The 54,977-nt window shown below is 64.6% G+C and carries 55 protein-coding genes, 1 tRNA gene and 1 pseudogene (2 of these 57 cut by a window edge); 23 read left to right on the top strand and 34 right to left on the bottom strand.

Features of this window, described 5'->3' with window-relative positions; translation table 11 throughout:
• A protein-coding gene (locus ABID26_RS30690; protein WP_126097037.1) for a DUF6504 family protein crosses the window boundary here: on the bottom strand, positions 1-1,260 show its 5' portion. The gene continues 213 nt to the left of window position 1, outside the view; 1,260 of the gene's 1,473 nt are visible here — the first part of the coding sequence; it begins with the start codon at positions 1,258-1,260; the stop codon falls past the left edge of the window.
• Complete coding sequence (locus tag ABID26_RS30685; RefSeq protein ID WP_292375185.1) at positions 1,202-2,209, bottom strand: ImuA family protein; 1,008 nt, start codon at positions 2,207-2,209, stop codon at positions 1,202-1,204. Before ABID26_RS30685 ends, ABID26_RS30690 begins: the two co-directional genes overlap by 59 nt.
• Positions 2,210-2,392: 183 nt before the next feature.
• Here ABID26_RS30685 and ABID26_RS30680 point away from each other — a divergent pair, with 183 nt between their 5' ends.
• Positions 2,393-2,830, top strand: a complete 438-nt coding sequence (locus tag ABID26_RS30680) for a metallopeptidase family protein (protein WP_126097035.1) — start codon at positions 2,393-2,395, stop codon at positions 2,828-2,830.
• A 261-nt stretch (positions 2,831-3,091) separates the two neighbouring features.
• Here the strand turns inward: ABID26_RS30680 and lpdA are convergent, their stop codons facing one another.
• From lpdA to ABID26_RS30660, 4 genes are all read right to left on the bottom strand, one after another.
• Positions 3,092-4,489 carry a dihydrolipoyl dehydrogenase gene (lpdA, locus tag ABID26_RS30675; RefSeq protein WP_126097034.1) on the bottom strand — a complete coding sequence of 466 codons (1,398 nt, stop codon included), beginning with the start codon at positions 4,487-4,489 and terminating at the stop codon, positions 3,092-3,094.
• Positions 4,490-4,723: 234 nt separating this feature from the next.
• Positions 4,724-6,106 (bottom strand): dihydrolipoamide acetyltransferase family protein, encoded by a 1,383-nt coding sequence (locus ABID26_RS30670; RefSeq protein WP_354417364.1) that lies wholly within the window; start codon positions 6,104-6,106, stop codon positions 4,724-4,726.
• Between the two features lie 15 nt (positions 6,107-6,121).
• On the bottom strand, positions 6,122-7,135 hold the full coding sequence (locus tag ABID26_RS30665) for an alpha-ketoacid dehydrogenase subunit beta (protein WP_126097033.1): 1,014 nt from the start codon (positions 7,133-7,135) through the stop codon (positions 6,122-6,124).
• A 2-nt stretch (positions 7,136-7,137) separates the two neighbouring features.
• Positions 7,138-8,370 (bottom strand): 3-methyl-2-oxobutanoate dehydrogenase (2-methylpropanoyl-transferring) subunit alpha, encoded by a 1,233-nt coding sequence (locus tag ABID26_RS30660; protein WP_126097032.1) that lies wholly within the window; start codon positions 8,368-8,370, stop codon positions 7,138-7,140.
• Here ABID26_RS30660 and ABID26_RS30655 point away from each other — a divergent pair.
• From ABID26_RS30655 to ABID26_RS30645, 3 genes are all read left to right on the top strand, one after another.
• Positions 8,341-8,739, top strand: a complete 399-nt coding sequence (locus tag ABID26_RS30655; RefSeq protein ID WP_292342599.1) for a hypothetical protein — start codon at positions 8,341-8,343, stop codon at positions 8,737-8,739. The genes ABID26_RS30660 and ABID26_RS30655 overlap by 30 nt on opposite strands.
• A 149-nt stretch (positions 8,740-8,888) precedes the next feature.
• Positions 8,889-9,932 carry a DNA polymerase III subunit delta gene (gene holA, locus ABID26_RS30650; RefSeq protein ID WP_126097030.1) on the top strand — a complete coding sequence of 348 codons (1,044 nt, stop codon included), beginning with the start codon at positions 8,889-8,891 and terminating at the stop codon, positions 9,930-9,932.
• A 265-nt stretch (positions 9,933-10,197) separates the two neighbouring features.
• Entirely contained in the window at positions 10,198-10,485 is a 288-nt protein-coding gene (locus ABID26_RS30645) for a GIY-YIG nuclease family protein (protein WP_126097029.1), read from the top strand.
• 300 nt (positions 10,486-10,785) lie between these two features.
• Here ABID26_RS30645 and ABID26_RS30640 read toward each other — a convergent pair whose 3' ends face one another.
• The 5 genes from ABID26_RS30640 to mnmE all read right to left on the bottom strand — a co-directional run bounded on the left by ABID26_RS30640 (position 10,786) and on the right by mnmE (position 16,790).
• Positions 10,786-11,676 (bottom strand): ParB/RepB/Spo0J family partition protein, encoded by an 891-nt coding sequence (locus tag ABID26_RS30640; RefSeq protein ID WP_126097028.1) that lies wholly within the window; start codon positions 11,674-11,676, stop codon positions 10,786-10,788.
• Between the two features lie 68 nt (positions 11,677-11,744).
• Positions 11,745-12,542 (bottom strand): ParA family protein, encoded by a 798-nt coding sequence (locus tag ABID26_RS30635; RefSeq protein ID WP_126097027.1) that lies wholly within the window; start codon positions 12,540-12,542, stop codon positions 11,745-11,747.
• 17 nt (positions 12,543-12,559) lie between these two features.
• A complete protein-coding gene (gene rsmG / locus ABID26_RS30630) occupies positions 12,560-13,195 on the bottom strand; it encodes a 16S rRNA (guanine(527)-N(7))-methyltransferase RsmG (protein WP_126097026.1) in 636 nt (211 codons plus the stop codon).
• The gene (gene mnmG / locus ABID26_RS30625) at positions 13,192-15,066 is read right to left on the bottom strand and encodes a tRNA uridine-5-carboxymethylaminomethyl(34) synthesis enzyme MnmG (protein ID WP_126097025.1); all 1,875 of its coding nucleotides are present in this window, start codon (positions 15,064-15,066) and stop codon (positions 13,192-13,194) included. The genes rsmG and mnmG overlap by 4 nt, the downstream gene beginning before the upstream one ends.
• Positions 15,067-15,482: 416 nt before the next feature.
• Positions 15,483-16,790 (bottom strand): tRNA uridine-5-carboxymethylaminomethyl(34) synthesis GTPase MnmE, encoded by a 1,308-nt coding sequence (mnmE, locus tag ABID26_RS30620; protein WP_126097024.1) that lies wholly within the window; start codon positions 16,788-16,790, stop codon positions 15,483-15,485.
• Between the two features lie 65 nt (positions 16,791-16,855).
• On the opposite strand from mnmE, the gene ABID26_RS30615 reads away from it, so the two are divergent.
• The gene (locus tag ABID26_RS30615; RefSeq protein WP_292303925.1) at positions 16,856-18,874 is read left to right on the top strand and encodes a thioredoxin domain-containing protein; all 2,019 of its coding nucleotides are present in this window, start codon (positions 16,856-16,858) and stop codon (positions 18,872-18,874) included.
• A 313-nt stretch (positions 18,875-19,187) separates the two neighbouring features.
• On the opposite strand, the gene rho is transcribed toward ABID26_RS30615, so the two are convergent.
• The 3 genes from rho to hemE all read right to left on the bottom strand — a co-directional run bounded on the left by rho (position 19,188) and on the right by hemE (position 22,181).
• On the bottom strand, positions 19,188-20,453 hold the full coding sequence (rho, locus tag ABID26_RS30610; protein ID WP_126097023.1) for a transcription termination factor Rho: 1,266 nt from the start codon (positions 20,451-20,453) through the stop codon (positions 19,188-19,190).
• Between the two features lie 166 nt (positions 20,454-20,619).
• Positions 20,620-21,156 (bottom strand): protoporphyrinogen oxidase HemJ, encoded by a 537-nt coding sequence (gene hemJ / locus ABID26_RS30605; protein WP_126097022.1) that lies wholly within the window; start codon positions 21,154-21,156, stop codon positions 20,620-20,622.
• Positions 21,153-22,181, bottom strand: a complete 1,029-nt coding sequence (gene hemE, locus ABID26_RS30600) for a uroporphyrinogen decarboxylase (RefSeq protein WP_126097021.1) — start codon at positions 22,179-22,181, stop codon at positions 21,153-21,155. The genes hemJ and hemE overlap by 4 nt, the downstream gene beginning before the upstream one ends.
• Positions 22,182-22,676: 495 nt before the next feature.
• On the opposite strand from hemE, the gene ABID26_RS30595 reads away from it, so the two are divergent.
• The 5 genes from ABID26_RS30595 to dnaQ all read left to right on the top strand — a co-directional run bounded on the left by ABID26_RS30595 (position 22,677) and on the right by dnaQ (position 26,604).
• Positions 22,677-23,498, top strand: coding sequence for a pyruvate, water dikinase regulatory protein (locus tag ABID26_RS30595; protein ID WP_126097020.1), 822 nt, complete (start codon positions 22,677-22,679; stop codon positions 23,496-23,498).
• Between the two features lie 276 nt (positions 23,499-23,774).
• Entirely contained in the window at positions 23,775-24,374 is a 600-nt protein-coding gene (locus ABID26_RS30590; RefSeq protein ID WP_126097019.1) for a Maf-like protein, read from the top strand.
• Positions 24,367-25,200: a shikimate dehydrogenase gene (locus ABID26_RS30585; RefSeq protein ID WP_126097018.1), complete on the top strand. Its 834-nt coding sequence runs from the start codon at positions 24,367-24,369 to the stop codon at positions 25,198-25,200. Before ABID26_RS30590 ends, ABID26_RS30585 begins: the two co-directional genes overlap by 8 nt.
• Positions 25,201-25,216: 16 nt before the next feature.
• On the top strand, positions 25,217-25,822 hold the full coding sequence (coaE, locus tag ABID26_RS30580; protein ID WP_126102482.1) for a dephospho-CoA kinase: 606 nt from the start codon (positions 25,217-25,219) through the stop codon (positions 25,820-25,822).
• Between the two features lie 74 nt (positions 25,823-25,896).
• Positions 25,897-26,604, top strand: coding sequence for a DNA polymerase III subunit epsilon (gene dnaQ, locus ABID26_RS30575; RefSeq protein WP_126097017.1), 708 nt, complete (start codon positions 25,897-25,899; stop codon positions 26,602-26,604).
• Between the two features lie 302 nt (positions 26,605-26,906).
• Here the strand turns inward: dnaQ and secB are convergent, their stop codons facing one another.
• Positions 26,907-27,407: a protein-export chaperone SecB gene (secB, locus tag ABID26_RS30570; RefSeq protein ID WP_059189571.1), complete on the bottom strand. Its 501-nt coding sequence runs from the start codon at positions 27,405-27,407 to the stop codon at positions 26,907-26,909.
• A 235-nt stretch (positions 27,408-27,642) separates the two neighbouring features.
• On the bottom strand, positions 27,643-28,140 hold the full coding sequence (locus ABID26_RS30565; RefSeq protein WP_126097016.1) for an FxsA family protein: 498 nt from the start codon (positions 28,138-28,140) through the stop codon (positions 27,643-27,645).
• 213 nt (positions 28,141-28,353) lie between these two features.
• Here ABID26_RS30565 and ABID26_RS30560 point away from each other — a divergent pair, with 213 nt between their 5' ends.
• Genes ABID26_RS30560 through ABID26_RS30545 form a run of 4 tightly spaced genes read left to right on the top strand, consistent with a single transcriptional unit; the run spans position 28,354 to position 31,096 of the window.
• Entirely contained in the window at positions 28,354-29,061 is a 708-nt protein-coding gene (locus tag ABID26_RS30560; protein ID WP_292304733.1) for a Tim44/TimA family putative adaptor protein, read from the top strand.
• 22 nt (positions 29,062-29,083) lie between these two features.
• Positions 29,084-30,190, top strand: coding sequence for a murein transglycosylase A (gene mltA / locus ABID26_RS30555; RefSeq protein ID WP_126097014.1), 1,107 nt, complete (start codon positions 29,084-29,086; stop codon positions 30,188-30,190).
• A complete protein-coding gene (locus ABID26_RS30550; protein ID WP_126097013.1) occupies positions 30,187-30,723 on the top strand; it encodes a Smr/MutS family protein in 537 nt (178 codons plus the stop codon). Before mltA ends, ABID26_RS30550 begins: the two co-directional genes overlap by 4 nt.
• 10 nt (positions 30,724-30,733) lie before the next feature.
• A complete protein-coding gene (locus ABID26_RS30545) occupies positions 30,734-31,096 on the top strand; it encodes a helix-turn-helix domain-containing protein (RefSeq protein WP_126097012.1) in 363 nt (120 codons plus the stop codon).
• Positions 31,097-31,337: 241 nt separating this feature from the next.
• On the opposite strand, the gene ABID26_RS30540 is transcribed toward ABID26_RS30545, so the two are convergent.
• The 8 genes from ABID26_RS30540 to tauA all read right to left on the bottom strand — a co-directional run bounded on the left by ABID26_RS30540 (position 31,338) and on the right by tauA (position 39,098).
• The gene (locus ABID26_RS30540; protein ID WP_126097011.1) at positions 31,338-31,955 is read right to left on the bottom strand and encodes a transglutaminase-like cysteine peptidase; all 618 of its coding nucleotides are present in this window, start codon (positions 31,953-31,955) and stop codon (positions 31,338-31,340) included.
• 245 nt (positions 31,956-32,200) lie between these two features.
• The gene (locus tag ABID26_RS30535; protein ID WP_126097010.1) at positions 32,201-33,478 is read right to left on the bottom strand and encodes a polyhydroxyalkanoate depolymerase; all 1,278 of its coding nucleotides are present in this window, start codon (positions 33,476-33,478) and stop codon (positions 32,201-32,203) included.
• Between the two features lie 614 nt (positions 33,479-34,092).
• A complete protein-coding gene (locus ABID26_RS30530) occupies positions 34,093-34,455 on the bottom strand; it encodes a septal ring lytic transglycosylase RlpA family protein (RefSeq protein WP_126097009.1) in 363 nt (120 codons plus the stop codon).
• A 660-nt stretch (positions 34,456-35,115) separates the two neighbouring features.
• Positions 35,116-36,045 (bottom strand): TauD/TfdA dioxygenase family protein, encoded by a 930-nt coding sequence (locus ABID26_RS30520; protein WP_126102480.1) that lies wholly within the window; start codon positions 36,043-36,045, stop codon positions 35,116-35,118.
• Between the two features lie 68 nt (positions 36,046-36,113).
• Entirely contained in the window at positions 36,114-36,299 is a 186-nt protein-coding gene (locus ABID26_RS30515; protein WP_126097008.1) for a hypothetical protein, read from the bottom strand.
• A gap of 20 nt (positions 36,300-36,319) precedes the next feature.
• On the bottom strand, positions 36,320-37,180 hold the full coding sequence (locus tag ABID26_RS30510) for an ABC transporter permease subunit (protein ID WP_126097007.1): 861 nt from the start codon (positions 37,178-37,180) through the stop codon (positions 36,320-36,322).
• Positions 37,177-37,965: a taurine ABC transporter ATP-binding protein gene (locus ABID26_RS30505; RefSeq protein ID WP_126097006.1), complete on the bottom strand. Its 789-nt coding sequence runs from the start codon at positions 37,963-37,965 to the stop codon at positions 37,177-37,179. Before ABID26_RS30505 ends, ABID26_RS30510 begins: the two co-directional genes overlap by 4 nt.
• A gap of 119 nt (positions 37,966-38,084) precedes the next feature.
• Positions 38,085-39,098: a taurine ABC transporter substrate-binding protein gene (gene tauA, locus ABID26_RS30500; RefSeq protein ID WP_126097005.1), complete on the bottom strand. Its 1,014-nt coding sequence runs from the start codon at positions 39,096-39,098 to the stop codon at positions 38,085-38,087.
• Between the two features lie 667 nt (positions 39,099-39,765).
• Between tauA and ABID26_RS30495 the strand changes: the two genes are divergently transcribed.
• Entirely contained in the window at positions 39,766-41,106 is a 1,341-nt protein-coding gene (locus ABID26_RS30495; protein WP_292303801.1) for an FAD/NAD(P)-binding protein, read from the top strand.
• Between the two features lie 3 nt (positions 41,107-41,109).
• Here ABID26_RS30495 and ABID26_RS30490 read toward each other — a convergent pair whose 3' ends face one another.
• On the bottom strand, positions 41,110-41,880 hold the full coding sequence (locus ABID26_RS30490; protein WP_354417355.1) for a type 1 glutamine amidotransferase domain-containing protein: 771 nt from the start codon (positions 41,878-41,880) through the stop codon (positions 41,110-41,112).
• Between the two features lie 112 nt (positions 41,881-41,992).
• On the opposite strand from ABID26_RS30490, the gene ABID26_RS30485 reads away from it, so the two are divergent.
• Complete coding sequence (locus tag ABID26_RS30485; RefSeq protein WP_126097003.1) at positions 41,993-42,346, top strand: winged helix-turn-helix transcriptional regulator; 354 nt, start codon at positions 41,993-41,995, stop codon at positions 42,344-42,346.
• A gap of 11 nt (positions 42,347-42,357) precedes the next feature.
• Here ABID26_RS30485 and ABID26_RS30480 read toward each other — a convergent pair whose 3' ends face one another.
• Complete coding sequence (locus ABID26_RS30480) at positions 42,358-43,005, bottom strand: cysteine hydrolase family protein (RefSeq protein ID WP_126097002.1); 648 nt, start codon at positions 43,003-43,005, stop codon at positions 42,358-42,360.
• Positions 43,002-43,331 (bottom strand): hypothetical protein, encoded by a 330-nt coding sequence (locus ABID26_RS30475; protein WP_126097001.1) that lies wholly within the window; start codon positions 43,329-43,331, stop codon positions 43,002-43,004. The genes ABID26_RS30480 and ABID26_RS30475 overlap by 4 nt, the downstream gene beginning before the upstream one ends.
• A 127-nt stretch (positions 43,332-43,458) precedes the next feature.
• Between ABID26_RS30475 and ABID26_RS30470 the strand changes: the two are divergent.
• The 3 genes and pseudogenes from ABID26_RS30470 to ABID26_RS30460 all read left to right on the top strand — a co-directional run.
• A pseudogene (locus ABID26_RS30470) lies at positions 43,459-43,717 on the top strand (FAD/NAD(P)-binding protein); the annotation flags it as partial.
• A gap of 446 nt (positions 43,718-44,163) precedes the next feature.
• Positions 44,164-45,600 (top strand): pyridoxal-phosphate dependent enzyme, encoded by a 1,437-nt coding sequence (locus tag ABID26_RS30465; protein WP_126097000.1) that lies wholly within the window; start codon positions 44,164-44,166, stop codon positions 45,598-45,600.
• Positions 45,597-46,775, top strand: a complete 1,179-nt coding sequence (locus ABID26_RS30460) for a cystathionine gamma-synthase (RefSeq protein ID WP_126096999.1) — start codon at positions 45,597-45,599, stop codon at positions 46,773-46,775. The genes ABID26_RS30465 and ABID26_RS30460 overlap by 4 nt, the downstream gene beginning before the upstream one ends.
• A gap of 148 nt (positions 46,776-46,923) precedes the next feature.
• Here ABID26_RS30460 and ABID26_RS30455 read toward each other — a convergent pair whose 3' ends face one another.
• Entirely contained in the window at positions 46,924-47,211 is a 288-nt protein-coding gene (locus ABID26_RS30455) for a GIY-YIG nuclease family protein (protein ID WP_126096998.1), read from the bottom strand.
• Positions 47,212-47,464: 253 nt separating this feature from the next.
• Between ABID26_RS30455 and ABID26_RS30450 the strand changes: the two genes are divergently transcribed.
• The 3 genes from ABID26_RS30450 to ABID26_RS30440 all read left to right on the top strand — a co-directional run bounded on the left by ABID26_RS30450 (position 47,465) and on the right by ABID26_RS30440 (position 49,871).
• Positions 47,465-48,709 (top strand): D-amino acid dehydrogenase, encoded by a 1,245-nt coding sequence (locus tag ABID26_RS30450; RefSeq protein WP_126096997.1) that lies wholly within the window; start codon positions 47,465-47,467, stop codon positions 48,707-48,709.
• A 52-nt stretch (positions 48,710-48,761) separates the two neighbouring features.
• Positions 48,762-49,583: a maleate cis-trans isomerase family protein gene (locus tag ABID26_RS30445; protein WP_126096996.1), complete on the top strand. Its 822-nt coding sequence runs from the start codon at positions 48,762-48,764 to the stop codon at positions 49,581-49,583.
• Positions 49,584-49,688: 105 nt separating this feature from the next.
• Entirely contained in the window at positions 49,689-49,871 is a 183-nt protein-coding gene (locus ABID26_RS30440; protein WP_189510882.1) for a hypothetical protein, read from the top strand.
• A gap of 9 nt (positions 49,872-49,880) precedes the next feature.
• Here ABID26_RS30440 and ABID26_RS30435 read toward each other — a convergent pair whose 3' ends face one another.
• The 3 genes from ABID26_RS30435 to ABID26_RS30425 all read right to left on the bottom strand — a co-directional run bounded on the left by ABID26_RS30435 (position 49,881) and on the right by ABID26_RS30425 (position 52,081).
• The gene (locus ABID26_RS30435) at positions 49,881-50,015 is read right to left on the bottom strand and encodes a type II toxin -antitoxin system TacA 1-like antitoxin (protein WP_245460307.1); all 135 of its coding nucleotides are present in this window, start codon (positions 50,013-50,015) and stop codon (positions 49,881-49,883) included.
• Positions 50,016-50,087: 72 nt separating this feature from the next.
• A complete protein-coding gene (locus tag ABID26_RS30430) occupies positions 50,088-50,393 on the bottom strand; it encodes a UBP-type zinc finger domain-containing protein (protein ID WP_126096994.1) in 306 nt (101 codons plus the stop codon).
• Positions 50,393-52,081 (bottom strand): FAD-dependent oxidoreductase, encoded by a 1,689-nt coding sequence (locus ABID26_RS30425; RefSeq protein WP_126096993.1) that lies wholly within the window; start codon positions 52,079-52,081, stop codon positions 50,393-50,395. The genes ABID26_RS30430 and ABID26_RS30425 overlap by 1 nt, the downstream gene beginning before the upstream one ends.
• Positions 52,082-52,241: 160 nt before the next feature.
• Between ABID26_RS30425 and ABID26_RS30420 the strand changes: the two genes are divergently transcribed.
• Complete coding sequence (locus ABID26_RS30420) at positions 52,242-53,015, top strand: class I SAM-dependent methyltransferase (RefSeq protein ID WP_126102479.1); 774 nt, start codon at positions 52,242-52,244, stop codon at positions 53,013-53,015.
• A gap of 141 nt (positions 53,016-53,156) precedes the next feature.
• On the opposite strand, the gene ABID26_RS30415 is transcribed toward ABID26_RS30420, so the two are convergent.
• The 3 genes from ABID26_RS30415 to ABID26_RS30405 form a co-directional block, all read right to left on the bottom strand.
• Entirely contained in the window at positions 53,157-53,918 is a 762-nt protein-coding gene (locus ABID26_RS30415) for a hypothetical protein (protein ID WP_354417351.1), read from the bottom strand.
• An 83-nt stretch (positions 53,919-54,001) separates the two neighbouring features.
• Positions 54,002-54,086, bottom strand: a tRNA-Leu gene (locus tag ABID26_RS30410).
• Between the two features lie 415 nt (positions 54,087-54,501).
• Positions 54,502-54,977, bottom strand: partial view of a 2,3-bisphosphoglycerate-dependent phosphoglycerate mutase gene (locus tag ABID26_RS30405; RefSeq protein WP_126096991.1) — the 3' portion only. It continues 145 nt past the right edge of the window; only the last 476 of its 621 coding nucleotides appear in the window; the start codon falls outside the window, past its right edge — the gene reads right to left on this strand; it ends in the stop codon at positions 54,502-54,504.

Raw genomic sequence — 54,977 nt, 5'->3', positions numbered from 1 at the left:
CCGCCAGCGGAAATTCATCGGCGGACCCTCGGGGATCTCGGTCGCCGGCACCTCGATCGGCTCGGGCGAGCGGAACAGGCGTACCGGCCGCTCCGGCGGGTAGATGGTCATCGGCGGCATGGCGCGGTCGCTCGCCGGCATGCGCCTTTGCGGCGCTTCCGCGAAGGGAACCGTGGTTACGGCGCGCTCCGGCAGATGGCTTTCGACGACGACCGGCTTCAGCACGGCGGCCTCGCCGAGGCGGGCGCGGATGCGGTCGGCGAATAAAGCGATGTCGGCGTCATCGTCGTCCGCTTCGCCGGCAAGATCGCCCTGCAGCATGTCGAAAGCGGCAACCGAAAGCACCGACAGCCGCACGAGATCGAAGCCGAAGCCGGCATCGATGTTTTGTTCCAGCGCGGTCAGCCGTTCGTGGAACAGTTTTCGGATCAGCTGCGGCTCGCGCATCGGGCGCGAGGTGCCGACGGCGATGCGGCTGACGGCGCCGTCGACGCGGAAGAGGAGAAGGGCCAGCGCCCTGGCGCCCTCGCCGCGGCGCTCGAGATCGGCCTTCAAGGCGATCGCCAGCCGGCTCACCAGCCGCTCGATGTCGTCGGTGAGCATGACCGGTTCGGCAAGATGACGCTCGACCGAGAGCGGCGCCACGGGAAGGCGCGGCGACACGGCCTCGTCGAGGCGGCCGAGCGCCTGGTCGAGGCGCAGCAGCAAGGTGGCGCCGAAGCGGCGGGCGAGCGGCGCGCGCGGCGCCGCCATCACCGCGCCCGCCGTGCGCAGGCCGACGCTTTCCAGGCTGGCCCGGGTTTCCGGCGCGATGCGCAGCGCCGAAAGCGGCAAGGGTGCCAGAAGCGCTTCCTCCTCGCCGCCGGCAATTATGCGGTCGCCATGGAAGCGCGCCGCCGCCCAGGCGGCGCCCGGCGTCGAGGCGAGGCCGGCGCGGACATCGAAACCCTGCTGGAAGAAGCGGGTGAGGATCTCGTCCTGCATGGCGCGCTCGCCGCCGAACAGATGCGTGCAGCCGGTGACGTCGAGGAACAGCCCGTCCTCGCCGTCGATCGCCACCAGCGGCGTGTAGCGGTCGCACCAGTCGGCGAGGCCTTCGAGCAGGCGGCGGTCGGCTTCCGCGTCGGCTTCCACCACGTCGATCGAGGGATGCATGGCGCGCGCATCGGCAATGCCCATGCCGCGCTTCAGTTTCAGCGCCTCAGCCCGCTCGTCGAGGGCTGCGATGCGCTGGGCGTTGCTGTCGCGATGGCTGATCACAAGCGGTGGGTGAGGCGGGGGCAGGTGATCCGACGGCCGCGAACGCCAGGACCGCCCCAGACGCTGGCGCAGGATCCGCTCCGCGCAGAGGTACGGGAACCACAGCGACAGAATTCTCTGTTCTTTCTGCAAAAGCGTGCTCATCGGGGTTCCACTCCAGTGTGAATTGTCCGGGCAGGGCCGTGCGGCTCTTGCCGATATCGACGGTGAAGGCGGGGCGGCCGATCGAGCCGGCGAGCGGGCCGGCGACCGTCTCGCGGCTGGCTGAGGGGGCGGCCGAAACGATGAGGCGCACGGGCGCTGCTGTGGGCTCGGCCTCGCCGGCCTGGCGCAGCAAAAGCACCGGGCGGGCGGCGTTTTGGGCGCGGGCGTGCAGCCGCCGCGTCGCGGTAAGGTCGAGAAGCCGCGGGCTGCCGCGGATCTCGAGGATGACGGCGGCGAAGGCCGTCATGCGCGCCGCCTCCTCGGCGATCCATAGCGCGTCCAAGAGCTTCGGCGCTTCGGAGAACAGCAATTGCTCCGGCGCGATGCCGAAGAGGGCGTACAGCCCCCTGGCATAGGGAAAGCCGGCCTCGCGAAAAATCTCCGCCGTGCCGATCCAGAGGACCGGCAGGCCCGGCTTTTCCCTGAGGATCAGGCTGGTGAGCGACAGCGCAAAGCCGGCGACGGCACCGGCATCGCGGGTCTCCAGCCCATGGATCTCGCTGAGCGCCGCCTTGGGCAGGCCGCCGCCGAGCGCGGTATCGAGGCGCTCGATGCCGGTGTGCAGGAAGGCATCCGGCGAGGCCACGGCGAGGCCGCGCCGGACGATCGTGACGTCCGATCGAGCGGCATCGAGGGGTGTGCTGCCGGCCGGCGCCTCAAGGCGCTCGGGCAGCGTTCTCTCGATCTTCGCGATCTGGCGGCGCAGGGCAAAAACAGTTTCCCGCGCCACGGCGCTCATCGCCATGACGTTCACTTCCGGCAGCAATTGTTCCTGTTATGTTCCTATAGATTCCAGAGGGTCCCCGAAGAGTCAAGCGGAGTCTAAAGGAATTTATTCCTTCGCTCTTTACCCTCAGGGAAGCCTGCCAGCCGGCTCATTTGCCTCAATCGGCGCGAAAGCCTATATGCCGGGATCAAAGGAAACCTCATGGCCCGCATCTACAAGACCCGCACCTGGCACGACCAACTCTCGCCGTCGATGGAGGAAATGGAGCTTCTGGCTCTGGAGGCATATGCGCATCTGCCGGAAGAGTTCCGCAAGCTCACCGGCGAGATCGTCATCCAGATCGCCGACTTCCCGACCGACGAGATCATGGACGACCTGTCGCTGGAGACGCCCTTCGACCTGCTCGGCCTGTTCGAGGGACGCGGCATCGCCGAGCGCTGGAACCCGCAGACCGGCGAGGGGCCGAACCGCATCACGCTCTACCGCCGCGCCATCCTCGACTACTGGGCCGAGAACGAGGAGACGCTGGGCGACATCGTCACCCATGTGCTGGTCCACGAGATCGGCCATCATTTCGGCCTGTCGGACGACGACATGGAGCGGATCGAGGAAGCGGCGGAGCAGGCGGCGGCGGGGTGAGCGCACCTCGTCATCCTAGGGCGGAGCGACGCGAAGCGGAGTGTAGACCCTAGGATCCATGCCGTTACCTTGGCACAGTGTTCCAGCGGCGCAGAACTATCATCGCGGCCTTTCGGCTACTCGATCCCAGACGGTTCCGCCACCTTCTGATCCGTGGCGTCTTTCGACAGAGGACACGGCATGGATCCTAGGGTCTGCGCGCGTCGCTCCGCTCCTTGCTCCGCCCTAGGATGACGAAGTTACGGGGATGCGGTCTATTCCCTAAATATGCAGCGCGTGCCCGAGCGCCTTCAGCGCCGCTTCCTGGAAACCTTCGCCCTGCGTCGGATGGGCGTGAATGGTGCCGGCGATGTCCTCCAGCCGCGCGCCCATTTCGAGCGCCAGGCCGAAGGCCGCCGACAGTTCCGACACGCCTTGCCCGACCGCCTGGATACCGAGCACCAGATGATTGTCGGCGCGGGCGACGACGCGCACGAAGCCGTCCTCGCCTTGCTTGGTCATGGCGCGGCCGTTGGCGGCGAAGGGAAACTGCCCGACCTTGATCTCGCCGGCTTGCGCCTTCGCCTCTTCCGGTGACAGGCCGGCCGTGACCAGCTCGGGATCGGTGAAGCAGATTGCCGGGATCGCGCGCTTGTCCCAGCTTCTTTTGTGGCCGGCGACGATCTCGGCCACCATCTCGCCCTGCGCCATGGCGCGATGCGCCAGCATCGGCTCGCCGGTGACGTCGCCGATGGCATAGATGCCGCGCATCGAGGTCCGGCATTGGTCGTCGATGCGGATGAATTTTCCCGCCATGTCCAGATCGATCTGATCCAGCCCCCAGCCATCGGTCAGCGGCTTGCGGCCGACCGTGACCAAGATCTTGTCGGCGGCGACCTTGGCATCCTTGCCGTCGGTCGCTTCGACCAGCAGCGCATCGCCCTTGGTCGACAGCCCCTTGGCCTTTGCCTCCGTCATCACCTCGATGCCAAGCTCGCCCAGACGTTTGAGCACCGGCCTGGTCAATTCCGCATCGTACTGCGCAAGCACGCGCGGCAGCGCTTCGACCACGGTGACATGAGAGCCCATCTTGGCAAAGGCCATGCCGAGCTCCAGCCCGATATAGCCGCCGCCGACCACGGCAAGCGTCTTCGGCACTTCGCTCAGCGCCAGCGCCTCGGTCGACGAGATGACCGGACCGCCGAAAGGCAGGAACGGCAATTCGACCGCGGCCGAGCCGGTGGCGATCACCACCGTCTCGGCGCGGATGACCTGGATCCCGGTCTCGGTCTCGACCTCGACGGTCTTGCCGTCGCGAAACGTCGCCCAGCCATGCACGGTCTTGACCCTGGCCTTCTTGAGCAGGCCGGCAACGCCGCTGTTCAGCCGGCTAACGATACCATCCTTCCAGGCGATCGTTTTCATGAGGTCGAGTGTCGGCGGGGCAACCGAAATGCCAAGCATGCTCTTGCCGCCGGCCATATGCGCGATCTTCTCGAACTCCTCCGCGGCGTGGATAAGCGCCTTGGACGGGATGCAGCCGACATTGAGGCAGGTGCCGCCCGGCTTGGCAACCTCGACGATCACCGTGTCGACGCCGAGCTGGCCGGCACGGATGGCTGAGACATAACCGCCGGGACCGGCGCCGATGACGAGCAGCTTGCAGGAGATCTCTTTCATGACGACTGCTTCCTTTCGGCGAAGGCCGCCGCGCGCTTTTCCCTTCTCCCCTTGTGGGAGAAGGTGGATCGGCGCGATAGCGCCGAGACGGATGAGGGGTGTTCCAGCGGAGTGAGACGCTGGCGTTCCCTGGAGCACCCCTCATCCGTCGCCTTCGGCTCCCCCTTCTCCCACAAGGGGAGAAGGGGGAGCCCATATGCCGGCGCCGCAACGTTCGAGATCGACCCCATCCCCTCAATCCACGAAGATCAGCGCCGGCGTCTCAAGCAACGCCTTGATACGCTGCACGAACACCGCGGCATCCCAGCCGTCGATGACGCGATGGTCGAAGCTGGACGACAGGTTCATCATCTTGCGGGGAATGAACTGCGTGCCGTCCCACACCGGCCGCACCATCATCTTGTTGACGCCGACGATCGCGACTTCCGGATAGTTGATGACCGGCGTCGTCGCCACGCCGCCCATGGCGCCGAGCGAGGTGATGGTGATGGTCGAGCCGGAAAGCTCGTCCCGCGTCGCCGTGCCGGACTTGGCCGCATCGGCCAGCCGGTTGACCTCCGCGGCGCAGTCCCACAGATCTCGCGCCTCGGCGTGCTTGACCACCGGCACCACCAGCCCGGTGGGCGTCTGCGCGGCGATGCCGATATGGATGCCTTCATGCTGGTGGATGATGCCGGCATCGTCGTCGAACAGCGCGTTGAGGTTCGGCTGGTCGGCGATCGCCTTGACCATCGCCCGCATCAGGAACGGCAGCAGCGTCAGTTTTGCGCGATCACCGCGCTTGTCCTTGTTGAGCGTGGCGCGCAGCTCTTCCAGCGCCGTGACGTCGATCTCCTCGACATAGGTGATATGAGGGATGCGCGATTTGGCGAGCGACATTTTCTCGGCGATCTTGCGCCGCAAGCCGACCACCTTGATGTCCTCGACGCCGTCCTTCGGGGCAAGGCCGGTGGCGCGGGCAAGCTGCGGGCCGCGCGCCAGAAAAGCCTCGATGTCCTCATGGCTGATGCGCCCGGCTGGGCCGCTGCCCGGAACCTGGCGAAGATCGATGCCGGCTTCCTTCGCGCGAAGCCGGACGGCAGGCGAGGCCAGCGGCTTGTCGCCTTCGGCGCGCGGCGCGCCGGAAGTCGGCGCTGAACCAGCAGACGCCGTCGCAGCACCCCCACCCTTAGCCCCTCCCCCCACGAGGGAGGGGGAGGCTGTGGCCATCGCCGGCTCAACTTTCCCCGGGGAAGCCTTTTTGGATGAGCTCATAGCCGGCTTGGTGTCTGCCTTGGCGGTCGAAGCGCGTTCCCCTTCCCCTTGTGGGGAGGGGCCAGGGGTGGGGGTCGGCGCCGTCTCCGGCGATTTCGCACCCGCCACGACATTGCCTTCGCCGGCCACTTTCAGCCGCACGATCGGCGAGCCGATCGCCACCGTGTCGCCGATCTCGGCGCCGAGCCAAAGGATCTCGCCGTCGACCGGCGACGGGATCTCGACGGTTGCCTTGTCGGTCATGACGGCGGCCAGAACCGTGTCCTCGCGCACGAGGTCGCCGACCTTGACGTGCCACTCGACGAGCTCGGCCTCGGCGACGCCTTCGCCGACATCGGGCAGCTTGATGATATGTTCGCCCAACTAAGCCTCCCCGCTCTAAGCTTCCATGGTCTCGACGAGCGCGCGCCCGACCCGCGCGGGGCCGGGGAAATACTCCCACTCCTGCGCATGCGGATAGGGCGTGTCCCAGCCGGCGACCCGCGCCACCGGTGCCTCCAGATGGTAGAAGCAGTTTTCCTGCACCAGCGCGACCAGTTCGGCGCCAAAGCCGGAGGTCAGCGTCGCCTCATGCACGACCACGCAGCGCCCGGTCTTCTTCACCGAGGCGACGATGGTGTCGAGGTCGAGCGGCAGAAGCGTCCTGAGATCGATGATCTCGGCGTCGATGCCGGTTTCTTCGGCGGCGGCCTCGGCGACGTAGACCATGGTGCCGTAGGCCAGAACGGTAACCGCCGAACCGGGCCTCCGGATCGCCGCCTTGCCGAGCGGGATCGTATAGTGCCCGTCGGCGACCTCGCCGAGCCGGTGCTTCGACCATGGCGTCACCGGCCGGTCGTGATGGCCGTCGAAGGGGCCGTTATAGAGCCGCTTCGGCTCGAGGAAGATGACCGGGTCCGGATCCTCGATCGCCGAAATCAGCAGTCCCTTGGCGTCGTGCGGATTGGACGGCACCACCGTCTTCAGGCCCGACACATGCGTGAACAGCGCCTCTGGACTCTGGCTGTGCGTCTGGCCGCCAAAGATGCCGCCGCCGGTCGGCATGCGCACCACGATCGGGCAGGTGAAATCATTGTTGGAGCGGTAGCGCAGCCGCGCCGCCTCCGACACGATCTGGTCATAAGCCGGATAGACATAGTCGGCAAACTGCACCTCCACGCAAGGGCGAAGCCCATAGGCGGCCATGCCGATGGCCGAACCGACGATGCCGGCTTCGCTGATCGGCGCGTCGAAGCAGCGGCTCTTGCCATATTTGGCCTGCAGGCCTTGCGTGCAGCGGAAGACGCCGCCGAAAAAGCCGACATCCTCGCCATAGACGATGACGCGCTCGTCGCGCGCCATCGAGACATCCATGGCGTCGCGGATCGCCTCGATCATGGTTTTTCTTGGCATGGTCAGACCCCCGCCTGCTGGCGCTGGCGCCTGAGATGCGGCGGCATCTCGGCATAGACGCCCTCGAACATGTCGCGCGTCGACGGCTTGCCGCCGGCATGCAGCGTGCCGTGGCTTTCGGCCTCCTTCTGCGCCGCGATCACGGTCTCAAGGATCTCGGCCTCCGCCTGAGTGTGGCGATCCTCCGACCAGACGCCTCTGTGGATGAGGTGGTTCTTCAGCCGGATGATCGGGTCGCCGAGCGGCCAGGCGTCGGATTCGGCCTTCGGCCGGTAGGCGGACGGATCGTCCGAGCTCGAATGAGCGCCGACGCGATAGGTGACATATTCGACCAGCGTCGGCCCGAGATTCTTCCGCGCCCGCTCCGCCGCCCATTTGGCCACGGCATGGACGGCAAGATAATCGTTGCCGTCGACGCGCAGCGAAGGAATCCCGAAGCCGAGGCCGCGCGCCGCGAAGGTGCCGGAGCCGCCGCGCGCTATGCCCTGGAAAGTGGATATCGCCCACTGGTTATTGACGACATTGAGCACGACCGGCGCCTTGTAGGTCGAGGCGAAGACCAGGGCCGCATGGAAATCGGATTCCGCCGTCGAGCCGTCGCCGATCCAGGCCGCGGCGATGCGGGAATCGTTGGAGATCGCCGAGGCCATCGCCCAGCCGACCGCCTGAATATACTGCGTCGCCAGATTGCCTGAGATCGAGAAGAAGCCGTGCTCCTTCGAGGAATACATGATCGGCAGCTGCCTGCCCTTCAGCGGGTCGGCCTCGTTGGAGTAGATCTGGTTCATCATCGTGACCATCGGATAGCCGTCGGCAATCAGCAGGCCGGCTTGTCGATAGGTCGGGAAATTCATGTCGCCCGGCTTGAGCGCCTTGCGGAAGGCGCAGCTCACCGCTTCTTCGCCGAGATGCTGCATGTAGAAGGAGGTCTTGCCCTGGCGCTGCGCCATCTGCATGCGGGCATCGAAGGTTCTGAGCCGCATCATGTTGCGCAAGCCTTCGAGCAACTCCTCGTCGGTGAGCAGCCCGGCCCACGGCCCGACCGCTTCGCCGGCGCGGTTGAGCACGCGGATGATGGAGAAGGCCATGTCGCGGATGGCGCGCGGATCGACATCGATCTCCGGGCGCGGCACCGAGCCGGCCTTGGGGATGGTCACATTCGAGAAGTCGGGCGTGCCGCCGGGCCGAACCTCGGGCTCCGGCACATGAAAGCGCAACATTCCAGCATCGGCCATGAGCTCACGTCCTCCAATGTTGCCGGTGCGATATTTGCACATCCGCGCCGCGATTTCATCGGGCGAGATGGCGGCCGTCCTCTCGGCCACCGGCCTTTGAAGACCGACGCGGCGCGCGGCGACAAGATGCAGATATGGCGGCGAAATTTCTTGTCGATGTTTTCAGGCGGCGCGCAATTTGGCGAATGGCTGGAACCGTTTAGGCGCAAGAGGCGGCAAAGCGGCGGTTGGTTCGGTCGGCGGCCAAGTTTGGCAGCGCTGGCAGATTTCGCCAATCTTCAGCGTCGCAAGAAAGGCGCCAAGGCGGTGGCCAGCCCCTTCTCCCCTTGTGGGAGAAGGTGGATCGGCGCGCAGCGCCGAGACGGATGAGGGGTGTTCCAGCGGAGTGAGACGCTGGCGTTCCCTGGAACACCCCTCATCCGTCGCCTTCGGCGACACCTTCTCTCACAAGGGGAGAAGGAAGAACCAGAGCCGCTTCTCCGTTCACTCCGCTCGCGCCTCATGCTAACTCACCCCGCATGGCACAGAAGAAAGGATACGAGGTCGATTCGTGGCTCGCGAAGCCGGACCCCGCTATTGGGATCGTCCTGCTTTACGGTCCCGACCGCGGCCTGGTCGCCGAGCGGGCGAAGACTTTCGCCACGAAGACCGGCCTGCCGCTAGACGACCCGTTCTCGGTGGTCAAGCTCGACGGCGCGGAGGTCGACCGCGACGAAGGCCGGCTGCTCGACGAGGCGCGCACAGTGCCGATGTTTTCCGACCGGCGGCTGCTTTGGGTGCGCAACGCCAGCGGCCAGAAGGCGCTGGCCGACGACATAAAGGCGCTGACCGCCGAGCCGGCGCGCGACGCGATCATTCTCATCGAGGCCGGCGATCTGAAGAAGGGCACGGGCTTGAGAGCCATCGTCGAGGCCGCAGGCAACGCCATTGCCCTGCCTTGCTATGCCGACGAGGCCCGCGACCTCGATACGGTGATCGACGACGAGCTGCGCAAGGCTGGCATGTCGATGACGCTCGACGCCCGCCAGGCGCTGCGCCGCAATCTCGGCGGCGATCGCCTGGCCTCGCGCGGCGAGATAGACAAGCTGGTGCTTTATGCCCACGGCAAAAAGGAAATCGACCTCGACGACGTGAATGCCTTGTCGGGCGATGTTTCCGGCGCCTCCTTCGACGACGCGGTCGACGCCATGCTCGACGGCAAGGTCGGCGATTTCGACGTTGCGTTTACCCGGCATTGCCAGTCGGGCGGCCATCCGTTCCTGGTGCTGTCCTCGGCGATGCGGCAATTGCAGGCGATGCAAGTCATGCGCGGCCAGATGGAATCGGGCGGCCGCAACGCCGCCTCGGTCGTCGCAGGCGCCCGCCCGCCGGTCTTCTTCTCGCGCCGCAAGCTGGTGGAAAAGACGCTCGAGCGCTGGAACGTTGAGGCGCTCGGCCGCGCGCTGAACCGGCTGCAGACGGCGGTGCTGCAGACGCGCAAGCGGCCGGATTTGTCGGAGGCGCTGGCAAGGCAGGCGCTGCTCGGCATCGCGGTGGAGAGCGCGAGGCTGGGGCAGCGGTAAACGCCGGCGATTGGCGAAAGCGGCAGAGCTGCCGATCTCCCCCTTGTGGTGGAGATGTCCTGTCTACCCTCCATAGCCGCAGCGCAGGTGCTGCGAAGGACGGGCAGGACAGAGGAGGGCGCTGCCCCGCCAGCTTGTCCTTCCTCATTCTAGGGCGAAGCGACGCGAAGCGGCGCGCAGACCCTAGAATCCATGCCGTGACATTGGCCGCAGAATGCAACGGTTCAGAATGGCGGCTGGCGACAGTGCCAGCTAAGATCGCAGCATGACAGGCTACGTCTACATGACCGCAAGCCAGAAAGGCGGCACGATCTATATCGGTGTCACCAGCGACCTTGCCCGTCGCATGCCCGAGCACAAGACCGGCCAAGGCTCCAGCTTCACCAGCCGCTACGGCGTGCAGCGTTTGGTCTGGTACGAGGAATACTTCGACATCACCGACGCCATCCAGCGAGAGACGTCATTGAAACGCTGGCCACGCCAATGGAAGATTGAATTGATCGAGAAGACCAATCCGGAATGGTTCGAGCTGTTTCGCGGAATTGGCTGGTGATCGTTCTGCGCCGCTGCGGTGCTCGGGCGTCACGGCATGGATTCTAGGGTCTGCGCGCGTCGCTTCGCTCCTTGCTCCGCCCTAGAATGACGAAGGAAGCCGGCGCTATAGCGCCCCGCCTCTGCCCTGCCGGGGCATTCCCGCAAGGACGGAGTGGCAGCGCCGCCGCTTTCGCCAATCGCCAACGAAAAGGGCCGGTGTCGCGGCCAGCCCTGTCTCAGCTATCACCAATATATCAGGCGTATCCACCCTTGAGCCAAAACTTCATTAGCCGGCAAAATATCGTTGCACTTCAACACCCTACCGCTCATCCTTCAATCGCCGGCAGAGCTCGTCGAGCTGGTCCAGCGAGCGATAATTGACCTTGAGCGTGCCACCTTTGCCCTTGTGCTCGATGCTCACGATCATGCCGATCGTATCGGTCATCAGCTTTTCCAGCGCCAGCGTGTCGGGATCTTTCTCCGGCGCACTGGCCGCGGATTTCGCCTTGGCCGGCGTCGGTCCGGCGGGCATCTGCACCAGCGCCTCGGCCTGGCGCACAGAAAGCCCTTCCTTGACGATGCGCTTGGCGAGGCCGGCCGGATCCTCGGCGGTGACCAGCGTGCGGGCATGACCGGCCGACAGATCGCCGTCGACCAGCATGTCATGGATGACATTGGGCAGCTTCAAGAGCCGCAGCGTGTTGGCGACATGGCTGCGGCTCTTGCCGATCACCTGGCCGAGATCGGCCTGGGTATAGCCATGCTCGTCGATCAGCTGCTGGTAACCTTGCGCCTCCTCGACCGGGTTGAGGTCGGCGCGCTGCACGTTCTCGATGATTGCCAGCTCCAGCGCCGTGCGGTCGTTGACGTCGCGCACGATGAGCGGGATTTCCGTCAGGCCGGCGCGCTGCGCCGCCCGCCAGCGCCGCTCGCCGGCGATGATCTCGTAGCGGCCGGGCTGCGACGGCGACGGCCGCGCCACCACCGGCTGCACCACGCCATGTTCGCGAATCGACTGGGCGAGGTCGATGAGCTCGGCGTCGCCGAAATGCCGGCGCGGATTCTTCGGGTTCGGGCTGACGAACTCGATTGGCACTTTGCCGTCCGCCGCGACCGCGCTCGGCTTTTCCGGCGCCGCGGGACGGTCGATCTCGCCGATCAGCGCAGCCAGGCCGCGGCCCAGTCTTTTTCTTGATTGGTCTTCGCTCATTATTCTGTCCAGATCGTTTCGGAATCGAATCGGCTATTCGTTAAAGGGATTTGGCCTGTCAGCCCGGCTCAGGCCGCGCGCAGCTTGCGCTCGCGGCGGATCACTTCGGAGGCGAGCTGCAGATAGGCCTGGCTGCCCGAGCATTTGAGATCGTAGAGGATCGCCGGCTTGCCGTAGGAGGGCGCTTCGGAGACGCGAACATTGCGCGGAATGATCGTCTCATAGACCTTGTCGCCCATATGGGTGCGCACGTCCTGAACCACCTGGTTGGCGAGGTTGTTGCGGCCGTCATACATGGTGAGCACGATGCCCTGGATGGTGAGATCCGGATTGATCGTGCGCCGCACCTGCTCGACCGTCTCCAGCAACTGGCTGAGGCCTTCCAGCGCGAAGAACTCGCACTGCAGCGGCACAAGAACCGAATCAGCCGCCGCCATTGAATTCAAAGTCAAAAGGTTGAGCGACGGCGGACAGTCGATCAGCACATAGCCGAAAGGCGCCGCTCGCTCGGCGGCGTCGCGCAGCGCGTTGCGCAGGCGCAGCGCCCGGTCGGGGGCCGAGGCGATCTCCATCTCGATGCCGAGCAGGTCGAGCGTCGAAGGCACGATGGACAAGCCCGGCACCGCGGTCGGCACCGCGGCCGCTTCCAGCTCCAACTCGCCGGTCAGCACGTCGTAGGACGAGACGGTGCGGTCCTTGCGGTCGATGCCGAGGCCGGTGCTGGCGTTACCCTGCGGGTCGAGGTCGACGATCAGCACGCGCTCGCCGATCGCGGCCAGCGCCGTCGCCAGGTTGATGGCCGTGGTCGTCTTGCCGACGCCGCCCTTCTGGTTGGCGACGGTGATGATACGCGGTCCAGTTTTCATGGGTTTATGCCAGTAATTCATTGCGGTTTCGCCGGGCGCAGATCGGTGATTTCCAGGATGACGCCGTGAGGGTCGGTCATGCTTGGATGTTCTACCAGATCGAAGGCCCAGCGGTGAGCGCTTTCTTCCACTTCGGCCCGGTAATCCCGGCCTTTGTGGAAAAGCGCGCGCGCCCCTTTCGTCAGCCAAGGTGCCGCGAGATCCAGCAGGTCGGGAAGCGCAGCCAGGGCTCGAGCGGTGACAATTTCAGGTGCGGAAACAAGGGGATAGCTATCGTCGATACGTTTGGCCAGGACCCGCGCCGGCAGGCCGAACTGACCGATGACTGATTGCAGGAACGCCGCCTTCTTGCGGTTGCTCTCGACCAGAGAGATCGAAGCGCCTGGGCGCTCGGCTAGCAGGAAACCCAGCACCAATCCGGGAAAGCCGCCACCCGAGCCGAGGTCCACCCAACGCTTGGCTGCAGGTGCGATTCGCGCAAGCTGGGCGCTGTCCAGGATGTGACGGCGCCAGACGTCGTCCAGTGTCGACGGCGCCGCCAGGTTGATGCTGCGGTTCCATTTCAGGAAAAGCTGTTCGAAGGCTTGCAGCCGCTCGAATGTTTCACGTGAAACCGGACCCGCCGCTTTCTGCAGGTCTTCCCAGCCGCTCACGCCACGTCCCTTCGCGCGGCGAGTTCGGCATTGCGGACATGCGCGACAATGACTGCGAGCGCGGCCGGCGTCATGCCTTCCATGCGCTGCGCATCGGCGATCGAGCGCGGCTGGCGCGACTTCATCTTCTGCTTCAACTCGTTGGAGAGGCCCGGCACATCGGAGAAGTCGATGCTCTCCGGAATAAGCCGCGACTCCTCATGCCTGATCTGCGAGACATCCGCTTGCTGGCGTTCCAAGTAGACGGAATATTTTGCTTCGGTCTCGAGCCGCTCTCTGGTCTTAGCGTCAAGCCCGGCAAAGCGGGCTTCGATACGTGCCAGCCAGGCCATGTCCACGCCCGGATGGGCGAGCAGCTCATAGGCCGAGCGCCGCACGCCGTCCTTGTTGATCTCCAGGCCATGTCGTCCCGCTTCGTTCGGCGTGAAGGTGATCGACTTAGCCAACGCCCGGGCGTGGTCGAGCTTTCCGGCAATCTCGCCAAAGCGCTGCTGGCGCTCCGACGACGCAATCCCGAGCTTCGCCGCCAGCGGCGTCAGCCGCTCGTCGGCGTTGTCGGCGCGCAGCGAAAGCCGGAACTCGGCCCGTGACGTGAACATGCGGTAGGGCTCGGCGATGCCGCGGCTGGTCAGGTCGTCGACCATCACGCCGATATAGGCATCGGTGCGGCTGAGCACGACCGGCTCGCTTGCCGAGGCTTTGCGCGCGGCATTGATGCCGGCAAGCAAGCCTTGCGCGCCGGCCTCTTCATAGCCGGTGGTGCCGTTGATCTGCCCGGCCAGAAACAGACCGCTGACGCGCTTCGTCTCCAGCGTTGTCTTGAGCTCGCGGGGATCGACATGGTCATACTCGATGGCATAGCCGGGTTGCAGCATCGTCGCCTTCTCCAGCCCGGGGATCGTCTTCAGAATATCGAGCTGCACGTCTTCCGGCAGCGAGGTCGAGATGCCGTTCGGATAGACGGTGTCGTCGTCGAGGCCTTCCGGCTCGAGAAAAATCTGGTGGCCTTCGCGGTCGCCGAACTTGACGATCTTGTCTTCGATCGACGGGCAGTAGCGCGGCCCGACACCTTCGATCGAACCGGAATACATCGCCGACCGGTTCAAATTGAGGCGAATCAACTCATGAGTCGCCGTCATGGTGCGGGTGATGCCGCAATGGATCTGCGGATTAACGATCCGGTCTGTCATCAGCGAGAACGGCACCGGATCCTCGTCCGCCGCCTGGCTGTCCAGCGAAGCCCAGTCGATGGTGCGGCCGTCGAGGCGAGGGGGCGTCCCGGTCTTCAGCCGCCCCAGCTTGAAGCCGGCACGAGCCATCGTCGCCGACAGCCCGTGGCTTGCCTGCTCGTTCATGCGGCCGGCGACGATCTTTTTTTCGCCGATATGGATCAGGCCGCGCAGGAAGGTGCCAGTCGTCAGCACCACGGCCCCGCAGGCGAGCCGCCGGTCGCCTGACACCAGCACAGCCGCAACCCGACCGTCTTCAATCTCGAGGTCCAGAACCTCGCCCTCGACCACGTCCAGATTGGCCTGCGAGCGGATCGCGGCCTGCATGGCAAGGCGGTAGAGCTTGCGGTCGGCCTGCGTGCGCGGGCCGCGCACGGCCGGGCCCTTGCGGCGGTTGAGCAGGCGGAACTGGATGCCGGCGGCGTCGGCGATGCGGCCCATCAGCCCGTCCATGGCGTCGATCTCGCGCACCAGGTGTCCCTTGCCCAGACCGCCTATGGCTGGGTTGCAGGACATGACGCCGATCGTGTCGAAGCGCAGCGTCACCAGCGCGGTCCTGGCGCCGGCGCGCGCGGCGGCGCTTGCCGCCTCGCATCCCGCATGGCCGCCGCCCACCACCACCACATCATAGTGATTGGTCATTATCCAAGAATCCGGTTTCAGAGGTCGGTTGACACATGTCCCCGACGGCGGTCGGTGTCAAGGCGACAGTGCGGGAGTGACGGCCGTGGCCAGGGTGCCACTCGTCTCAGGCGTCGGCGCTGCCCTTCATCCGCCTGCCGGCACCTTCTCCCCGTATAGGGACGGGAGAAGGGGCTGGCCGCGACGTCGACTCTCAACTTGCAACGTCGGCGATTGGCGAAACCGTCCATGAGAGCGCTCCTCTCCCCGTCCCTATACGGGGAGAGGATGCCGGCAGGCAGGTGAGGGGCGGCGCCGGCCTCTGGCAATCAGACGCGTCGGATGACTCGTTTCACGTGAAACATGCACCCGCCACATCCTGCCGCTGTTTCACGTGAATCATCCACGCCCCGCAAAGGCACCGTGTTTCACGTGAATCATTTACCGATGCAGAACTGCGAAAAGATGACATCGAGCATGTCCTCGACATCGACCGCGCCGACGATCCGACCAAGTCGATCCGTGGCCAATCGCAATTCCTCCGCACGCAGCTCCTGCCCCTGTTCCGCCAAGGCGGCCGCGAGAAAATCCTTCGCTTCCTTCAGCAGCTCGACATGGCGCAGCCTGGACGGCAGGACGTCGCTTGCATCTCCGATCGCCATGGCGGCACGGCGGCCGATCTCATCCAGCAGACCGGAAAGCCCGATGCCGTCCTTGGACGAGATGATCCAATCATAGCCACCATTGCTTACGCCCTTGAGATCGGCCTTCGTGCCGATCTTCAGCAGTGGCACGCCTGTCGGAACCACGCCCACGGGCTGCGGATCGACTATGTCCTCCAACAGCAGGACAAGGTCCGCCCCGCCGGCCTTGGCGCGCGCCCTCTCGATGCCGATCGTCTCCACTCTTCCGGCCGTCTCGCGCAGGCCGGCCGTGTCGACGATACGCACCCGCATCCCATTAAGATCCAGCACCACTTCGAGCAGATCGCGGGTGGTGCCCGGTTCATCTGTGACGATCGCCGCCTCGCGTTTGGCCAGCGCGTTGAACAGGCTGGACTTTCCGGCATTCGGCGCGCCGAGAATGACGACCTCAAAACCGTCGCGGATGATCTCAGCAGCCTTGAACCCCTGGATGTGGCGCTCAATCTCATCGATCATTGCCGCCACGTCGGACCAGACTGCCTCCGAAACGGACCCCGGCACATCCTCTTCGTCGGCAAAATCGATCTCCGCTTCGATCATCGCCCGCGCATGGATCAATCGGCGGCGCCAACTCGAATAAAGCTCGCTCTGCGCCCCCTCGGCATTGCGCATGGCAAAACGCCGTTGCGCCTCGGTCTCGGCATTGACGAGATCGGCCAGTGCTTCTGTCTCGGTGAGGTCGAGCTTGCCGTTGAGGAAGGCGCGCCGCGTGAATTCGCCGGGCTCGGCATGCCTGACGCCTTCGAAGCCGGTGATCGTCTCCAGCATTTTCGCGGCCACCGCCCGGCTGCCGTGGACATGGAACTCCGCAACATCCTCGCCGGTAAAGCTGCCCGGCCCGGGGAAGAAAACGACAAGCCCGTGGTCGATGATCGAGCCGTCGGGCGCTCTGAGGCTGCGCAACGTGGTGAATCGATCCTTAACGGCCCCAACCATGGTTTCGACTACGAATCGAGTCTTCGGGCCGGAAATGCGGATCACGGCAATGCCGGCAGGCAGGCGGCCGCTCGAAAGCGCTACGATTGAATCTTTGGAAACCATTTGCCGGACCTGCTGAAGCGCCCTAGCCTTTGACCTATCAAACCCACAATGCCGAGCCGCTCATCGTGACCTTGCCCGCGCGAAACCTGCTTGCCGAAGAGGCCAGCCCCTATTTGCAACAGCACAGCGACAATCCCGTGCATTGGCGGGCCTGGGCGCCGGCGGCCCTTGCCGAAGCGAAGGAGCTGAAACGGCCGATCCTTCTGTCCATCGGCTACGCCGCGTGCCACTGGTGCCATGTCATGGCGCATGAGAGCTTCGAGAACGACACCGTCGCCGCCGTCATGAACCGGCTCTTCGTCAATATCAAGGTCGATCGTGAGGAGCGCCCGGACATCGATCAGATCTATATGGCCGCGCTCCATGCGATGGGCGAGCAGGGCGGCTGGCCACTGACCATGTTCCTCACCCCCGACGGCAAGCCTTTCTGGGGCGGCACCTATTTTCCGCGCGAGGCACGCTATGGCCGGCCTGGCTTCATCCAGGTGCTGGAAGCGGTCGACAAGGCCTGGCGGGAAAAACAGCAAAGCCTCGCCGAGAGCGCCGATGGCCTGACAACCCATGTCGAGCAGCGGCTTGCTGGCGCAAAAGGCAAGGCCGTGCTCGACCGCGACGCGCTTGCCGATCTCAGCAACCGCATCGACGGCATGATCGACCGCAATCTCGGCGGTTTGCGCGGGGCGCCGAAATTCCCGAACGCGCCGTTCATGCACAGCCTGTGGCTGTCCTGGCTGCGTGACGGCCAAGCCGCGCATCGCAATGCGGTGCTCATCAGCCTGGAAAAAATGCTTGCCGGCGGCATCTACGATCATCTTGGCGGAGGCCTCAGCCGCTATTCGACCGATGCCGAATGGCTGGTGCCGCATTTCGAAAAAATGCTCTACGACAACGCCCAGCTGATTCGCATGTGCAACTGGGCCTACGCGGCAACGGGCAACGATTTGTTCCGGATACGAATCGAGGAAACCGTCGCCTGGCTGCTGCGCGAGATGCGGGTCGAAGGCGGCGCCTTCGCCGCCAGCCTCGATGCCGACAGCGAGGGTGAGGAGGGGCTCTTTTACACCTGGAGCAGGCAAGAGGTCGAAACCGGGCTCGGCAGCGATGCCGCCGTGTTCTTCCGGTATTTCGAGTTGGCCGCCCCGCATGGCTGGGAGGGCAAGCCGATCATTCGCCAGAGCGAAGCTCAGCAAAGACAAGGCATCGCCGAATACGGCCAACTCGCGCCGCTCAAGGCGAAACTTCTGTCGGCCCGCGACAAGCGCGTCAGGCCCGGCCGTGACGGCAAGGCCCTCACCGACTGGAACGGGTTGATGATCGCCGCCCTTGCGGAAGCCGGCCGCGCCTTCGCAAGGCCCGAATGGGTCGGAGCCGCGGCAAAGGCTTTCGCCCATATCGTCACCGCCGGCGAAGTAGGACGCCTGCCGCATTCGATGCTCGGCGCGAAAAAGCTTTTTCCCGCCTTGTCGAGCGATTACGCGGCTATGACCAATGCGGCGATCGCGCTGTTCGAGGCGACCGGCGATCCGGCTTATTCGGACCACGCCCAACAGTTCGTCGGTGAGCTCGACCGCTGGCATCAGGACGGCGAGAAGACCGGCTACTATCTGACGGCATCGGACAGCGGCGATGTCCCGATCCGCATCCGCGGCGATGTCGACGAGGCGATCCCCTCGGCCACAAGCCAGATCGTCGAGGCACTGGTGCGGCTCTCTTCGCTCGCCGGCGATCCCAAGCTCTGGGAAAAGGCCTGGGCGACAGCCGAGCACGCCATGGGCCGCGCCGCGCAACAGGCTTATGGCCAGGCCGGCATCGTCAACGCCTGCGCGCTGGCGCTTGAGCCGCTGAAGCTCGTCATTATAGACAAGCTAGACTCCTCAAGCCTCGTTCCGGTGGTGAATCGAAATCCCGACCCGCGTCGGGTCGACATTGTCGTGCCGATCGGTACGCAAGCGAATCGGCCGCTCCTGCCGGGCGGCGTGCTGCCGCCGACCGACAAACCGGGCGCCTGGCTCTGCAGCGGGCAGGTGTGCCTGCCGGTGGTCACGGAGCCGGATGAGTTGGAGAAGCTGCTGCGGCGAAGGTAGGCTGAGCGGCATATGAGGCCTAACCCAATTTCTCGGATTGCCTTGATGTCTAACGTCGGCGCCGCCCCTCATCTGGCTGCCGCCATCTTCTCCCCGTAGAACGGGGAGAAGGGCGCCGTCGCCACCGATTTCGCCAATTGCCAACGTTGCACGAGGGAGCGCTGCGGCCGCAGCTGCCTCTTTCTCCCCGTTTACGGGGAGAAATGCCCGGCAGGGCAATGAGGGGCAGCGCGAACTCCCGCGATTTGCCACCAGCAATCGAGCTTTTCCGCTTCGCGAGCCGACCCTCCCCACAAGGGGGAGGGTAGCCCGATCACGTATTCATCGAATCGAAGAAGTCGCCGTTGGTCTTGGTCTGCTTGAGCTTGTCGATGAGGAACTCGATCGCGTCGGTCGTTCCCATCGGCGCGAGAATCCGGCGCAGCACGAAGATCTTCTGCAGGTCCGACCGCGGCACCAAAAGGTCTTCCTTGCGGGTGCCGGATTTCAGGATGTCGATCGCCGGATAGATGCGCTTGTCCGCCACCTTGCGGTCGAGCTGGATTTCGCAGTTGCCGGTACCCTTGAACTCTTCGAAGATGACTTCGTCCATGCGGCTGCCGGTATCGATCAGCGCGGTGGCGATGATGGTGAGAGAGCCGCCTTCCTCGATGTTGCGGGCGGCACCGAAGAAGCGCTTCGGCCGCTGCAGCGCGTTGGCGTCGACACCACCGGTCAGCACCTTGCCGGATGACGGCACCACGGTGTTGTAGGCGCGGCCGAGGCGGGTGATCGAATCGAGCAGGATCACGACATCGCGGCCATGCTCGACCAGGCGCTTGGCCTTCTCGATCACCATTTCCGCGACCTGCACGTGGCGGGCCGCCGGCTCGTCGAAGGTCGAGGAGATCACCTCGCCCTTCACCGAGCGCTGCATGTCGGTCACTTCCTCCGGACGTTCGTCGATCAGAAGCACGATCAGATAGCATTCCGGATGATTGGCGGTGATCGAGTGCGCGATGTTCTGCAAAAGCACCGTCTTACCGGTGCGCGGCTGTGCGTTGATCAGCGCGCGCTGGCCCTTGCCGATCGGCGCCACCAGGTCGATCACACGAGGCGATATGTCCTTGGTGGGCGGATTGTCGACCTCCATCTTCAGCCGCGAGGTGGGATAGAGCGGCGTCAGATTGTCGAAATGGATCTTGTGCCGGATCTTTTCCGGATCGTCGAAATTGATGGTGTTGACCTTGAGCAGCGCGAAGTAGCGCTCGCCCTCTTTCGGGCTGCGGATCGGCCCTTCGACCGTATCGCCGGTCTTCAGCGAAAAGCGCCTGATCTGCGACGGCGAAATATAGATGTCGTCTGGACCTGGCAGGTAGTTGGCATTGGCCGAGCGCAGGAAGCCGAAACCGTCCTGCAGCACCTCTACAACGCCGTCGCCGATGATCTCGACGTCCTGGGCCGCGAGCTTCTTCAGGATCGCGAACATCAGCTCCTGCTTGCGCATGACGCTGGCGTTTTCCACCTCGAGCGATTCGGCATAGGCGATCAGCTCTGGCGGCTTCTTATTCTTGAACTCGGTGAGTTTCATTTCTTGCATTAGATAGACTCTGGGTAGGCTTTGGGGAGAAAAATCGGCTGAATGCGACAAATGCCGGGCGCGGCCGAAAGCGAGAAAAGGGGCGGCGCATGACGGGAAGGAAGACCCGTCTTTTATCGTCGGTCGCCTAAAAGAGCAAGCCGCCTTTTGCGGGGTCGTTTGAGCCTCAGAAGGGCTTCACGATGACCAGGATGACGATGACGATCATCAGCAATGTGGGGATCTCATTGACGATCCGCCAGTGCCTGGCTGGTTTTTCGTTCCTGTCCTCGGCAAATTTCCGCACCGCGCCGGCGAGATAGCCATGCAGCCCTGAAAGCAACAGCACCGCGAGGATCTTGGCGTGCAGCCAGCCGCCCTGGAATCCGAAACCTTTCCAGGCCAGCCACAGCCCGAAAACCCAGGTCACGATCATCGCCGGATTGATGATGGCTCTCAGCAGCCGGCGCTCCATCACCTTGAAGGTCTCGGATTGCACCGAGCCCTTCTCGGCTTCGACGTGATAGACGAAGAGCCGCGGCAGATAGAGCATGCCGGCCATCCAGGAGATGACAGCAATCACATGGATGGCTTTCGCCCAGGGATAGAAACTGTCGGGTGCCGCGAAATAGAGGAGCGCCGTCAGAACGACGAGAACGACGATGCCGATTGTCATGCGCTTCATCGCCTGGCCGGCGCTGTTCTCGTTGCTCGCGTCGATCATCGGCGGCTCCTCACCATTTTCACCATGGCCTCGACATGCGCCACCGGCGTTTCCGGCGTGATGCCGTGGCCGAGATTGAAGATCAGCGGCCCGTCGCTTAAGCGTCGAAGGATAGCGTCAACGCCATCGGCCAGCGCCTTGCCGCCGGCGACCAGCCGCAGTGGATCGAGATTGCCCTGCACCGCGCCTTCGCCTTGCAGCTCTCGCGCCATCGACAAGGGCACCGTCCAGTCGAGGCCGAGGCCGGTGATCCCCGTCTTCTTCCTGTAGTCGCGATAGCGCTCGCCGGCGCCTTTCGGAAATCCGATCACCGGCACGTCGGGATGAACCGCCTTCACCTGCCGGACGATATCGGCCACCGGCTCGACGCAGAACGCTTCAAAAGAAGGCTCGTCCAGAACGCCCGACCAGGAATCGAAAATCTGCACCACATCGGCCCCGGCCTCGATCTGGCGGATGAGATAGGCGGCCGAATGGTCGGCCAGTATCTTCAAAAGCCGCGCGAAGGCCTCCGGCTCGCGATAGGCGAAAAGCCGCGCCGGTCCCTGGTCCGGCGTGCCGTGGCCGGCAATCATGTAGGTCGCCACCGTCCAGGGCGCGCCGCAGAAGCCGATCAGCGTCGTTTCATCCGGCAGTTTCGCGCGCAACCGGCGAACGGTCTCATAGACCGGTTCGAGATTCACGTGAAACGTTTCGCCGTTCAGGGCCGCAATCTCCCTCGCCGCGATCGGCTTCAGGATCGGTCCGTGTCCCTCCTCGAAGCGAACCTCCCGCCCCAGCGCGTTGGGCACGACGAGGATGTCGGAGAACAGGATCGAGGCGTCGAAGCCGAAGCGTTCGATCGGCTGCAGCGTTACTTCGACGGCAAGGTCGGGATCGTAGCAGAGATCGAGGAAGGATCCGGCCCGCTTCCGGGTCTCGCGGTACTCCGGAAGATAGCGGCCTGCCTGACGCATCATCCAGAGCGGCGGCGGTGAAACCGTCTCGCCCTTGAGGACGTCCAGCATGATCCGTTTCCCAGCCATCCAGCGCTGACCTCTCTCTACAGCGCCGCGCGTCCTAAGACGCGCAAAGGACGCTGTAGCACTTATCATCTGGCGCATGATCCTTTCCGAACCTCTGGTTCGGGGTCATGCGCTATCTCTTAAATCAAATATCTATTTCAAAAGAGTCTTCTGATTCTAAGAGTCTGTTGGTTGTGGTGGTTGCGACCTGTCCAGCCTGCGGCTCGAAAAGGCCAGTCAGCATATTGTCGCGCAAGCTCTTTCGCAAATTGGAGGGATCTGGGGACGAACCGGATTCAGGCTTTCGAGTCAAAAGCTTGGCTTCCTGGCCCCAGGCTTCGCGCTGTGGACGATATCGGCCAAGAAAAGTTGATCCCCGGTTTTGTCCCCAGCGCCCCGGCAAAGCCTGCAGCGGGGCGAATTGTGGACAAGGTGCCATCTGATACAGTCGCTTTCACCGGATCGGCTTTTTCATCCAGCCTTGTCCACAACAGCCCACAGCCTGGAACCGCGCTTGTGAATAAACCCCAGAGCTTCTTTCATCTGCATCTGATTTCGGACGCCACCGGCGAGACGCTGCTGGCGGCCGGCCGCGCGGCGTCCGCCCAGTACAAGGATGCGCGCGCCATCGAGCATATCTATCCGTTGATCCGCACCGAAAAGCAGGTGGCCAAGGTGTTCGAGGACATCGAGGAGGAACCAGGCATAATTCTCTACACCGTCGTCGACCAGAAGCTGGCGCGCTCGATCGACGAGCGCTGCGCCGCCATGGGCCTGCCTTGCGTTTCGGTGCTGGAGCCGGTGCTCAGCGTCTTCCAGTCCTATCTCGGTACCCCGGCCGGCCGGCGCGTCGGCGCCCAGCATGTGCTCGACGCCGAATATTTCCGCCGCATCGATGCGCTGAATTTCACCATGGAGCATGACGACGGCCAGCTGCCGGCCAATATGGACGATGCCGACATCGTGCTGATCGGCATCTCGCGCACCTCGAAGACGCCGACCAGCATCTATCTGGCCAATCGCGGCATCAAGACCGCCAACATTCCGATCGTGCTCGGCGTGCCGCTGCCGGAAAGCCTGATCGCCGCCAAGACGCCGCTGATCGTCGGCCTTGTCGCCACCGCCGAGCGCATCTCGCATGTCCGTCAGAACCGCATCCTCGGCAACACCGCACCCTATGTATCGACCGACTATATCGACCGCGCCGCGATCAACGAGGAGCTCGCCTATGCGCGCCAGCTCTGCACCAGGCATGGCTGGCCGATGATCGACGTCAGCCGCCGCTCGATCGAGGAAACGGCAGCGGCCATCGTTGCCCTGCGAGGGAAGACGAGATAGATGAGCGAAGAAACCAGTTTTGCGAGTCACCTTGGCGGAGGTCGGCGCCGCCCCTCACCTGCCTGCCGGCATCCTCTCCCCGTATAGTGACGGGGAGAGGGGCGCTGCCATCGACGGTTTCGCCAAACACCAGCGTGGCGGAAAGAGCACCTTGAGCTGAAGCTGCCCTTTCTCCCCGTCACTATACGGGGAGAAATGTCCGGCAGGACAATGAGGGGCGGCGCCAGCGCAGCAGACTGAAACTCCAGCCTCCTGTAGCTGTGTCCGTGAGAAAAAATGGCCGAGAAAATCATCCTCGCTTCGGGCAGCCCGTTCCGCAAGGCGATGCTCGTCAATGCCGGGCTCGACATCGAGGCGGTGCCGGCGGAAGTCGACGAGCGCGCGCTCGAGGCGCCGTTGCAGGACAGCGGCGTGTCTCCCGAAGATGTCGCTTCGATCCTCGCCGAGGCCAAAGCGACCGAGGTCAGCGAGCGCAGACCGGGCGCGCTGGTGCTGGGCTGCGACCAGACGCTGTCGCTCGGCGACGAAATCTTCCATAAGCCGGCCGACATGGAAGGCGCGCGGAGGCATCTTCTGGCTTTGTCAGGCAAGACCCATCAGCTGAACAGCGCCGCCGTGCTCTGCCGCGACGGCGAAGTATTGTGGCGCCATGTCGGCGTCGCCAGCCTCACCATGCGCAAGCTCGATCCCGCCTTCATCGGCCGGCATTTGGCGCGCGTCGGCGCCAAGGCGCTGGCAAGCGTCGGCGCCTACCAGGTCGAGGGCGAAGGCATCCAGCTCTTCGAGAAGATCGAGGGTGACTATTTTACGATCGTCGGCCTGCCGCTTCTGCCGGTGCTGGGGGAACTGCGCGCATTGGGAGCGATCGATGGTTGAGAAAAAGGCCTTCGTCACCGGACATCCGATCGCGCATTCGCGCTCGCCGAAGATCCATGGCCATTGGCTGGCGAAATACGGCATCGACGGCAGCTACCAGGCGATCGATGTCGCGCCGGAGGATTTCGCGGCGTTCCTGAAATCGCTGGCCGAGAAGGGCTACCGCGGCGGCAATGTCACGATCCCGCACAAGGAATCTGCTTTCGCCGGAGTAGCCCGCCGCGACCATGCGGCCGATGAAATCGGCGCCGTCAATACGCTGTGGTTCGAGGATGGCGTTCTCTGGGGCGGCAATACGGACGGCTACGGCTTTGCCGCCAACCTCGATGACCATGCGCCGGGGTGGGCGAAAAACGGCCCGGCCGTGGTGCTGGGAGCAGGCGGCGCGTCCCGCGCGGTGATCCATGCGCTGAAAGAGGGCGGCATCAAGGATATCCGCGTCGTCAATCGGACGCTCGCGAGAGCCGAGGAACTCGGCCACCACTTTGGCGCCGGGGTTTCCGCGCATGGCGCCGGCGCGGTCGGCGAATTGCTTGCCGATGCCGGCCTGCTCATCAACACCACCGCGCTCGGCATGCATGGCAACGAAACCCTCGCCGCCGATCCGGCCGGGCTGCCCGGCCACGCCATCGTCACCGACATCGTCTATGTGCCGCTGGAAACGCCGCTTCTGGCGGCGGCGAGCGCCCGCGGCCTGAAGACGGTCGATGGTCTTGGCATGCTGCTGCATCAGGCGGTGCCCGGTTTCGAGCGCTGGTTCGGCAAGCGGCCGGAAGTGACGCCGGAATTGCGGCGCATGATCGTCGCCGACATCGAAGCGCATTGAGATGACGGGCGGGGACATGATCGTGCTCGGCCTCACCGGATCGATCGGCATGGGCAAGTCGACCACGGCAAAGATGTTCGCCGAGGCCGGCGTGCCGGTGCATGATTCGGACGAGACCGTGCATCGCCTCTATTCCGGCAAGGCCGCGCCGCTGGTCGAAGCGGCGTTCCCCGGCACGACGCAAGCGGGCGTGGTCGATCGCGCCAGGCTGGCCGAAAAGGTGTTGGGCGATCCGGCCGCGCTGAAGACGCTGGAGACGATCATCCACCCGCTGGTGCGCGCCGACGCCGACGCGTTTCTGGCCAGGCACCGCGCCGCCGGCGCGCCGGTCGCGGTGCTCGACATTCCGCTCTTGTTCGAAACCGGTGGCCGCAACCGCGTCAACAAGGTGGTGGTCGTCACCGCGCCCGCCGATATCCAGCGCGCCCGCGTTCTGGCGCGGCCCGGCATGAGCGAAGCGAAATTGAAAGCGATTCTCGCCAAGCAAGTGCCGGACGCCGAAAAGCGCCGTGAGGCCGATTTCATCGTCGACACCGGCCAGGGTTTTGAAGCCGCGCGTGCGGCGGTCGACGCGATCATTGCCGAACTCTCAGGGGAAAAGTCCGGTAAAGCCGGCTCCTGACGCCTGTTGTCAGCAGTCCCCATTGCCATTTTGTTCTGGTTTGTGATTCTGCTTTTTAGAGCGGACTGATTCGAATGCGTGAGATTATCTTCGATACGGAAACCACCGGCCTCGATTTGCGTGATGACCGCATCATCGAGCTCGGCGGCGTCGAGCTGGTCAACCGCTTCCCGACCGGCCGCACCTTCCACAAATTCATCAATCCGCAAGGCCGCGCCATCCATGCCGAGGCGCAGGCCGTGCACGGCATCAGCGCCGCCGACCTGGTCGGCAAGCCGACCTTCACGGAAGTCGTGGAGGAGTGGCTGGCTTTCACCGACGGCGCCAAGCTGATCGCCCACAACGCCACCTTCGATATCGGCTTCCTCAACCTTGAATTCAGCCGGCTCGGCCATCCGGCCATCGATATCGGCCGCGTCGTTGACACGCTGGCGCTGGCGCGCCGCAAGCATCCGATGGGCCCGAACTCGCTGGACGCGCTCTGCCGGCGCTACGGCATCGACAACACCCGCCGCACCAAGCACGGCGCGCTGCTCGACTCCGAATTGCTGGCCGAGGTCTATATCGAGCTCATCGGCGGCAAGCAGGCGGCTCTTGTCCTCGATGCCGTGGCGGTCCGGATGAACGGCGTCGGCGAGGTGGCCGACATCGATATCTCGATCGGCGCAAGGCCGATCGCCCTGCCGCCGCGCCTCACCGAGGCGGATCGATCGGCTCACGCCGGTTTGGTCGGCACGCTCGGCGAAAAGGCGCTGTGGCTGAAGGTGGCCGCCGCGGGTTGAGCGGCCGTCTCTGGCGCCACGTCGAGAGATTAGCCGAAAACGCTCATGACGTCGTCATACTCGGGCTTGACCCGAGTATCCATGCCGTGACCTCTGCCGTAGAGTGCAACGGTGCAGAATTCTGTAACCGTTGCAACGCCTTAGCGTCACGGCATGGATTCTAGGATCTGCGCGCGTCGCTCCGCTCCTTGCTCCGCCCTAGGATGATGGCCGAGCTGTCGTAGCGGCAAATCGCGAAGGTCGAAGACAACAAAAAAGCCCGGCGCGAAGCCGGGCTTTCGATGGAGAGAGGGGAAGGCCCCTCAGCTCACCTGCACCTTGCTCGCCGCCTGGTCCTCGGCGATGCGCTGCTGGAACATCTGCGCGAAATCGATCGGGTCGAGCATCAGCGGCGGGAAGCCGCCGTTGCGGGTGGCGTCCGCGATGATCTGGCGGGCGAAGGGGAACAGAAGCCGCGGGCATTCGATGAACAGGATCGGCAGCATGTGCTCCTGCGGGAAGCCGCTGATGGCGAAGACGCCGCCATAGACCAGCTCGACATTGAACAGCACTTCCTGGTCGAAGGAGGCCTTGGCGTTCAAGGTCAGGTTGACGTCGAACTGCTTGTCCGAGAGCGGATTTGCGTTGACGTTGACGTTGATGGCGATGCCCGGAGCCTTGTCGCGGCCGCGCAGCGAATTCGGCGCGCCGGGGCTTTCGAAGGACAGGTCCTTCACATACTGGGCAAGCACGTTGAGCGAGGGCTGTGCCTGGTTGCCGTTGCCGTTGGCGGCGCCTGCCGCGGCGTCATCGTTGCTGGCCATGAGCCTTTGTCCTTTTGCCTGGGCAGCATTGCTGACCGGATTGAAATCGGGGGGTTCGCTACCATGCTCGGCAGGACAAGACAAGTTTTGCCGCCTTTACGCATGTCGCCCAAAAGTGCGTAGCGGTTTTGGGGCAACGACATGCGTCAGGCAGAAACTGCATGTCGCCCAAAACTGCGCAGCGATTGTGGGGCAATGACACGCATTGGATAGAGGACCGGCTCTGGAATCAGACCTAGTCGTCTTTCAGCCGCCGCCAAGGGGAATTATGGTCCGGCCCGCGCTTATAATCGTCGGCGCGCGAATAGTCGCTGTCGTCGAGATCGATCACCTTGTCGCGGCCGCGGGCACGAAAGCCGCCGCTGAAGCTCGTCGCCATCACGATGCGGTTCTTGAGCAGCCGCCAGGCGAGATCCCGCACCGGCGGCAGGAGCAGCAGGATGGCGACGATGTCGGTGATGAAGCCCGGAATGATCAAAAGGATCGCCGCCAGCACGATCATTGCGCCATGCGCTAGCTGGCGGCTGGGGTCGCGTCCCGCATCCATTTCCGCCCGCACCCGCGCCATCACCCCAAAACCCTGGTGCCGAAGCAGCAGGCTGCCGGCAATCGTGGAGAGGATGACCAGCCCGACCGTCGCCAAAGCGCCAACTTCGCGGCCGACGATGACGAAGCCGGCGATCTCCAGCAGCGGCAGCAGGAGCAGGAACAACGGGAACAGTGAAACGCGCAAGTCTTGACCAATCGCTTTCTTGTTTTGCGGGCCCGCGGGCAATCGCCGCTGGCACTGGGGCCATTAGATAGGTATGGCTGCCTTTGATTTGAATGATTGCGCCCGCCGTTCTATATGCTTTGGGTGTTGAATGCTATGCGACCGCCGCCATTGTGAGACTCCGGGTGAGGCTCTGGTGGTCCGGCCAGGACAGGGATCGAATTGGCGGAAGATATGGGTTTCTTCGACTTCGGCACGATTTTCTTCTTGATTGCGGCGGTTGTGATCTTTTTCCAGCTGCGCAACGTGCTGGGACGTCGCACCGGAAACGAGCGCCCGCCCTTCGATCCCTATTCGGCAAGCCGCACGCGCGAGCAGGACGCGGCGCAGAAATCCGAGAATGTAGTGTCGCTGCCGCGCAAGCGCATGCCGGGGGAAACCGCGCCCGAGACCTATGCCGCGATCGACGCCTTCGCCAAGCCCGACAGCGATCTCAACAAGGGCCTGCGCGCGATCAAGGACAACGATCCGTCCTTCGATCCAAAAACCTTCGTCGACGGCGCCAAGATGGCCTATGAGATGATCGTCATGGCCTTTGCCGACGGCGACCGCAAGACGCTGAAGAACCTGTTGTCGCGCGAGGTCTATGACAGCTTCGTCGCCGCGATCGGCGAGCGCGAGGCGAAATCGGAAAAGATCCAGTCTTCCTTCGTCGGCATCGACAAGGTCGATGTCGTCGCCGCCGAGATGAAGGGCACCGAAGCGCATATCACGCTGCGTATCGTCAGCGAGCTGATTTCGGCGACCCGCGACAAGGTCGGCGCCGTCATCGACGGCGATCCCGAGAAAGTCGCCGAGGTCAAGGACGTCTGGACCTTCTTCCGCGATACCCGCTCGCGCGATCCGAACTGGAAGCTCGTCGCCACGGAAGAAGAAGACTAGATTCAGGCGGCGGGGCTCGGTCGTGCCGCTCTCTTCCACATTCAGCGAAAAAACCTTTGGCGACCTGCCCGGCTGGGCCGAGGATGATCACCTCACGGCCTTCGTGGCCTTTAAACGGTCCGCCCTCCATGTGCTGACCAAGCCTTATCGCACGGGTGCGCTCGGCGTTGATTTCAACGCCTTTGCCGAGGCCTATGCCGAAGCGCGCTCCGTTTCGCCGGCGAATCGGTCGGAGGCGCGATCCTTCTTCGAGCGCCATTTCGTTCCCGCTTTGGTGGCGGCGGAAAACGGCGGCGCCGGCCTCGTCACCGGCTTCTACGAGCCGGAGGTCGAGGCCTCGCCGGTCAAGACGGAGCGGTTCGTCGTGCCGCTGCTTTCCCGCCCCGCCGACCTGATCGACATCGGCGAGAAAAACCGTCCCACCGGCATGGATCCTTATCTCGCCTTCGCGCGCGAGGCCCCGGCAGGTCCGGTCGAATATTTCGATCGCGGCGCAATCGAGCGCGGCGCGCTCGCCGGCCGCAAGCTCGAGATCGCCTGGGTCGCCGACAGGGTCGATGCCTTCTTCATCCATGTGCAGGGCGCGGCACGGCTGAAGATGACCGACGGCCGGCTCTGCCGTGTCACTTATGCCGCCAAATCCGGCCAGCGCTTCACCGGCCCCGGCAGGATCTTGAGCGAGCTCGGCGAAATTCCGCTGGAAAAAGTGACGATGCAGTCGATCCGCGCCTGGTTCAAGGCGCATCCGGATCGCGTCGACGAGATCCTCTGGCAGAACCGCTCCTACATCTTCTTCCGCGAGGCCCCGGTCGAGGATGCGGAACTTGGACCCATCGCCGCCGCCAAGGTGCCGCTGACGCCAGGCCGCTCGGTCGCCGTCGACCGGCTGCTGCACACGTTCGGCACGCCTTTTTACATCGATGCGCCGACGCTCACTGCCTTCGAGCAAAAACCGTTCCGGCGGCTGATGATCGCGCAGGACACCGGCTCGGCCATCACCGGACCCGCGCGGGGCGACCTCTTCGCGGGCTCGGGTGACGCCGCCGGCGAAATCGCCGGCGTCGTGCGCAACGCCGCCGACTTCCATGCGCTGATCCCGCGCGGACTGATCGATGGGAGGTTCCGGTGAGCCGCCGCGACGACAAGCTCAGCGAGGACGACCGCATCCTCTGGAACCTCGTGGCGCGCTCGACACGGCCCCTGAAAGGCAAGTTGAAAGGCAAGGCCGCGGTCGAGATCCCCGACATCGTCGAGCCCAAGCCGGCGCCGGCGCCCGCGCCGGTCAACGGCGTTGCGGCCACCGCCGCGAAACCGAAGGCGCAGCATGTTTCGCATTCGCTGGACGACCAGACGCATGAGAAGCTGAAAAAAGGCCGGTTGCCGATCGAGGGCCGCGTCGACCTGCACGGCATGACGCAGGACGAGGCCTATTCCCTGCTGCTCACCTTCCTGCACCGCGCGCATGCCGGCGGCATCCGCTATGTTCTGGTCATCACCGGCAAGGGCTCGTCCTCCGGCGGCGACGGGATCTTGCGTCGCTCGGTGCCGCATTGGCTGTCGACGCCGGCCTTCCGCCACCTGGTCTCGAGCCACGATCATGCCGCCCGCAATCATGGCGGCTCGGGCGCGCTCTATATCCGCTTGCGGCGGACGCGGTCATGAGTAGGCCGGCATGACCCCGTTCGGCGAAAGGCTCAGGGCGCTGCGGGCCGAGCGCGGCGTCAGCCAGAAGGCGATGGCTCAAGCCATCGGCGTCAGCGCCGCCTATCTGTCGGCGCTCGAGCATGGCCGGCGCGGCGCGCCGACCTGGACGCTGATCCAGAAGATCATCGGCTATTTCAACATCATCTGGGACGATGCCGAGGACCTCGCCCGCCTCGCTGAAAGTTCGCATCCAAGGGTCAGGATAGACACGTCCGGCCTGTCGCCCGCCGCGACCGAGCTGGCGAATCTGTTGGCCGAGAGCATCGAGAGGCTGGACGAGGCGGAGCTGCGGAAGATCACGGCGTCGGTTCGGGCGGCGCTGCGGCGATAGTCGGCGCGTTGCCCATAACAACGTTTCGCGGTTTTGGATTAGCGGCGAAACTCTCTTCGTCATCCTCGGGCTTGACCCGAGGATCCATTCCGTGACCTCCGCCGAAGAGTGCAACGGCGCAGAATTCTGCACTGTCGAGACGCTCGAAGGTCACGGAATGGATTCTAGGGTCTGCGCTGCGTCGCTGCGCTCCTTGCCTCGCCCTAGAATGACGAAACCGAGGTTGGCGCGCGCCCGGCCCCTACTGCACTGACCCCACCAGCACCGGCTGGCCGTCGCGGATCGAGACCCAGCGGCCGGTGTTGTCGATCGCTTGCCGCTTGAGGTAGCGGTAGCCGGTCGCGTCCCAGGCTTTGACCTTGTCGGTCAGATTGTCGAGGACGTAGTCGCCCTTGTCGGTGCGCACCGTCAGCACCGAATGGCCTTCGCCGTCGGGTTTGCGCACGACGGTGATCAGGAGATCGGCGAGCGACATGCCCATGCGGTAAAGCTCGCGCCGCTTCTCCAGCACATAGTCCTCGCAGTCGCCAAAGCCGTTGTCGGGATAGGTCCAGACTTCGTCCTTGCCGTAATTGTCGAGATCGCTCATCGGCTTGACGGCGGCGTTGACCCTGGCGCTCACGCTGATCAGCTTGCGCCACAGCCCGCCGGTCATCTTGGCCGGCGCGAGATCGGCCGGGCGAATGTTGCATTCGCCGGGATGCGCCTTGCAGAAATCATAATGTCCGATCGGCTGCGAGGTCAGACCGCCTGTCGTCATGGCGCCCGCCGCCCATGCCGGCACTGCCCAATGGGCCGAGATCGCCAGCCCTGCGACTGCACACAAACGCAGCATCCGCGCCATCGGTGAGGAGTTCATTGCCCCCGGGTCCACCCTGTTCTTTTATTAACGAAACGTTAAGGGGGATTTACAGTCCGTGTCAATTAGAGACAACGGCTAGTTTGACGGCATGGTTACCCGCGCGATCCTGACAGCGGCACTTTCGCAACAGGCGTGTTTGCCGACGCCAAAAAGTCACACGCCGTTCGCTTCCGTAAAATCAGCGCAGACGCCAGGGATTGGCTGAAGCCTCTCCAGCCTCGTCAGCCCAGTCGGCGCCTGGCTCAGCTCTTGGCGGAGCGGACCAGCTTCGGCTTCGCGGCCACCCGGGTCTGGCGGCCATAGCTGGTGATGAAGTCGACGATGCGCGGCACGATCTCGGAGCGGAACCGCGAGCCGTTGAAGACGCCGTAGTGGCCGACCGCCGGCTGCATGTAGTGGGCCTGCCTGCCTGCCGGGATGTTCACGCAAAGGTCGTGCGCGGCCTGGGTCTGGCCGAGGCCGGAAATGTCGTCGTTCTCGCCCTCGACGGTGAACAAGGCGACGTTGCGGATGGCGCCCGGATCGACGGCCTCGCCGCGATGCTTCATCTCGCCCTTCGGCAAGGCGTGCCGCACGAACACCGTGTCGACGGTCTGCAGGTAGAACTCCGCCGTTAGGTCCATCACCGCCAGATATTCGTCATAGAAGTCGCGGTGCTTCTCGGCGCTGTCGCCGTCGTTTTTCACAAGGTGCATGAAGAAGTCCTTGTGGGCGATGATGTGGCGGTCGAGATTCATGCTCATGAAGCCCGAAAGCTGGAGGAAGCCGGGATAGACCTCGCGGCCGAAACCGGGCACCGGCCAGGGGGCCTGCATGATGACGTTGTCGCGGAACCAGTCGATGCCCTTTTCCTCGGCGAGCAGATTGACCGCAGTCGGATTGCGGCGGGTGTCGATCGGGCCGCCCATCAGCGTCATGGTCGACGGCACGAAGGGATCGCCGCGCTTTTCCATCAGCGCCACCGCCGCCAGCACCGGCACCGAAGGCTGGCACACGCCCATCACATGGGTGTCCGGACCCAGCGCGTGGAACATGTCGATGACATAGTCGATATAGTCGTCGAGATCGAAGCTGCCCTTCGACAGCGGCACCATGCGGGCGTCGACCCAGTCGGTGATGTGCACGTCGGCGTGAGGCAGCATCGCCTCGACCGTGCCGCGCAGCAGCGTCGCGTAGTGACCGGACATCGGCGCCACGATCAGAAGCTTCGGATCGGGCTTGCGCCCGGCGGGAAGCGAACGCTCGAAGCGGATGAGATTGCAAAACGGCTTCGACCAGACAGTCCTTTCGGTGACGTCGACGGTCTTCCAGTCGACCACCGTCTCGGTCAGGCCGAATTGCGGCTTGCCGTAGCGGCGCGTGGTGCGCTCGAACAGTTCCGCGGCTGCCGCGACTGAGCGACCGAGCGGCGTGTGCGAAACGGGATTGAGCGGGTTGGAATAGAAAAGCCGCACCGCGTCGGCGTAGAGGCGGGCGGGCTGCAGCGCCGCATGGTTCATTTCGTAGAGCTGGTAGAACATCGGGAACCCCGCTGCTGCCTGACGACCAAAGGGCCGACGAGCAGCGCCGAGCCTTGAATGTCTCGCAGCGAGGTTAACAACATATTGTTGCGATGCAATACGTCACTTGGCGTGACGAATGCTGCTTTCGTCGAAACTGTTGAAAACCGGCGTCTACCGGCAGAGCCGGCTCACTGTGCGGTGCCGAAGTGCGAAGGAAATGTGTCCGGCCCCTCTTGCCGGACACCGGCCACGGAACCCCTGAGGGCTCGCATCGGATCGTGGCGCGACGGCTGTGCAAGATTTTCCGTTCATTTGCGTGAAATCAGCGCAAACGCCGGAGATTGGTTGAAGCCGCCCCAACCTCGTCATTCTATGGCGGAGCAAGGAGCGAAGCGACGCGGCGCAGACCATAGAATCCATGCCGTGACTTGGAAGCGTTGCTGCGGTGTAGAATTCTGCTCCGTTGCACTCCGTGGCGAAGCTAACGGCATGGATTCTAGGGTCTTCGCGACGGAGCTTCGCTCCTGCTCCGCCCTAGAATGACGATCGCGATGGGCGTTTCGGCCAATCTCCAAGGCATGCCGCCTGCCAACGCAAACAGAGCCGACCAGTCAAAATCCCTGTGCAGTGTATCAGACGCGGGCCATGCATACGGCAGTGTGGCCCGAGCCGATGAAGCCGAGCTGGCTGGCGGCGCCGCGGGAGAGGTCGAGCACGCGGCCCCTCACGAACGGTCCGCGATCGTTGATGCGCACGACGACGCTGCGGCCGTTGTTCTTGTTGGTGACCCTGAGCTTGGTGCCGAACGGCAAGGAGCGGTGGGCTGCGGTGAGCGCGGCGGGGTTCATGCGCTCGCCGGAAGCTGTTCTCGAATGCAGCGCATACCAGGAGGCGCGGCCGCATTGCGCGGCGGCCGAGGAGGCGGCCGAGGCGCCAGCCATCAGGCCAGCCGCGATCGTTACCGCGACAAGCGCGGTGCGGTTGGTTTTCTTCATCTTTTAGGGGTGGGCTCCGTTTATAGACAACCCGCCGTATGTGCCGAATGAGGCGGGAAATGCGGCAGCGATCTGGCGGTTCCATGGCGAATGCACACGTTTGGAGTCGCCGCGAAACAGTTTGTCATGACATTTCCGGGGTGCACGGGCGTACTCTTTGTGAAGAACGCGCCGATTTGCGGGAAGTCTTGAGTAGGGTCGGCCGTCATTCGGCAAGTAGAAGAGGGAGCGATTGCCTTGCTTCCTTGCTCTCTTTTATTGCGTCCGCATTCTGGTGGAGTATCGACTTTCCGGGGGGATTTTTCTGATGCGACTGATCAGGAATTTGCTGGCGCTGCTCGTGCTGGCGATCGGCGTGCTGTGGTCGCTGCAGGGCCTCGGGCTGGTCCAGGGCAGCTTTATGACCGGCCAGAGGCAATGGCTCTATATCGGGCTCATCACCATGCTGGTCGGCCTGCTCGCCTCCGCTGGGCGAACCGCTCGCGCATGTGAGCGCCCCCTTCTCCCCTTGTGGGAGAAGGTGTCGCCGAAGGCGACGGATGAGGGGTGTTCCAGCGGAGTGAGACGTCGGCGTTCCCTGGAACACCCCTCATCCGTCTCGGCGCTGCGCGCCGATCCACCTTCTCCCACAAGGGGAGAAGGGGTGCCGCCCGCCTTCCTTCACGCCGCCTTTGCCGCGGGCTTGGCCGTCTTGACGTGGGTCACGCTGCGGCGTCCGTCGACGCTGACCGGCACATCGCCGTCGACGGTGGCGCGGCGCACGATCCGGTGCTGGTCGCCATAGTCGTTCACCGCATAATGCTGGGTGGCGCGATTGTCCCAGATCGCGACGTCGCCGGCCTGCCACCGCCACCGCACGGTGTTCTCGGGCGTGGTCACATAGGTCTGGAACAGCTCGTAGAGTTTCGCGGAGTCGCTCTTCGACAGGCCGACGAAGCGCTGGACGAAGTTGCCGAGCAGCAGCGACCGCTCCCCGGTTTCCGGATGCACGCGCACCACGGGGTGCTCGGTTTCGTAGACGGTCGAGGTGAAGACCTCCTCGAAATGCTTTCTTTCCTCGGCGGTGGCGCGAGGCCGCACGGCGGCGTAGTCGTAGGCATTGCTGTGAATGGCCCAGAGATTGTCCGCCAGCAGTTTCAGCGCTGCCGGCAGGCTTTCATAGGCGGCATGCGTGTTGGACCAGATGGTATCGCCTCCGGCCGCCGGAATGACGACCCCGCGCAGGACGGAGAATTTCGGATAGGCGTCCACGAATGTGACGTCCGTGTGCCACTGGTCCGCGCGGCCGCCGCCGCGGCTCGAATCCAGGTTGAGGATCGAGGCGGTGCCCGCCACCGGCCCTTGGGTGGGATGCGGCACAAGATCGCCCAGGCGCCGCGCGAACAGTTCATGCTCGGAATCGTCGAGATGGTCCTGGCCGCGGAAGAAGACGACCTTGTGCTTCAAAAGCAGCTGATTGATCGACGCTATGGTGGTGTCCGACAGGTTTGCGCCAAGGCGGACGCCTCTGATTTCCGCCCCGACACGGGCGGTCAGCGGAATGACATCGGTCGCTGGAATGGTCTGGTCGACAAGGGATGGCTTGTTCAAGGGGGACGGGTTGCTCATGGGATTCTCCTGGTTGCTCGTAGGGGGAAGGGGAGGTCTGCGCAGGCCGATCACTGCGACCAATACTGCCAGGCCCAGTAGAAACTCTCGTCGCGCGGCGGCAGGCGGTCGCGCTCGGAATCCAGCCGCACCGGCGCCGGCGATTTCGGCCTGTCCTGCTGCGTCGCGGGCTCTTTTGTCCTGGCAAGCAGCCAGTTGCCGACCTCGGCGAAAAGCACTGCGGCGGAATGCGTCATCGTCATTCTCCTTGTTTCGCTCAATCCTTGCCCGCCCAGGGCACCAGCGCCCGCTCGATCCTGCGGATGACGAACTCCAGCGCGAACGCGATCGTCGCGATCACCAGGATGCCCATCACCACCACGTCGGTGACCAGGAACTGCGCCGCCGACTGGATCATGAAGCCGAGCCCGCGCGTCGCGGCCACCAGCTCGGCCGCCACCAGCGTCGACCAGCCGGCGCCGAGCGCGATGCGCAGGCCGGTGAGGATCGACGGCAGCGCGCTGGGCAGCACGACATGGCGGATGACTTGCCCGCGCGTCGCCCCCAGCGAACGCGCCGCGTCGATGCGCTCGCGCGAGACGCCGCGCACGCCGGCGGCGGTCGACAGCGCCACCGGCGCCAGCATGGCAATCGAAATCACCAGGATCTTCGACGGTTCGCCGATGCCGAACCAGATGACGATCAGCGGCAGGTAGGCGAGCGGCGGGATCGGCCTCAGGAATTCGAGCAGCGGATCGAACACGCCGCGCCCGATCCTGCTGATGCCGATGGCGAGCCCGACCGGAACGCCGACGACGATCGCCGCGACCAGCGCGGCGAACACTCGTCCTAGACTGGCCGTGACGTGCTGAAGCAGCGTCGCATCGACGAAACCGTCGCGCGCGACCACGACGAACTTCGCCCAGACGGCGGCGGGCGAGGGCAGGAAGACCGGTGACACCAGCTGCAGCGAGGCCGACACCGTCCAGGCGGCCAGCAGCGCAAGGATGGTGATCGCGCTGACCTGTCTTGCTGAAATGACTGCACGTTTCGGCCGGGGCCGCGACCATGGCACGGAAAACCCGTCATTCTCGCCGGCCTTCGCGCCGGGGCGTTCGCTATAAGCGCCGACGCTCATGCCGCCTCTCCTTCGAAGATCGCATCGGTCAGGTGCGCGCGGGCCGCGGCAAAGGCTGGATCCGCCTTGATGGCGCGGATCGGCTCGCCGGCCGCGTAGCGGCGGCCGAAATGCGTTTCGAATGTCCGCACCACATGGCCGGGCCCGGGCGCCAGCACGACGATGCGGGTGGCAAGCACCAGCGCTTCCTCGATGCCGTGCGTCACCATCAGCACGCCGACTTGGGCAGCCGCCCACAGATCGAGCAGCGTCGTCTGCATGCGCTCGCGCGTCAGCGCGTCGAGCGCGCCGAGCGGCTCGTCCAGCAGAAGAAATTCCGGCTCGGCGGCCAAAGCGCGCGCAAGGCCGACGCGCTGGCGCATGCCGCCGGAAAGCTCCCAGATGCGCTTGTCGCCGGCATCGCCGAGCTTGACCAGCTTGAGCAATTCGTCGGCGCGCCGCGCTCGCTTGTCGGCGCTCACGCCGCGCAGCCTGAGCGCGAAAGCGACGTTTTCGCGCGCGGTCAGCCAGGGAAACAGCGCGTCGTTCTGGAAGACGACGGCGCGGTCCGGTCCGGGAGCGGTGATCGGCCGGCCGCCGATCGTGGCCTGGCCGCGCGCCGGCTCCACCAGTCCGGCGGCGACGTTGAGCAGCGAGGTCTTGCCGCAGCCCGAGCGGCCGACCAGCACGACGAAGTCGCCCCTGCCGGAATCGCTTTTGCCGATGTCGAGCGAGACGCGTTCGACCGCAGGCGCGGGCTGGCCGTCATAGTGGACGGTGACCTTGTCGAGGATGAGATGCGGCATCGGGTTCGAGCCTCCGTACCGGGTCGAAGGGGTGCCTGCCCCGAAGCCGCTCCTCGTCAGCGGTCCCGGGACAGGCAGGCGCGCGGCAGGGAAGAAAGGCCGCGCGGACTTTCAGTGCATCAGTTCGAGGCAAGCGCCTCGCTGGCATATTTGGTCGTGACGTATTTCGAATAGTCGGGCAGCACGGCGTCGATCTTGCCCTGCTCCTTGAGGAAGGCCGACGTCGCCGCGATCGCCTTGACCGTGCCGCCGCCGAGGAACTTGTCGGAGGCTTGCTCGTCCAGCGTCGGGAAGACATAGCCCTTGAGCAGTTCCGGCACCTCTTCCAGCTTGGCGCCCGTCAGCTTGGCGATCTTGCCGGCCTCGGGCGAGGACACCGACCAGGCCTCGGGCTTGGCCAGGAAGCGGGCATAGGCCTCGCCCGTCACCTTGACGAAGTCGCGCACCGCTTCCGGGTGCTTGTCGGCGAAGTCGGTGCGCACGATCCAGGCGTCGAAGGTCGGGGCGCCCCAGGCCGCCACCTGTGATGAATCCAACACCACCTTGCCGGAGGTCTTGATCTGGCCGAGCGCCGGGTCCCAGACATAGGCCGCGTCGATGTCGCCGCGCGCGAAGGCGGCGGCGATTTCCGGCGGCCTGAGGTTGAGGATCTCGACCGACTTCGGATCGACTCCCTCATGCTTCAGCGCCGCGAGCAGGCTGTAATGCGTGGTCGACACGAAAGGCACGGCCACCTTCTTGCCGGCAAGGTCGGCGACCTTCTCGATGCCGGCGCTGTCGCGGGCGACCAGCGCCTCCGAGGGGCCGATCAGGCCGACGACGAGGATGGTCTGGATCGGCAGCTCGCGGCTCGCCGCGGCGGCCAGCGGGCTTGAGCCGACATAGCCGATGTCGACCGAGCCGGAAGCAACCGCGGCGATGACGTCGGCGCCGGAATCGAATTTGCGCCAATCGATCGCGGCCTTGGTGGCTTTTTCGTACGCGCCGTCGGCCTGCGGCACTTTCGAAGGCTCGACCACCGTCTGATAGCCGATGGTGATCTTGAGGTCCTCGGCCGCGGCCGGACCGAGATAGGCGGCGCTTGCCAGCGCTGCCGACGACAGGAGAAGAATGCGTCTGGAAATGGTCGACATGAAAGGCTCCGTTCAAAGGAGGAAAACCGGATTGCCTTTCTAATGTCCGTTAGTTCTATCGGGTTTGTAGAGTTAAATCTTTCCAAGCGAGCGTGCTTTGTTGGAAAAGTGTCGCTAGGTATCGGCGGCAGAGGCGCAAAAGGACGGTCGCGGCGTGGCTTTGGGTGGCGGAAGCGCCACCTTCGGCGGTTGGCGGAGCCGTCCCTCCTGGTCGTCATTCTAGGGCGGAGCAAGGAGCGAAGCGACGCGCGCAGACCCTAGAATCCATTCCGTGACATAGAAGCGATGCGGCGGTGCAGAACTAGGTCAGGCTTGTTCTGCACCGTGGCACCTGTCCTAGGTGTAACGGAATGGATCCTAGGGTCTGCGCTCCGCTTCGCGTCGCTCCGCCCTAGGATGACGATCGCGCTGATGCAGCCCTTCCGCGAAGGCCCTTCGCGAACGAAAATCCTCCCGTCACCTTTCCTAGGTAAATCCGTGCCCCAGATAGCGGCGGAATTGAAACCAGGTTCCGTGTGCGGATGGTTTAGTATAGTAATCTTATCGACATTAGGGAGAGAGAACGATGCGCGACCACCTGAACCGCATACCGCCAGTCGTTCGTGATGCCAGCCTGACGGCGGCTTAGGCTTGATCGCGGCCCCTCGGTAGCTTCCGAATCCAAGCCATGGTTGGACGCGGCAATTCCATCATCATTGTCGGCGGCGGCGCCAGCGGCGTCGTGCTGGCGGCGCATCTCTTGAAATTACCAAACCCCGATCTTCGCGTCACGCTGATCGAGAAGCGGCCGCATTTCGGCCAGGGCATGGCCTATTCGACGCTCCTCTCCGCCCATGTGCTGAATGTCAACGCCTCCGGCATGAGCGCCTATGCCGACGATCCCACGAATTTCGCACGCTGGGTGCTGGAGCGCGGTCTCGCCAAGCCGGACCAGGGCCCGTTCTACGCACCGCGCAGCCTCTATGCCCGCTATCTGAAGGAATTGCTCGACGATCTAGAGGAACGCGAGCGCGCGACCGGAAGGCTACGCCTGATCCGCGAGGAGAGCCTGTCGATCTCGCCGACCTCGGCGGGCGTCGAGGTGGCCTTGGCCAACGGTACCAGCGTCGTCGGCCATCTCGCCGTTTTAGCCACCGGCCATGACGAGCAGCCGGGCGCCTTCCAGGGCCGCGCCATCCGGATGGGCTCGGACGCCGACACCGCGCTCGACGCGCAAGCTCCGGTCCTGGTGCTCGGCACCGGCTTGAGCATGGTCGACGCTTTCCTCTCGCTCGAGCAGCGCGGCCACCGCGGCGGGATCATAGCGGTGTCGCGGCGCGGCCTGCTGCCCTCGCCGCACCGCAAGGGCAACCCGATCAAGCTCGACGTCGCCGACATCCCGCTCGGCACCCAGCTTTCCTATTTCGTCGGCTGGTTCCGCAACCTGATACGCGAGAACCAGAAGGCCGGCGGCGACTGGCGCGATGTCGTCGACGGCTTGAGGCCCTTCAACCAGAAGATCTGGCAGAACTGGCCGTCCTCGGCGAAACGCCGCTTCGTCGAGCATACCAAGGCCTGGTGGGACATCCATCGCCACCGCATGGCGCCGGAGGTCTATGAGCGCGTCACCGAAGCGGTCGGCTCGGGCCGCATCCGTCTCGTCGCCGGCCGGGTGGTGGACATCGAACCGAACGATGGCCTCACCGTCACGATCCAGCAGCGCGGCACGCAGGCGCTCGAAACGCTCGACGTCGCCCGCATCTATGACTGCATGGGCATTGCCCGCGACATCTCGAAGACGTCGAACGGGCTCGTGCGCTCGCTGGTCGAACGCGGCCTGGCGCGGCCGGACCCACTTCACCTCGGCCTCGACGTCACCGCCAGATGCGAGCTGATCGCGACCGACGGCGCGGTGTCGTCGAAGCTGCTGGCCGTCGGACCGCTGACACGCGGCACCTTCTTCGAGATCGACGCCATTCCGGATATCCGCGTCCAGTGTGCGAAATTGAGTAAGCAGTTGCTGGGTTAGGTTTCAACCGCCAAGCGCCTCGCACACCACTCGCGCGGTTTCCGCGCCGGAGAAATTCTGCTGGCCGGTGACGAGATTGCCGTCGCGCACGGCAAAGCCGCGCCACAGCCCTGCCTGGACATAGTTGGCGCCGATTGCGTTGAGCTCATCCTCGATCCGCCATGGCATCAGATGCTTGCCGCGTTCGAGCGCGCCCATCTCCCAGGTGGCGTTGTCGGCAAAATCCTCCTCGATATTGGCAAAGCCGGTGACGGTCTTGCCGGCGGCAAGCAGCGTTCCGTCGGCGCGCCTGGCGTAGCGGAGGATGGCGGTGCCATGGCAGAGCGCGGCGGCCACCTTGCCGGCATCATGGAAGGCGACGAATGTCCGCTGCAAATCGGTCGCGCGCTCGTAGGTGAACATCGGCGACTGGCCGCCGGCGACGACGATCGCGTCGAAGCGCTCGACATCGATCTCGGACACCGGCCGCGTGTTGTCGACCAGAACCGAGAGTTTCGGGCTCGAAATGAAGCCGAGGGAGATGAGGTCGGTCTCCGAATAGCCCGATGGATCGCGCGGGTCGCTCAGCGCATCGGCCTCGCACTTGCCGCCGTCGGGCGAGAAGATCTCCACTTCATAGCCGCGCTCCGTGAAGGCGAACCAGGGATGGATGAGCTCGCTCCACCAGAAGCCAACCGGCCATCCGGTCGTGGTCGACACAGCCGGATTGGCGATGACGATCGCCACGCGCCTGGGCTTTCGCACATTGACCGGATTGGCATCTCGCACGCTCATCGTCGCTCTCCCTTCATGAAACTTTCACCGACAAATCCGGACGCTGCAATCTGGCCATTTGGCCGGGCAGATTTCGCTTCCGTCGCAGCTCGGCCTTGCCTACGATCGGCGCATGACCCGACGCGGTAGACTGTATGGCTGTCCGGTCGAGTTCGCGCTCGACGCGCTCGGCGGCAAGTGGAAGACGGTGATCCTGGCGCGGATCAAGGAACGGCCGTTGCGCTATTCCGAATTGCGCCGGATGATCCCTTCGCTTTCCGACAAGATGCTGACGCAGCGCCTGGCCGATCTCGTCGAGATCGGCTTCGTCGTGCTCGAGGCATCGCCCGACGGCAAGGGACGCTATACCTTGACCGAGCGCGGCCATGATCTCGCCGCTGCGCTGCAGGCGCTCTACGACTGGGGCAGCGTGCACGGACGCGCCGAGGGCGTGCGCTTCCGCACCGATATCGAGGCCGCCGCCTAGCAAGCCATTCCTCAGGCGGATCCGGCAAGCGCGCCGCAAAAGCCGGCGACATCGGTGATGACAGCTTCGCCGAGAAAGTGAAGCGTGGCCATCGAGCGGTCGCGCGCTTCCTTGTTGCCGAAGCCGCAGGCATCCTCGATCACCAAAGCCGCAAAGCCATTGTCGGTCGCCTGGCGCACGGTCGGTTCGATGCCGATCTCCATGGCGATGCCGGCAAGCGCGACGGCACGCACGCCGCAGTCACGCAGGGCAAAGCCGAGGGCGGTGGAATCGAAGGCCGACATGGTCAGCTTGTCGAACACCGCCTCGGCCGCGCGCGGCGCGAGTTCGGACACGATCCGCGTCGCCTCGGCGTCGCGCAGGAACCAGGGCTCGACCGCATCGGGGTCGCCGCGCCGCTGCCAGGCCATGGCGGTCCGCAACTGCGTGGCGCCCATCCATTTCTTCGGCAGCGACAGATGGCGCGTGAACGCCACCCGCATGCCGGCCGAGCGCGCCGCCTCCAGTGCCGTGCCGGTGCGCTCGATGATCGTCGCCGCACCCTCGACTTGGCGGCAGATGCCGATCTGCATGTCGTAGACGACCAGCGCCATGCGGCGCGGATCGCACCATTCGGCCAGGCTGGTCGGGATCTCGATGTCTTCGCTCGACCGGATCATGCCGCCGTCCGATCCCAGGGCTTGGCGATGTCGACGGTCGGGTCGAACAGGAACTCGAGCGGCAGCGGCGCATCGAAGGCGATGAAATGCCATTCCAGCAGCCCGGCCTTGGACAGCGGGAAATCGTCGGTGTAGCGCCTGGCCTCCTCGACGCTGTCGAGCTCGAAGACGATGATGACGCCGCCGACATCGGCACGCGCATAATTCTCGCGCACGATGCCTGCCTTCCAAAGCCGCCAGACATTCGAGACCTCGTCGCGCAGATAGGGCCTGAGGTCGTCGAGCGTGACGCCGGGCTTGAAATTGTCATAGGCCAGAATCTTCATCGGCTGCTCCTTGCATTGGCCCCGCGCAGCCTTCGGCTAGCATGGCGAAATCGGCGGCGGCAACGAACGACATGGTTCGTTGAAATGGCTCGGACGTTGAGCCCTTTGTGCCGAAGGCGGGGCGGTCGCGGGCGGTTGCCGCGGCATCTCGAAGACGTCGAACGGGCTCGTGCGCTCGCTGGTCGAGCGCGGCCTGGCGCGGCCGGACCCGCTGCGCCTCGGCCTCGACGTCACCGCCAGATGCAAACTCATCGCGGCCGACGGCACGGGTGTCGTCGAAGCTGCTGGCCGTCGGCCCGCTGACGCGCGGCACCTTCTTCGAGATCGACGCCATTCCGGATATCCGGGTTCAGTGCGCGAAATTGAGCAAGCAATTGCTGAGGTGAGTGCGGCTGCCTCACCGCGAAGAGAATTTCTGAGACGCCGGCGGGACAGCGCCCCCCTCTGGCCTGCCGGCCATCTCCCCCTCAAGGGGGGAGATCAGCAGCTTCGCCGACGGCGCCCTTTCCTGCAACGTCAACAATTGGCGAAAGGCGGTGGTGACATCCAATCTCCCCCCCTTGAGGGGGAGATGGCCGGCAGGCCAGAGGGGGGCGCGAAGGAACTCGACGTTGGAATGCTCGATCCAGACCGCCCCTTCCCCGCCAGTCGGTGAAATTCCATTCCCCCACTCGCCGCCGGATTGGCACGATCTATCTTCTTTCAAAGCGAAAAGGGCTGGAAAAGACGCTCGTGCGTGATCCGTGAACCCGGAATAGATTCCGGCCGGCCTCATGCGCAGGATTGTGAAGACTGGTCACTCGCGTCGAGCTTGCTTCATGGAGGGTCCGAGATGAGCGTGCACAGGAAGACAGCGCCCGACGGCGCGGAAAGCAATTTGGCGCGGCTGCGGCCGCCTTACGCCTCGGTGCTCGACCTGATCGGCCAGACGCCCGTCGTCGAGCTCACCAAATTCGACACCGGCAAGTGCCGGCTATTCATCAAGCTGGAAAGCCAGAACCCCGGCGGTTCGATCAAGGACCGCATCGCGCTGTCGATGATCGCCGCGGCCGAGAAGGCGGGCCTGCTGAAGCGCGGCGGCACAATCGTCGAGGCCACCGCCGGCAACACCGGGCTCGGTCTCGCCCAGGTCGGCATTCCGAAAGGCTATCGCATCATCCTGGTCGTGCCCGACAAGATGTCGCGCGAAAAAATCCAGCACCTGCGCGCTTTGGGCGCCGAGGTGCGCATGACCCGCTCCGATGTCGGCAAGGGCCATCCCGAATATTACCAGGACATGGCCGAGAAGATCGCCGCCGAATTGCCCGGCGCCTTCTATGCCAACCAGTTCGCCAACCCGGCCAATCCGCTGGCGCATGAGACGACCACCGGCCCGGAAATCTTTTCGCAGCTCGACGGCGATGTCGACGCGGTGGTGGTCGGCGTCGGCTCCGGCGGCACGCTCACGGGTGTCGGCCGCTTCTTCGCGAAACATTCGCCGAAGACCGAGATGGTGCTTGCCGATCCGGTCGGCTCGGTGCTGGCGCCGCTGATCAAGACCGGCAAGATGCAGGAGGCCGGCAGCTGGACCGTCGAGGGCATCGGCGAGGATTTCGTGCCGCCCAACGCCGATCTCTCGCTGGTCAAGAAGGCCTATTCCATCCCCGACAAGCAGAGCATGCTGGCAGTGCGCGATCTGCTGTCGAAGGAAGGCATCTTGGCCGGCTCGTCCTCGGGCACGCTTCTGTCGGCGGCGCTGCGCTACTGCCGCGAGCAGACGACGGCCAAGCGTGTCGTCACCCTGGTCTGCGACAGCGGCAACAAATATCTGTCGAAGGTCTTTGATGACATCTGGCTGGCCGAGCAGGGGCTTGACGACCACAAACAGCACGGCGATTTGCGCGACCTGGTGATGCGCTCGCCCCGCACCGGCGACATCGTCTATATCGGCCCGGACGAAAGCCTGCTCAACGCCTATGGCCGCATGCGCCGCTCAGACGTCTCGCAGCTGCCGGTGCTGGACGACGGCAAGCTGGTCGGTATCGTCGACGAGAGCGATATCCTGGCCAAGGTCGACGGCCCCTATGACGGCCGCTGGGACCGTTTCAACGCCCCGGTGCGCACGGCCATGACCTCAACGCTGCACACGCTGCAGGCCAGCCAGACGCTCGATGCGCTGCTGCCGGTCTTCGACCGCAACGAGGTCGCCATCGTCTTCGATGGCGATGAGTTCATCGGCCTGATAACCCGTATCGACCTGATCAACCATCTGAGGCGCCGCGCAAAATGACCACAACACCGCCATCGGGCAGGAACCGCCTGGCCTTCTCCACCCGCACCATCCATGGCGGCCAGAGCCACGATCCGCTGACCGGCGCGGTGATGGTGCCGATCTACGCCACTTCGACCTATGGCCAGCAGTCGCCCGGCGTGCACAAGGGTTTTGAATACGCCCGCAGCCAGAACCCGACGCGCTTTGCCTTCGAGCGCGCGGTCGCCGATCTCGAAAGCGGCACGGCCGCCTTCGCCTTCGCCTCCGGCCTGGCGGCGATCGGCACGGTGCTGGAACTGTTCGACGCCGGCGCCCATGTCGTCGCCACCGACGACATCTATGGCGGTTCGTTTAGGCTGATGGAGCGGGTGCGCAAGCGCTCGGCGGGCCTGCAGGTGAGCTTCGCCGACTTCACCGACCTTGCCGCCGTCGAAGCCGCGATCAGGCCCGAGACAAAGCTGCTCTGGGTCGAGACGCCGACCAATCCGCTGCTGCGCATCGTCGATCTCGAGGCTGTTGCCGCGCTCGCCAAGCGCAAGGGCTTGATCACCGTCGCCGACAACACCTTCGCCAGCCCCTACATCCAGCGGCCGCTGGAGCTCGGCATCGACATCGTCGTCCATTCGACGACGAAATACTTGAACGGCCATTCCGACATGGTCGGCGGCGTCGCGGTGGTCGGAGACAACAAGGATTTGGCCGACCGGCTGAAATTCCTGCAGAACGCCATTGGCGCCATTTCCGGCCCGTTCGACAGCTTTCTGGCGCTGCGCGGCATCAAGACCCTGGCGCTCAGGATGGAGCGCCATTCCGCCAACGGCCTCAAAATCGCGCAATGGCTGGAAGGGCGGAAAGATGTCCGGCGCGTCATCTATCCCGGGCTTGCCAGCCATCCGCAACACGAGATCGCGAAACGCCAGATGCATGCCTTCGGCGGTATGATCTCGGTCGACCTCGATCGCGACCTGGCCGGCACAAAACGCTTCCTCGAGCGCACGCAGCTCTTCACGCTGGCGGAAAGCCTCGGCGGCGTCGAAAGCCTGATCGAGCATCCGGCCTTGATGACGCACGGCTCGATCCCGGCGGAAAAGCGCGGCGCGATCGGCATCTCCGATTCGCTGGTGCGGCTGTCGGCCGGCATCGAGGACGGCGATGATTTGATCGCGGATCTGGATCAGGCGCTGGCGCTCTAGCCTGGCCAATCACCGCGCGTGGTGATCCTTCGCGCCCCCTCGTGGGTAGGACGCTTCGTCATTCTAGGGCGGAGCAAGGAGCGAAGCGACGCGCGCAGACCCTAGAATCCATGCCGTGCCGGTTGAGAGCCACCGCGGTGCAGAACTCTCACCAGCCAATTCCGCGAAACAGCTCGAACCATTCCGGATTGTTCTTTTCGATCAATTCAATCTTCCATCGGCGGGGCCAGCGCTTCAATGACGTCTCACGCTGAATGGCATCGGCGATGTCGAAGTGTTCCTCGTACCAGACCAAACGCTGCACACCGTAGCGGCTGGTGAAGCTGGAGCCTTGGCCGGTCTTGTGCTCGGGCATCCGACGAGCAAGGTCGTTGGTGACACCGATATAGATCGTGCCGCCTTTCTGGCTTGCAGTCATGTAAACGAAGCCGGTCATCTGGCGATCTTAGCTGGCACTCTCGCCAGCCGCCATTCTGGACCGTTGCATTCCACGGCCAATGTCACGGCATGGATTCTAGGGTCTGCGCGCGTCGCTTCGCTCCTTGCTCCGCCCTAGAATGACGAAGCGCCATTCGCGATCGTCCTGACCACGATGGGTGCGCTGTCCCGCCAACATCTCGGTATGTGTGCCATTGCAGACCGAAATCTACATTCTAAACTGCCCCCAACTTGCGATCTCCGGAGGCGTCATGCGCGTGATCGTGTTGGGTGGCGGTGTTGTCGGCGTCACCACCGCTTACCAGCTGCAAAAGGACGGGCACGAGGTCGTCATCCTCGAGCGCCAACTCCAAGTCGCCGCCGAGACCAGCTGGGGCAATGCCGGCATGATCGCGCCCGGACATTCCTTTGTCTGGTCGTCGCCCAAGGCGCCGATGATCCTGTTGAAATCGCTGGTGCTGAAGGACCAGGCGCTGCGCTTCAAGCTGTCGGCCGATCCCAGGCTCTACAGCTGGTCGTGGCTGTTCCTGATGGAATGCACGGCCGAGAAGGCCAGGCGCAACACGCTGCTCAAGCATCGCCTTGCCGCCTATTCGCAATCGGTCCTGCACGAGGTCGTCGCCGACGAGCAGATAGAATACGACCGCAACGGCCGCGGCATCCTCTATTTCCACCGCAGCCAGCAGGCGCTCGACAAGGGCGTAGAGCACATGAAGCTGCTGGAATCCGACGGGCAGGAGATCACGGTGCTCGACCGCGACGGCGTCGTCGCGCTCGATCCGTCGCTGGCTTCCGCGAGGGAAAAGATCGCCGGCGGCATCCATTGCCCGACCGACGAGACCGGCGACCCGGCGAAGTTCACCCGGGCGCTGGCGGCGAAAGTCGTCGAACGCGGCGGCGAAATCCGTACCGGCACCACCATCACCGGCATCGAGACTTCGGGCGGTGACGGCGTTACCCAGGTGCTGACCGACAAGGGGAATTTCAAGGGCGACGCCTATGTGCTGGCGCTCGGCTCCTACAGCCCGCTGATCGCCAGGACGATCGGCATCGGCCTGCCGATCTATCCCATCAAAGGCTATTCGCTGACCATTCCCGTCGGCAACCGGCCGCATCCGCCGACCATCGCCTCGGTCGACGAGCACAACCTGGTCGCCATATCGCGCTTCGGCGACCGCATCCGCGTCACCGCCACGGCGGAATTCGCCGGCTACGACACCAGCCACAAGCCGGCCGATTTCGCTTTCATGAAGGGCGTGACGCGGGAGCTCTATCCGGAAGGCGCCGACTATGACCGCGCCGAGATGTGGGCCGGCCTGAGGCCGATGACCCCGAACAACCTGCCCGAGTTCGGACGGCGGCGGCTCGGCAACCTCTACCTCAACACCGGGCACGGCCATATCGGCTGGACCATGTCGCACGGCTCGGCGCGCATCACCGCCGACCTGATCGCCGGCCGCAAGCCGGCCATTTCCATGGATGGACTTTTGAACTGAGAGCAGGGTCCCGGACGGGGTTCGAACGGGGATCGACGAGAAAGGGAATGCCATGTCCGTCAGCGCAGCCGCTACCCGCCTTCATTCTTCGGCACCTGTCGACCCCAAGCCAGCCGATCTCGGCATATTGCCGTCGGAGCTCGATGGCGGCCTCGCCTCGCGCGCGGCGATCGGGCTTGCGATCCTCGCCACCGACCAGACGCTGGAGCATGAATTCCGCGCCCTGGTGCGCATTCCGGGCGTTGCCTTCTACGAAGCCCGCCTCTTCAACGACAACGACATCACGCCCGACACGCTGCGCGCCATCGGCCCGCGGATCGCGCCGACCGTCGACCTCATCCTGCCCAGCATCCCGCTCGACGTCGTCGGCTTCGGCTGCACCTCGGCGACCATGACGCTCGGCGAGGAAGCCGTCTTCGCCGAGATCAGGAAGGCGCGGCCGGGCGTCGCCTGCACCACGCCGGTTACCGGGGCGCTTGCGGCGTTCAAGGCGCTCGGCGCCAGGGGCATCGGGCTGCTGACGCCTTATGCGCCCGAGATCAACCGGGGCCTCGTCAGTTACTTCACCGGTCGGGGCCTCGACATATCAGCCGTCGCCACCTTCGACCGACGCGACGACCGCGAGGCGGCCCGCATCTCGCTCGCCTCGATCGAGGCGGCCGCCGAGCGCATGGCGGCGGCGCCGGGCGTGGACGCGATCTTCATCTCCTGCACCAGCCTGCGCGTCGCCGAGGCGGTGGCGGGGCTGGAACGGAAGATCGGCATTCCCGTCACCTCCTCCAACCACGCCATGGCCTGGCACTGCCTGCGCCTCGCCGGCATCGACGACGTCGTGCCGGCGGGCGGAAGGCTGTTCGCGCTGCCCGCAAACTGAACATTTTTTCGGATTCGGAGCGTTGGAATACGTCGGGGTTAACGGTTCCGGAAAAGGTTGCTTAACGCTTCGCTACTATGTCCCGCCCCGGGGAGGCAGGACAGAGTGAGCGCGATGAACGACAGCCCCGAAAAGCGCAATGAATGGCGCGCCATTTTCTACGTGCAGGCGCGCGTCGCCATTCTGTTCGTCCCGATCATCGTCAGCCTTTTGATCATCGGCGCGCTCGCCGGCAACGACCGCGATCCCGCGGCAATAGACCGGACCGTCACCAGCTCGGTGAAATAGGCAGCGCGCTTAGTCGCTCTTCCACGGCAGAGGCGCATTCATCAGTCGGCTCAACCTCTCGCTGAGCTTCGACGGCGCATCGAGTTGGGTGACAAGCTCCGCATAAGCCTCCGGCGAGACCGTGATAAGCGTGCGATCGAGCACCTTGTTCAACTCAACGCGGGTGTCCGATTTCTGCTTGCGGGCCTTGTTTGATGGCCTGTTCAGTCAGCAACCTCAAACAAATCTTGGGATCGGGCCGTTCTGCGGCGTCGTGCGCTCGCCGAGGTCGATGAAAACCTCGTCGACATAGCACCAGCCCCAGCCCTCCGGCGGATCGTAGCCTTCGATGACCGGATGCTTGGTGGCGTGAAAATGTTTGGTGGCGTGGCGGTTCGGCGAGTCGTCGCAGCAGCCGACGTGACCGCAGGTGCGGCAGAGCCTGAGATGCACCCACCAGGATCCGCTCTTCAGGCATTCCTCGCAGCCAAGCGCGCTCGGCGTGACATCCTTGATGCCGTCCGTATGCCTGCATTCGTCCATCACGGTCTCCTCGCTTGTTCGGGCGCAATGGCGCGGCCGTTCCGCGCCAGATAGCCATGCAATGCCGCCACGACCTGGGCGCCTTCGCCGACGGCGGCCGCGACGCGCTTGGTCGAGCCGCAGCGAACGTCGCCGATGGCGAACACGCCGCTACGGCTCGTCTCCATCAGCCCATGCCCCGGCGCGACGTCCGGCCCGGTGCGCACGAAACCCTTGGCATCGAGCGCCACGTTGCAGCGCGCCAGCCAGTCGGTGTTCGGATCGGCGCCGATGAACAGGAAGACATGGCGGATGGGGCGCGTCGTCGCCGCGCCGGTCGCCCGGCTGCGCCACCGCACCTCCTCCAGATTGCCTTCCTGACCATCCAGCGCCTCGATCTCGGTTCCGGTCAGCACCTCGATGTTCGGCTGCGCCTCTATGCGCTCGACCAGATAGCGCGACATGGTGGCGTCGAGGCTGTCGCGCCGTGCCAAAAGCGTCACCTTGCGCACCTGGCTCGCCAGATAGACTGCCGCCTGCCCAGCCGAATTGCCGGCGCCGACCAGCGCCACCTCCTGCTCCCGGCAAAGACGTGCCTCGATCGGCGAGGCCCAGTAATGCACGGACGTCCCCTCGGACTGCGCCAGGTTGGCGATATCGAGGCGGCGATAGCGCGCGCCGCTGGCGATCACCACGGTGCGAGTGCGCACGGTCTCGCCGTCGCCGACGTCGAGCCGGTAGCCGGGCATGTCGTCGGCGGCGCCGAGCAGCTTCGCCTCATCGGGGATCACCATCTCGACGCCGAATTTTTGCGCCTGGTTGTAGGCGCGCGCCATCAGCGCCATGCCCGTGATGCCGGTCGGAAAGCCGAGATAGTTTTCGATGCGTGAGGACGCGCCTGCCTGGCCGCCGAAGGCGCGGCAGTCGAGCACGATCGTCGACAGCCCTTCGGAGGCGGCATAGACCGCGGCCGCAAGCCCCGCCGGTCCCGCGCCGACGATGGCCACGTCGTAGACCTTGTCGGCATCGACCGGCCGCAGCAGGCCGACGCAGCGGGCGAGGTCGCTCTCGCCCGGATTGTGCAGCAGCTTGCCGTTCGGGCAGAGCACGATCGGCAAATGGTGCGGATCGACATGGAAACGCTCGATCAGCGTCTTGGCGCAGGGGTCGGTGTCGGAATCGAGCGCGCGATGCGGCAGGCCGCTGCGGCTGAGAAAACCTTGCAGCCGCAGCACGTCGCCATTGCCGGGAGGGCCGATGACGATCGGCCCGCTGGCGCCGCTCTCGAGCAGGCCGACGCGGCGCAGGATCAATGCCCGCATGATGCGCTCGCCGAGATTCGCCTCCTGCACCATCAGGTCGCGCAGCCGCTGCGAGGGGATGACGATGGCCTCGACCGGCTCCCTCGCTTCGGCATTGACCAGCGACGGACGGCTCGAGAGCTGGGCCAGCTCGCCGATGAAATTGCCGGCGCCATAGGTGATGATCGCCTCGCGCGGGCCAAGCCCACCGGCCTGCGTGATGTCGACCTTGCCCGACAGGATGAGGATCAGCCCGGGCGAAACCGTGCCGGCCGTGACGATATGCTCGCCGGCGGCATAGGTGCGGCCTTCGCCGAAGCGGCGCATGCGCTCGATGTCCGCATCGGCGAGGACTGGGAACATCTGGTCGCGGCGGGCGGCGATGGTCGGACTGACGGTCGGGGCCATGGGCGAACCGTAGCGGAGCGTCCGCGGGGTTTGAAGCGGTTTGTTTGGCGCTGACCGGCAGAGTGGTTTCGCACCTGTCACCCTTTTTCGCGCTTGCTACACTTCAATACCGCGCTCAAAAGTGAGTCTCGGTGCTGCAACGATAGAGCCGGTGGGTGCGATGGCAGCGGATTGTGCCGACTTTTACGACGCGGAACTGGCACGGCATAATCGGCACCTCAGGGCGGCCGCCGACATCGGAACACGTTACCGCGTGCTCGACATCGGCTGCGGTGCGGGACTAACGGCCCGCGAGGCCGCACGCGTCGCCGTCGACGGAGAGGTGGTCGGCGTCGATACGTCCGCGCAGATGCTCGAAGTGGCGCGGCGACGTTGCGCCGAAGAAGGACTGCGGAACGTGACCTTCGAGCAGGGAGATGCGCAATCGCACGCATTCCCCGCTGCCAGTTTCGATGTTTGCATCAGCCGCTTCGGGACGATGTTCTTTGTCGATCCGCCTGCGGCATTCGCCAATATCGCCCAGGCGTTGCGGCCCGGCGCGCGCCTTGTGTGGATGGTCTGGCAGAGCCAGGAGCGTAACGAGTGGTCAGGAGCCATTCAGCAAGCACTGAACCCGGAAAGCACGCCGTCCGGGGATGTCCCCATGGCGTTTTCACTCGGGGACGCTGCCGTCGCCAGGACGCTTCTGAGCGCGGCCGGGTTTAAGTCCATCGCCTTCACTGAGGTGCATGAGCCGGTCTATTACGGGCCGGACGTCGATGCCGCGTTTGGCGCTCTCTCCAGCTTCCAGATGGTCAAGGAGGCGCTCGCGCACGCGACCGAGCCGCCAGGCAAGGTGTCGAAGCGGCTGCGCGACATGCTGGCGGCGCATATGACCTCAGGGGGCGTGCTGTTCGACTCGCGGGCGTGGATCATCACAGCCAAGCGCGAATAGCCGGCGGATCCTCCTTCGCCAAAGGCTTCGGAGGACCATCCTTCGCTCTTATAACGCCGGGTGGCCTGCCATCCGAAGCTCGAAGAGCGAAGGATGGTGCCCAGGAGAGGCGCGCATCACTTTTCGACGCAATTCCAACCACTATCCGAGCGACGTCGCAAGCTTGCGCAGCGCCCCCTGCGGATCATCGGCGATGGCGGAGCCATGCGAAACAAGGATGCGCTTGAGCGCCGGCTGTTCCGCCCATCGTCTCAATTGCGCTGCGAGTGCCGCCTTGTCGCCGACCATCGCCAGCTTGACCGGCCAGGGTATATGCGGCTCATCACCGGCAAATCCCATCATGCGCAATGCCCAGCCTGCAAAGCCGGTTGCATCGCGGACGTTGCCGACGACGTCATTGAGAACGAGCGTCGTGCCGTTTGGTCCGTGAACCTGCAGCGCCGCTTCGCGATCGCGGGTTCCGGGGACGGTGATGAGCTTGACGTCGGGATCGCCAAAGTCACCGCGTGTCGCATCGATATGTACCGCCTTCTCGACACTGTTAAGCGCGCCCAGCGGTGCAATCACCTGAAGGGAGGGATAGCGGTCCTTCCATGGCTTTGCATCGAGCCGGTGATGATCATTAGGGACGATCAGGAAGGCGGGCTGGCCGAAGGCCTCGATCGCGCGCATCTGTTCGTCGTCAAGCGCGATGGCGCTGAAGATAACGAGCCGTTGGTCGCGCAATCGCACCACAGTCATGCGCCGTTTCATGTTGCCGACGGGCATCGGTATGTCGCCGGTCACCGTCAGAATATTGTCGTCGACAGGAGTGAGCCTGCCGTGTGGCAGAACCTTCCATTCCTTGAATGGCTTGGGCATCCCGGAACCTCGGGTTAACACGACAAGATAGGAACGGTTCAACCCGAGGCGAGTTGCAGGGCACAAAAAAGCCCGGAAAATCCGGGCTTTTTGCTCATCGCGTCAGAACGTCTGAAACGGGAATTTGGTGCCCAGAAGAGGACTCGAACCTCCACTCCTTGCGGAACACGGACCTGAACCGTGCGCGTCTACCAATTCCGCCATCTGGGCTGGTGGGCGCTCATGTAAGCGGGCAATCGAAGCGTGTCAACGCGCTTTTTTCGAGGGGCTGCCGATGCCGGCTCAAGATAGGAACGGCCGATCTTCGGCGAAGCTGCGCTGTTGATGTTAATTGCCGGCGTCGGCGCCGCCCCTCATCGCCCTGCCGGGCACTTCTCCCCGTATAGTGACGGGGAGAAGGGGCTGGCCGCAATGCCGGCTCCCTTCTTGCAACGCTGGCGATTGGCGAAAGCGGCGATGAGAGCGCCCCTCTCCCCGTCACTATACGGGGAGAGGATGCCGGCAGGCAGGTGAGGGGCGGCGCAAACGCTGAACAGATAAGGGCGGGACGGAATTCAAACCTGAAACTACTGGCCCGAGAGGCTGCCCATCGATCCGATGGTCGCCGTAAGGAGGCGAGGAGCCCTCACCCCTCCAGCACTTCCTTCTTCGCCACCGTCGAATCGGCGTTGAGCTTGTAGATCACAGGTACGCCGGTGCCGAGCTCGAGCTTGACGATCTCTTCGCCGCTCTTGCCGTCCAGCGCCATGATCAGCGCGCGCAGCGAATTGCCGTGCGCGGCGACCAGCACGGTTTCGCCGCGCAGCACGTGCGGCTGCACGTCGTGCAGGTAATAGGGCCACACGCGCGCGCCGGTGTCCTTCAGGCTTTCGCCGCCGGGCGGCGCGACGTCGTAGGAGCGGCGCCAGATATGCACCTGCTCCTCGCCCCATTTCTTGCGCGCGTCGTCCTTGTTGAGGCCGGAGAGGTCGCCGTAGTCGCGTTCGTTGAGCGCCTGGTCGCGGATGGTCTTCAGATCGCCCTGGCCGACCACGTCAAGGATGATCTGGCAGGTGTTCTGCGCCCGCTTCAGCGCCGAGGTGTAGGCGATGTCGAATTTCA

The sequence above is a fragment of the Mesorhizobium shonense genome, assembly GCF_040545255.1.
Classification (GTDB): Bacteria; Pseudomonadota; Alphaproteobacteria; order Rhizobiales; family Rhizobiaceae; genus Mesorhizobium; species Mesorhizobium shonense.
Note: the sequence above shows the minus strand (reverse complement) of the source record. Positions and strands in the feature narration are given on the sequence as shown.

Excerpts from the sequence above, each read along its gene's own strand:
- ABID26_RS30685 (WP_292375185.1), bottom strand. The coding sequence starts at position 2,209 with ATGGCGATGAGCGCCGTGGCGCGGGAAACTGTTTTTGCCCTGCGCCGC.
- ABID26_RS30680 (WP_126097035.1), top strand. The coding sequence starts at position 2,393 with ATGGCCCGCATCTACAAGACCCGCACCTGGCACGACCAACTCTCGCCG.
- lpdA (WP_126097034.1), bottom strand. The coding sequence starts at position 4,489 with ATGAAAGAGATCTCCTGCAAGCTGCTCGTCATCGGCGCCGGTCCCGGC.
- ABID26_RS30665 (WP_126097033.1), bottom strand. The coding sequence starts at position 7,135 with ATGCCAAGAAAAACCATGATCGAGGCGATCCGCGACGCCATGGATGTC.
- ABID26_RS30655 (WP_292342599.1), top strand. The coding sequence starts at position 8,341 with ATGAAAGCGCAACATTCCAGCATCGGCCATGAGCTCACGTCCTCCAAT.
- ABID26_RS30660 (WP_126097032.1), bottom strand. The coding sequence starts at position 8,370 with ATGGCCGATGCTGGAATGTTGCGCTTTCATGTGCCGGAGCCCGAGGTT.
- holA (WP_126097030.1), top strand. The coding sequence starts at position 8,889 with ATGGCACAGAAGAAAGGATACGAGGTCGATTCGTGGCTCGCGAAGCCG.
- ABID26_RS30645 (WP_126097029.1), top strand. The coding sequence starts at position 10,198 with ATGACAGGCTACGTCTACATGACCGCAAGCCAGAAAGGCGGCACGATC.
- ABID26_RS30640 (WP_126097028.1), bottom strand. The coding sequence starts at position 11,676 with ATGAGCGAAGACCAATCAAGAAAAAGACTGGGCCGCGGCCTGGCTGCG.
- ABID26_RS30635 (WP_126097027.1), bottom strand. The coding sequence starts at position 12,542 with ATGAAAACTGGACCGCGTATCATCACCGTCGCCAACCAGAAGGGCGGC.
- mnmG (WP_126097025.1), bottom strand. The coding sequence starts at position 15,066 with ATGACCAATCACTATGATGTGGTGGTGGTGGGCGGCGGCCATGCGGGA.
- mnmE (WP_126097024.1), bottom strand. The coding sequence starts at position 16,790 with ATGGTTTCCAAAGATTCAATCGTAGCGCTTTCGAGCGGCCGCCTGCCT.
- rho (WP_126097023.1), bottom strand. The coding sequence starts at position 20,453 with ATGCAAGAAATGAAACTCACCGAGTTCAAGAATAAGAAGCCGCCAGAG.
- hemJ (WP_126097022.1), bottom strand. The coding sequence starts at position 21,156 with ATGATCGACGCGAGCAACGAGAACAGCGCCGGCCAGGCGATGAAGCGC.
- hemE (WP_126097021.1), bottom strand. The coding sequence starts at position 22,181 with ATGGCTGGGAAACGGATCATGCTGGACGTCCTCAAGGGCGAGACGGTT.
- ABID26_RS30590 (WP_126097019.1), top strand. The coding sequence starts at position 23,775 with ATGGCCGAGAAAATCATCCTCGCTTCGGGCAGCCCGTTCCGCAAGGCG.
- ABID26_RS30585 (WP_126097018.1), top strand. The coding sequence starts at position 24,367 with ATGGTTGAGAAAAAGGCCTTCGTCACCGGACATCCGATCGCGCATTCG.
- coaE (WP_126102482.1), top strand. The coding sequence starts at position 25,217 with ATGATCGTGCTCGGCCTCACCGGATCGATCGGCATGGGCAAGTCGACC.
- dnaQ (WP_126097017.1), top strand. The coding sequence starts at position 25,897 with ATGCGTGAGATTATCTTCGATACGGAAACCACCGGCCTCGATTTGCGT.
- secB (WP_059189571.1), bottom strand. The coding sequence starts at position 27,407 with ATGGCCAGCAACGATGACGCCGCGGCAGGCGCCGCCAACGGCAACGGC.
- ABID26_RS30560 (WP_292304733.1), top strand. The coding sequence starts at position 28,354 with ATGGGTTTCTTCGACTTCGGCACGATTTTCTTCTTGATTGCGGCGGTT.
- ABID26_RS30545 (WP_126097012.1), top strand. The coding sequence starts at position 30,734 with ATGACCCCGTTCGGCGAAAGGCTCAGGGCGCTGCGGGCCGAGCGCGGC.
- ABID26_RS30540 (WP_126097011.1), bottom strand. The coding sequence starts at position 31,955 with ATGAACTCCTCACCGATGGCGCGGATGCTGCGTTTGTGTGCAGTCGCA.
- ABID26_RS30535 (WP_126097010.1), bottom strand. The coding sequence starts at position 33,478 with ATGTTCTACCAGCTCTACGAAATGAACCATGCGGCGCTGCAGCCCGCC.
- ABID26_RS30530 (WP_126097009.1), bottom strand. The coding sequence starts at position 34,455 with ATGAAGAAAACCAACCGCACCGCGCTTGTCGCGGTAACGATCGCGGCT.
- ABID26_RS30515 (WP_126097008.1), bottom strand. The coding sequence starts at position 36,299 with ATGACGCATTCCGCCGCAGTGCTTTTCGCCGAGGTCGGCAACTGGCTG.
- ABID26_RS30510 (WP_126097007.1), bottom strand. The coding sequence starts at position 37,180 with ATGAGCGTCGGCGCTTATAGCGAACGCCCCGGCGCGAAGGCCGGCGAG.
- ABID26_RS30505 (WP_126097006.1), bottom strand. The coding sequence starts at position 37,965 with ATGCCGCATCTCATCCTCGACAAGGTCACCGTCCACTATGACGGCCAG.
- tauA (WP_126097005.1), bottom strand. The coding sequence starts at position 39,098 with ATGTCGACCATTTCCAGACGCATTCTTCTCCTGTCGTCGGCAGCGCTG.
- ABID26_RS30495 (WP_292303801.1), top strand. The coding sequence starts at position 39,766 with ATGGTTGGACGCGGCAATTCCATCATCATTGTCGGCGGCGGCGCCAGC.
- ABID26_RS30490 (WP_354417355.1), bottom strand. The coding sequence starts at position 41,880 with ATGAGCGTGCGAGATGCCAATCCGGTCAATGTGCGAAAGCCCAGGCGC.
- ABID26_RS30485 (WP_126097003.1), top strand. The coding sequence starts at position 41,993 with ATGACCCGACGCGGTAGACTGTATGGCTGTCCGGTCGAGTTCGCGCTC.
- ABID26_RS30480 (WP_126097002.1), bottom strand. The coding sequence starts at position 43,005 with ATGATCCGGTCGAGCGAAGACATCGAGATCCCGACCAGCCTGGCCGAA.
- ABID26_RS30475 (WP_126097001.1), bottom strand. The coding sequence starts at position 43,331 with ATGAAGATTCTGGCCTATGACAATTTCAAGCCCGGCGTCACGCTCGAC.
- ABID26_RS30465 (WP_126097000.1), top strand. The coding sequence starts at position 44,164 with ATGAGCGTGCACAGGAAGACAGCGCCCGACGGCGCGGAAAGCAATTTG.
- ABID26_RS30460 (WP_126096999.1), top strand. The coding sequence starts at position 45,597 with ATGACCACAACACCGCCATCGGGCAGGAACCGCCTGGCCTTCTCCACC.
- ABID26_RS30455 (WP_126096998.1), bottom strand. The coding sequence starts at position 47,211 with ATGACCGGCTTCGTTTACATGACTGCAAGCCAGAAAGGCGGCACGATC.
- ABID26_RS30450 (WP_126096997.1), top strand. The coding sequence starts at position 47,465 with ATGCGCGTGATCGTGTTGGGTGGCGGTGTTGTCGGCGTCACCACCGCT.
- ABID26_RS30445 (WP_126096996.1), top strand. The coding sequence starts at position 48,762 with ATGTCCGTCAGCGCAGCCGCTACCCGCCTTCATTCTTCGGCACCTGTC.
- ABID26_RS30430 (WP_126096994.1), bottom strand. The coding sequence starts at position 50,393 with ATGGACGAATGCAGGCATACGGACGGCATCAAGGATGTCACGCCGAGC.
- ABID26_RS30425 (WP_126096993.1), bottom strand. The coding sequence starts at position 52,081 with ATGGCCCCGACCGTCAGTCCGACCATCGCCGCCCGCCGCGACCAGATG.
- ABID26_RS30420 (WP_126102479.1), top strand. The coding sequence starts at position 52,242 with ATGGCAGCGGATTGTGCCGACTTTTACGACGCGGAACTGGCACGGCAT.